General features: G+C 45.6%; 66 protein-coding genes, 1 pseudogene, 1 riboswitch and 1 other annotated feature (2 of these 69 cut by a window edge). Of the genes and pseudogenes, 9 read left to right on the forward strand and 58 right to left on the reverse strand.

Annotated features, from left to right (window positions below):
• The 10 genes and pseudogenes from proA to V6D41_RS07720 form a co-directional block, all read right to left on the reverse strand.
• On the reverse strand, window positions 1-110 hold the 5' portion of the coding sequence (proA, locus tag V6D41_RS07675) for a glutamate-5-semialdehyde dehydrogenase (protein WP_333517784.1). Its footprint begins 1138 nt before the window's first position; the window shows 110 of its 1248 coding nt (coding positions 1-110); the start codon lies at window positions 108-110; its stop codon lies beyond the left edge, outside the window.
• Between the two features lie 11 nt (window positions 111-121).
• Window positions 122-1219 carry a glutamate 5-kinase gene (gene proB / locus V6D41_RS07680; RefSeq protein WP_333517785.1) on the reverse strand — a complete coding sequence of 366 codons (1098 nt, stop codon included), beginning with the start codon at window positions 1217-1219 and terminating at the stop codon, window positions 122-124.
• Window positions 1220-1282: 63 nt separating this feature from the next.
• Window positions 1283-1493, reverse strand: a binding site (T-box leader).
• Window positions 1494-1578: 85 nt separating this feature from the next.
• The gene (gene purU / locus V6D41_RS07685) at window positions 1579-2481 is read right to left on the reverse strand and encodes a formyltetrahydrofolate deformylase (protein ID WP_202328577.1); all 903 of its coding nucleotides are present in this window, start codon (window positions 2479-2481) and stop codon (window positions 1579-1581) included.
• Between the two features lie 70 nt (window positions 2482-2551).
• Complete coding sequence (ykkD, locus tag V6D41_RS07690) at window positions 2552-2869, reverse strand: multidrug efflux SMR transporter subunit YkkD (protein ID WP_333517786.1); 318 nt, start codon at window positions 2867-2869, stop codon at window positions 2552-2554.
• Window positions 2869-3207: a multidrug efflux SMR transporter subunit YkkC gene (gene ykkC / locus V6D41_RS07695; protein WP_333517787.1), complete on the reverse strand. Its 339-nt coding sequence runs from the start codon at window positions 3205-3207 to the stop codon at window positions 2869-2871. The genes ykkD and ykkC overlap by 1 nt, the downstream gene beginning before the upstream one ends.
• Window positions 3208-3283: 76 nt before the next feature.
• Window positions 3284-3395: riboswitch (guanidine-I (ykkC/yxkD leader) on the reverse strand.
• 32 nt (window positions 3396-3427) lie between these two features.
• Window positions 3428-3943: pseudogene (locus tag V6D41_RS07700) on the reverse strand (GNAT family N-acetyltransferase).
• Complete coding sequence (locus tag V6D41_RS07705; protein ID WP_333517788.1) at window positions 3933-4460, reverse strand: DinB family protein; 528 nt, start codon at window positions 4458-4460, stop codon at window positions 3933-3935. Before V6D41_RS07705 ends, V6D41_RS07700 begins: the two are co-directional and overlap by 11 nt.
• A 90-nt stretch (window positions 4461-4550) precedes the next feature.
• The gene (locus V6D41_RS07710) at window positions 4551-5282 is read right to left on the reverse strand and encodes a DUF421 domain-containing protein (protein WP_333517789.1); all 732 of its coding nucleotides are present in this window, start codon (window positions 5280-5282) and stop codon (window positions 4551-4553) included.
• Between the two features lie 214 nt (window positions 5283-5496).
• A complete protein-coding gene (hmpA, locus tag V6D41_RS07715; protein ID WP_333517790.1) occupies window positions 5497-6696 on the reverse strand; it encodes an NO-inducible flavohemoprotein in 1200 nt (399 codons plus the stop codon).
• 245 nt (window positions 6697-6941) lie between these two features.
• Window positions 6942-7460, reverse strand: coding sequence for an acyl-CoA thioesterase (locus V6D41_RS07720; RefSeq protein ID WP_087991041.1), 519 nt, complete (start codon window positions 7458-7460; stop codon window positions 6942-6944).
• A gap of 185 nt (window positions 7461-7645) precedes the next feature.
• On the opposite strand from V6D41_RS07720, the gene V6D41_RS07725 reads away from it, so the two are divergent.
• Together V6D41_RS07725 and V6D41_RS07730 are read left to right on the forward strand one after the other, a co-directional pair.
• A complete protein-coding gene (locus tag V6D41_RS07725; protein ID WP_333517791.1) occupies window positions 7646-8506 on the forward strand; it encodes a dimethylarginine dimethylaminohydrolase family protein in 861 nt (286 codons plus the stop codon).
• Between the two features lie 89 nt (window positions 8507-8595).
• Window positions 8596-9645, forward strand: a complete 1050-nt coding sequence (locus tag V6D41_RS07730; RefSeq protein ID WP_333517792.1) for a lactonase family protein — start codon at window positions 8596-8598, stop codon at window positions 9643-9645.
• A 41-nt stretch (window positions 9646-9686) separates the two neighbouring features.
• Here the strand turns inward: V6D41_RS07730 and V6D41_RS07735 are convergent, their stop codons facing one another.
• The 10 genes from V6D41_RS07735 to proG all read right to left on the reverse strand — a co-directional run bounded on the left by V6D41_RS07735 (window position 9687) and on the right by proG (window position 20065).
• Entirely contained in the window at window positions 9687-10676 is a 990-nt protein-coding gene (locus tag V6D41_RS07735; protein ID WP_333517793.1) for an ABC transporter ATP-binding protein, read from the reverse strand.
• 12 nt (window positions 10677-10688) lie between these two features.
• On the reverse strand, window positions 10689-11579 hold the full coding sequence (locus V6D41_RS07740) for a C40 family peptidase (RefSeq protein WP_333517794.1): 891 nt from the start codon (window positions 11577-11579) through the stop codon (window positions 10689-10691).
• 17 nt (window positions 11580-11596) lie between these two features.
• Window positions 11597-12676, reverse strand: coding sequence for an L-Ala-D/L-Glu epimerase (gene ykfB / locus V6D41_RS07745; RefSeq protein WP_333517795.1), 1080 nt, complete (start codon window positions 12674-12676; stop codon window positions 11597-11599).
• The gene (locus tag V6D41_RS07750) at window positions 12673-13632 is read right to left on the reverse strand and encodes a S66 peptidase family protein (RefSeq protein WP_202328571.1); all 960 of its coding nucleotides are present in this window, start codon (window positions 13630-13632) and stop codon (window positions 12673-12675) included. The genes ykfB and V6D41_RS07750 overlap by 4 nt, the downstream gene beginning before the upstream one ends.
• An 88-nt stretch (window positions 13633-13720) precedes the next feature.
• Window positions 13721-15370 carry a dipeptide ABC transporter substrate-binding protein DppE gene (dppE, locus tag V6D41_RS07755; protein WP_333517796.1) on the reverse strand — a complete coding sequence of 550 codons (1650 nt, stop codon included), beginning with the start codon at window positions 15368-15370 and terminating at the stop codon, window positions 13721-13723.
• Between the two features lie 2 nt (window positions 15371-15372).
• Window positions 15373-16380 (reverse strand): dipeptide ABC transporter ATP-binding subunit DppD, encoded by a 1008-nt coding sequence (gene dppD / locus V6D41_RS07760; RefSeq protein ID WP_333517797.1) that lies wholly within the window; start codon window positions 16378-16380, stop codon window positions 15373-15375.
• Between the two features lie 4 nt (window positions 16381-16384).
• The gene (dppC, locus tag V6D41_RS07765; RefSeq protein WP_148963824.1) at window positions 16385-17347 is read right to left on the reverse strand and encodes a dipeptide ABC transporter permease DppC; all 963 of its coding nucleotides are present in this window, start codon (window positions 17345-17347) and stop codon (window positions 16385-16387) included.
• Window positions 17348-17352: 5 nt separating this feature from the next.
• Complete coding sequence (gene dppB / locus V6D41_RS07770; RefSeq protein WP_148963825.1) at window positions 17353-18279, reverse strand: dipeptide ABC transporter permease DppB; 927 nt, start codon at window positions 18277-18279, stop codon at window positions 17353-17355.
• 16 nt (window positions 18280-18295) lie between these two features.
• Window positions 18296-19120 (reverse strand): D-aminopeptidase DppA, encoded by an 825-nt coding sequence (dppA, locus tag V6D41_RS07775; RefSeq protein ID WP_333517798.1) that lies wholly within the window; start codon window positions 19118-19120, stop codon window positions 18296-18298.
• A 126-nt stretch (window positions 19121-19246) separates the two neighbouring features.
• Complete coding sequence (proG, locus tag V6D41_RS07780; protein WP_333517799.1) at window positions 19247-20065, reverse strand: pyrroline-5-carboxylate reductase ProG; 819 nt, start codon at window positions 20063-20065, stop codon at window positions 19247-19249.
• 170 nt (window positions 20066-20235) lie between these two features.
• Here proG and htrA point away from each other — a divergent pair, with 170 nt between their 5' ends.
• Window positions 20236-21594 (forward strand): serine protease HtrA, encoded by a 1359-nt coding sequence (gene htrA, locus V6D41_RS07785; RefSeq protein ID WP_333517800.1) that lies wholly within the window; start codon window positions 20236-20238, stop codon window positions 21592-21594.
• A 488-nt stretch (window positions 21595-22082) separates the two neighbouring features.
• On the opposite strand, the gene V6D41_RS07790 is transcribed toward htrA, so the two are convergent.
• The 4 genes from V6D41_RS07790 to V6D41_RS07805 all read right to left on the reverse strand — a co-directional run bounded on the left by V6D41_RS07790 (window position 22083) and on the right by V6D41_RS07805 (window position 26461).
• A complete protein-coding gene (locus V6D41_RS07790) occupies window positions 22083-23054 on the reverse strand; it encodes a glycosyltransferase family 2 protein (RefSeq protein WP_333517801.1) in 972 nt (323 codons plus the stop codon).
• Window positions 23055-23065: 11 nt separating this feature from the next.
• Entirely contained in the window at window positions 23066-25270 is a 2205-nt protein-coding gene (locus tag V6D41_RS07795) for a glycosyltransferase family 39 protein (RefSeq protein WP_333517802.1), read from the reverse strand.
• Between the two features lie 7 nt (window positions 25271-25277).
• On the reverse strand, window positions 25278-25430 hold the full coding sequence (locus V6D41_RS07800) for a hypothetical protein (RefSeq protein WP_333517869.1): 153 nt from the start codon (window positions 25428-25430) through the stop codon (window positions 25278-25280).
• 80 nt (window positions 25431-25510) lie between these two features.
• Window positions 25511-26461 (reverse strand): ring-cleaving dioxygenase, encoded by a 951-nt coding sequence (locus V6D41_RS07805; protein ID WP_333517803.1) that lies wholly within the window; start codon window positions 26459-26461, stop codon window positions 25511-25513.
• A gap of 386 nt (window positions 26462-26847) precedes the next feature.
• Between V6D41_RS07805 and steT the strand changes: the two genes are divergently transcribed.
• The 6 genes from steT (at window position 26848) to spoIISC (ending at window position 31320) form a co-directional block, all read left to right on the forward strand.
• Window positions 26848-28164, forward strand: a complete 1317-nt coding sequence (gene steT / locus V6D41_RS07810; protein WP_333517804.1) for a serine/threonine exchanger — start codon at window positions 26848-26850, stop codon at window positions 28162-28164.
• A 276-nt stretch (window positions 28165-28440) separates the two neighbouring features.
• Window positions 28441-29058: a DUF47 domain-containing protein gene (locus tag V6D41_RS07815; RefSeq protein WP_003218470.1), complete on the forward strand. Its 618-nt coding sequence runs from the start codon at window positions 28441-28443 to the stop codon at window positions 29056-29058.
• 12 nt (window positions 29059-29070) lie between these two features.
• Entirely contained in the window at window positions 29071-30072 is a 1002-nt protein-coding gene (locus tag V6D41_RS07820; protein WP_148963834.1) for an inorganic phosphate transporter, read from the forward strand.
• Between the two features lie 109 nt (window positions 30073-30181).
• Window positions 30182-30928 carry a toxin-antitoxin-antitoxin system toxin SpoIISA gene (spoIISA, locus tag V6D41_RS07825; RefSeq protein WP_148963835.1) on the forward strand — a complete coding sequence of 249 codons (747 nt, stop codon included), beginning with the start codon at window positions 30182-30184 and terminating at the stop codon, window positions 30926-30928.
• Window positions 30928-31098, forward strand: a complete 171-nt coding sequence (spoIISB, locus tag V6D41_RS07830) for a three component toxin-antitoxin-antitoxin system antitoxin SpoIISB (protein ID WP_010330434.1) — start codon at window positions 30928-30930, stop codon at window positions 31096-31098. The genes spoIISA and spoIISB overlap by 1 nt, the downstream gene beginning before the upstream one ends.
• An 84-nt stretch (window positions 31099-31182) precedes the next feature.
• The gene (gene spoIISC / locus V6D41_RS07835) at window positions 31183-31320 is read left to right on the forward strand and encodes a three component toxin-antitoxin-antitoxin system antitoxin SpoIISC (protein WP_119913750.1); all 138 of its coding nucleotides are present in this window, start codon (window positions 31183-31185) and stop codon (window positions 31318-31320) included.
• A gap of 31 nt (window positions 31321-31351) precedes the next feature.
• On the opposite strand, the gene V6D41_RS07840 is transcribed toward spoIISC, so the two are convergent.
• From V6D41_RS07840 to V6D41_RS08005, 34 genes are all read right to left on the reverse strand, one after another.
• Window positions 31352-32245: an N-acetylmuramoyl-L-alanine amidase gene (locus V6D41_RS07840; RefSeq protein ID WP_333517805.1), complete on the reverse strand. Its 894-nt coding sequence runs from the start codon at window positions 32243-32245 to the stop codon at window positions 31352-31354.
• Between the two features lie 11 nt (window positions 32246-32256).
• Window positions 32257-32520: a phage holin gene (locus V6D41_RS07845; RefSeq protein WP_333517806.1), complete on the reverse strand. Its 264-nt coding sequence runs from the start codon at window positions 32518-32520 to the stop codon at window positions 32257-32259.
• A gap of 12 nt (window positions 32521-32532) precedes the next feature.
• Window positions 32533-32802 carry a hemolysin XhlA family protein gene (locus V6D41_RS07850; protein WP_148963838.1) on the reverse strand — a complete coding sequence of 90 codons (270 nt, stop codon included), beginning with the start codon at window positions 32800-32802 and terminating at the stop codon, window positions 32533-32535.
• 52 nt (window positions 32803-32854) lie between these two features.
• Window positions 32855-33694, reverse strand: coding sequence for a phage-like element PBSX protein XepA (gene xepA, locus V6D41_RS07855; RefSeq protein WP_333517807.1), 840 nt, complete (start codon window positions 33692-33694; stop codon window positions 32855-32857).
• Window positions 33695-33738: 44 nt separating this feature from the next.
• Window positions 33739-33903 carry an XkdX family protein gene (locus V6D41_RS07860; RefSeq protein ID WP_039073675.1) on the reverse strand — a complete coding sequence of 55 codons (165 nt, stop codon included), beginning with the start codon at window positions 33901-33903 and terminating at the stop codon, window positions 33739-33741.
• The gene (locus V6D41_RS07865; RefSeq protein WP_333517808.1) at window positions 33900-34229 is read right to left on the reverse strand and encodes an XkdW family protein; all 330 of its coding nucleotides are present in this window, start codon (window positions 34227-34229) and stop codon (window positions 33900-33902) included. Before V6D41_RS07865 ends, V6D41_RS07860 begins: the two co-directional genes overlap by 4 nt.
• Window positions 34230-34239: 10 nt before the next feature.
• Window positions 34240-36351 carry a terminase gene (locus tag V6D41_RS21525; protein ID WP_442893052.1) on the reverse strand — a complete coding sequence of 704 codons (2112 nt, stop codon included), beginning with the start codon at window positions 36349-36351 and terminating at the stop codon, window positions 34240-34242.
• A 2-nt stretch (window positions 36352-36353) separates the two neighbouring features.
• Entirely contained in the window at window positions 36354-36626 is a 273-nt protein-coding gene (locus tag V6D41_RS07875; protein ID WP_333517809.1) for a hypothetical protein, read from the reverse strand.
• Entirely contained in the window at window positions 36623-37201 is a 579-nt protein-coding gene (locus tag V6D41_RS07880) for a YmfQ family protein (RefSeq protein ID WP_148963843.1), read from the reverse strand. The genes V6D41_RS07875 and V6D41_RS07880 overlap by 4 nt, the downstream gene beginning before the upstream one ends.
• Entirely contained in the window at window positions 37185-38231 is a 1047-nt protein-coding gene (locus V6D41_RS07885; RefSeq protein ID WP_333517810.1) for a baseplate J/gp47 family protein, read from the reverse strand. The genes V6D41_RS07880 and V6D41_RS07885 overlap by 17 nt, the downstream gene beginning before the upstream one ends.
• Entirely contained in the window at window positions 38224-38649 is a 426-nt protein-coding gene (locus V6D41_RS07890) for a DUF2634 domain-containing protein (protein ID WP_333517811.1), read from the reverse strand. Before V6D41_RS07890 ends, V6D41_RS07885 begins: the two co-directional genes overlap by 8 nt.
• A gap of 59 nt (window positions 38650-38708) precedes the next feature.
• Window positions 38709-38975, reverse strand: coding sequence for a DUF2577 family protein (locus V6D41_RS07895; protein WP_333517812.1), 267 nt, complete (start codon window positions 38973-38975; stop codon window positions 38709-38711).
• Window positions 38975-39952: an XkdQ/YqbQ family protein gene (locus V6D41_RS07900; protein WP_119913747.1), complete on the reverse strand. Its 978-nt coding sequence runs from the start codon at window positions 39950-39952 to the stop codon at window positions 38975-38977. The genes V6D41_RS07895 and V6D41_RS07900 overlap by 1 nt, the downstream gene beginning before the upstream one ends.
• A gap of 15 nt (window positions 39953-39967) precedes the next feature.
• Entirely contained in the window at window positions 39968-40627 is a 660-nt protein-coding gene (locus V6D41_RS07905) for a LysM peptidoglycan-binding domain-containing protein (protein ID WP_087990897.1), read from the reverse strand.
• Entirely contained in the window at window positions 40620-44648 is a 4029-nt protein-coding gene (locus V6D41_RS07910; RefSeq protein WP_333517870.1) for a transglycosylase SLT domain-containing protein, read from the reverse strand. The genes V6D41_RS07905 and V6D41_RS07910 overlap by 8 nt, the downstream gene beginning before the upstream one ends.
• Before the next feature lies 1 nt (window position 44649).
• Window positions 44650-44799, reverse strand: coding sequence for a hypothetical protein (locus V6D41_RS07915; protein WP_087987202.1), 150 nt, complete (start codon window positions 44797-44799; stop codon window positions 44650-44652).
• Window positions 44800-44828: 29 nt separating this feature from the next.
• Window positions 44829-45275: a phage-like element PBSX protein XkdN gene (locus V6D41_RS07920; RefSeq protein ID WP_003232676.1), complete on the reverse strand. Its 447-nt coding sequence runs from the start codon at window positions 45273-45275 to the stop codon at window positions 44829-44831.
• 290 nt (window positions 45276-45565) lie between these two features.
• Window positions 45566-46009: a phage tail tube protein gene (locus V6D41_RS07925; RefSeq protein ID WP_087990896.1), complete on the reverse strand. Its 444-nt coding sequence runs from the start codon at window positions 46007-46009 to the stop codon at window positions 45566-45568.
• 1 nt (window position 46010) lies between these two features.
• The gene (locus V6D41_RS07930; RefSeq protein WP_333517813.1) at window positions 46011-47411 is read right to left on the reverse strand and encodes a phage tail sheath family protein; all 1401 of its coding nucleotides are present in this window, start codon (window positions 47409-47411) and stop codon (window positions 46011-46013) included.
• Window positions 47408-47626, reverse strand: a complete 219-nt coding sequence (locus tag V6D41_RS07935; RefSeq protein ID WP_003220589.1) for a hypothetical protein — start codon at window positions 47624-47626, stop codon at window positions 47408-47410. The genes V6D41_RS07930 and V6D41_RS07935 overlap by 4 nt, the downstream gene beginning before the upstream one ends.
• Before the next feature lie 3 nt (window positions 47627-47629).
• On the reverse strand, window positions 47630-48070 hold the full coding sequence (locus V6D41_RS07940) for a phage tail terminator family protein (protein ID WP_333517814.1): 441 nt from the start codon (window positions 48068-48070) through the stop codon (window positions 47630-47632).
• A gap of 12 nt (window positions 48071-48082) precedes the next feature.
• The gene (locus V6D41_RS07945; RefSeq protein ID WP_333517815.1) at window positions 48083-48568 is read right to left on the reverse strand and encodes an HK97 gp10 family phage protein; all 486 of its coding nucleotides are present in this window, start codon (window positions 48566-48568) and stop codon (window positions 48083-48085) included.
• Window positions 48565-48921: a DUF3599 family protein gene (locus V6D41_RS07950; protein ID WP_333517816.1), complete on the reverse strand. Its 357-nt coding sequence runs from the start codon at window positions 48919-48921 to the stop codon at window positions 48565-48567. The genes V6D41_RS07945 and V6D41_RS07950 overlap by 4 nt, the downstream gene beginning before the upstream one ends.
• Entirely contained in the window at window positions 48918-49301 is a 384-nt protein-coding gene (gene yqbG, locus V6D41_RS07955) for a protein YqbG (protein ID WP_333517817.1), read from the reverse strand. The genes V6D41_RS07950 and yqbG overlap by 4 nt, the downstream gene beginning before the upstream one ends.
• A gap of 21 nt (window positions 49302-49322) precedes the next feature.
• Window positions 49323-50258, reverse strand: a complete 936-nt coding sequence (locus V6D41_RS07960) for a phage major capsid family protein (RefSeq protein WP_087990890.1) — start codon at window positions 50256-50258, stop codon at window positions 49323-49325.
• A gap of 25 nt (window positions 50259-50283) precedes the next feature.
• A complete protein-coding gene (locus V6D41_RS07965; RefSeq protein ID WP_333517818.1) occupies window positions 50284-51111 on the reverse strand; it encodes an XkdF-like putative serine protease domain-containing protein in 828 nt (275 codons plus the stop codon).
• A gap of 19 nt (window positions 51112-51130) precedes the next feature.
• A complete protein-coding gene (locus V6D41_RS07970; RefSeq protein ID WP_333517871.1) occupies window positions 51131-52618 on the reverse strand; it encodes a phage portal protein in 1488 nt (495 codons plus the stop codon).
• Between the two features lie 3 nt (window positions 52619-52621).
• Window positions 52622-53923 (reverse strand): PBSX family phage terminase large subunit, encoded by a 1302-nt coding sequence (locus V6D41_RS07975; protein WP_333517819.1) that lies wholly within the window; start codon window positions 53921-53923, stop codon window positions 52622-52624.
• Window positions 53920-54717 carry a phage terminase small subunit gene (gene xtmA / locus V6D41_RS07980; protein WP_333517820.1) on the reverse strand — a complete coding sequence of 266 codons (798 nt, stop codon included), beginning with the start codon at window positions 54715-54717 and terminating at the stop codon, window positions 53920-53922. Before xtmA ends, V6D41_RS07975 begins: the two co-directional genes overlap by 4 nt.
• A 117-nt stretch (window positions 54718-54834) precedes the next feature.
• The gene (locus V6D41_RS07985) at window positions 54835-55344 is read right to left on the reverse strand and encodes a sigma-70 family RNA polymerase sigma factor (protein WP_333517821.1); all 510 of its coding nucleotides are present in this window, start codon (window positions 55342-55344) and stop codon (window positions 54835-54837) included.
• A 114-nt stretch (window positions 55345-55458) separates the two neighbouring features.
• On the reverse strand, window positions 55459-55665 hold the full coding sequence (xtrA, locus tag V6D41_RS07990) for a phage-like element PBSX protein XtrA (RefSeq protein ID WP_003220566.1): 207 nt from the start codon (window positions 55663-55665) through the stop codon (window positions 55459-55461).
• Window positions 55662-56015 (reverse strand): phage portal protein, encoded by a 354-nt coding sequence (locus V6D41_RS07995; RefSeq protein WP_333517822.1) that lies wholly within the window; start codon window positions 56013-56015, stop codon window positions 55662-55664. The genes xtrA and V6D41_RS07995 overlap by 4 nt, the downstream gene beginning before the upstream one ends.
• An 84-nt stretch (window positions 56016-56099) precedes the next feature.
• The gene (locus V6D41_RS08000; RefSeq protein WP_087990884.1) at window positions 56100-56267 is read right to left on the reverse strand and encodes a hypothetical protein; all 168 of its coding nucleotides are present in this window, start codon (window positions 56265-56267) and stop codon (window positions 56100-56102) included.
• Window positions 56267-56583 carry the final stretch of an ATP-binding protein gene (locus tag V6D41_RS08005; RefSeq protein WP_333517823.1) on the reverse strand. 484 nt of this gene lie beyond the right edge of the window, so only the last 317 of its 801 coding nucleotides appear in the window; its start codon lies off the right edge, out of view; its stop codon occupies window positions 56267-56269. Before V6D41_RS08005 ends, V6D41_RS08000 begins: the two co-directional genes overlap by 1 nt.

Genomic DNA, 56583 nt, shown 5'->3' on the forward strand with positions numbered 1-56583 from the left:
AGCCCGTTTGCAATGAGGCTGAGCGCCTCATTTTTTTCAGCCGTTGTTTTCATGATCAGTTCCGCTGCTGCTTCGTTTGCCAGCTTCGCTTTTACAGAAACTTCACTCATTTTTCCGCCTCCTAGTCTTTTAAATTGACCCAGTCATTCCTGTGGATCACCTCAAACGTTTTCTCAAAATCAAGTTCATCACTGCGTTTGCCTTTGGCCGCCACAATCTCCTCGGAGGAGTAATGCGTTTGGCCTTTTCCGATCACGCCGCCCGGCCCCCGGACTTCTACGACCGCCCCTTTTGGAAAACTTCCATTTACGCCCACTACGCCAGCCGGCAACAGGCTGCTTCCGTTATGGATCATCGCCTCCTCGGCACCCGCATCAATCACGATTTCTCCTGCTATTGGCGAGTGGAACTGAATCCACTGTCTCGTGTTGTTAACCGAGGACAGTTCTTTGTCTCCGATATAAGTGCCATCTCCCCTGCCGTCCAAAATATCCGCAAGCTTTTGCTCTCCGCTGCCTGTTCCAATGAACACTTTCACGCCAAGAGACAGCGCGGTTTGTGCGGCTAACAGCTTTGATTTCATACCGCCGGTGCCGACCTTTGATCCGGCTGAACCGGCATACCCCAGCAATTCGGGCGTGATCTCAGGCAAATCATCAAATCGTTTCGCCTCAGGATTTTCATTCGGATTGGCATCATACAGACCGTTGATATCAGTGAGAATCATGAGCTGGTCCGCATGAATCAATCCGCTGACTAACGCAGAAAGCATGTCATTATCCCCGAATGTCAATTCTTCAACAGATGTAGAGTCGTTTTCATTGATAATCGGAATGACGCCGCGCTCCAGTAATTCCATAATCGTTGCATACGCGTTTCGATACCGTTCTCTTTTCGAAAAATCATTTCTCGTTAAAAGGATCTGTCCCGGAGTCAGTGAGTATTGTTTGAATTGATTCATATATTGCTGCATTAACAGTGTTTGTCCGACCGCGGCCGCCGCCTGTTTTCCTTTAATGGTAACGGGGCGGGACGGATAACCGAGGCTGAAAAACCCCGCCGCTACGGCTCCCGAGGTAATCAGAATCATTTCATGTCCCGCTTTCTTCAACAGGGAAATAGCCTGAACATGCTCTCTGATTTTCGCCTCATCAATGCTTCCATTGCTATTCGTGAGCGAACTGCTTCCTATTTTCACTACTATTCTTTGTTTTTTCATTTATTCTCCTCCGAGGCTCTTCGCCAGCCAACTTACAATAAAAAAACCCATTCGATCCTGATTCATAAGGACGAAATGGGTTTCCGTGGTGCCACCTTGATTGAACGTGCTTATGCACGCTCCGCTCTCCTGTAACGCCAGGTTATGCGCCTAGGTTTTCCCCCTAAGACTCCAAGGCAGGTTCGGCAGGTTTCATGCGGCAAAATGTTTCAGCGATTCATTTTGCTCTCTGTCACAGAAAGGTCTGCTTACTAATCCTCTTCAACGCTCAATGATTTTTTTATATTATGCAAAGAAAAAAGTCTCTTGTCAAGTTTTCGTCACCAAAAAATGCCCGCATAGCGCGGGCATTTTTCAGTCTAGTTAAAGACGATTGTTTTATTTTCATGAACGATGACGCGGTCTTCCAAATGCCATTTCACAGCACGCGCAAGCACGCTGCGTTCAATTGTTCTGCCGATGTTTTTCAGCGCTTCCGCATTGTCCCGGTGGTCCACACGCTCAATATCCTGTTCAATGATCGGCCCTTCGTCAAGATCGTTTGTGACATAGTGAGATGTCGCTCCGATCAGTTTCACGCCGCGCTCGTAAGCCCGTTTGTACGGATTCGCACCGATAAAAGCAGGCAGGAACGAATGGTGGATATTGATGATGCGATTCGGATGAGCCGAAACAAAGTCAGGTGTTAAGATCTGCATATAGCGAGCGAGAACAATTACGTCAATCTCGTATTGCTCAAGCAGCTCAAGCTGCTTCTTTTCGACTTCCGCTCTGATGTCCTTGTTCGCTTTCATATAGTGGAATGGAATGTTCAGCCGCTCTACCAGCTCTCTCGCATCCTCATGGTTGCTGATGACAACAGCAATTTCCGCCATCAGGTTGCCGGTTTGCCATTCCCAAATCAGCTCATGCAGACAGTGAAGTTCCTTTGAAACAAAAATGGCGACACGCTTCAGCTCGCTTGCCAATGTTAAGCTCCATGTCATGTCGAAGTTTTCCGCTGTAGAGGCAAACGCCTCCTGCAGTGTTTCTTTTTTCTCGCGAATGTCCGCGCAGTCGAATTCGATTCTCAGGAAGAACCGGCCACCTTCAGGGTCTGTCGTATATTGGTTGGATTCTATAATATTGGCGCCGTGTTCAAATAAAAACGCGGAAACCGCCGAGACGATACCCGGCTGATCGGGACAGCTGACCAAAAGACGCCCTTTATCCTCATTTCCGTCACGGTATTCGTTTAACCGCTGGGTCATATATGATTTCATGAATAATCCCTCTTATCTTTGTAAGTCTAAACTATTTATCCATTATACTGAAGATTTGATAAAAATCAATTTATGACATTATTTTTAATCCAACCGCTGAGCATAAAATCAAAGAGATAAAGAAGATCCGTTTGGCGTCTTTCGGCTCCTTGTAAAAGAGGATGCCGATAAGCGCACCGCCGGCTGTGCCAATGCCTGTCCAGACAGCGTAAGCCGTGCCCATCGGAATAGTCTCCATTGCATACGACAGCAAGGAAAATGAAGCGGCAAAACCAACAATGATCAACAGCACCCACTTCACGCTTTTTTCTTTCGCATATTGATTCATAAGGGCCACGCCGGCCATCTCCAAACAGCCCGCGCACAATAAACTGATCCAGTGCAGCATCATGCCTCGCCTCCTTTTTCCTCTGTCTCATCCGGTGTCACAAGCTTCAACCCGATTACACCGACTAGGAGCACGCCAATTAACAAAAGCTTCGGCCATCCAACCGGCTCATGAAACAGAATGATTTCACTCAGCACTGTTCCTGCCGTGCCAAGTCCGGTAAAGACGGCATACACGGTTCCGACAGGCAGACTGTTTGTCGCCTTCATTAAAAGATAAAAGCTGACTATGATGCCGACGGCAGTGCCGCTCCATGTTAAAGCTGAGTCAGCATGCTTTAAGCCTACCACCCAAACAACCTCGAAAACGGCGGCAAGCACGACTAATCCCCATTTCATTTCAGTCATTCCTTTCTTTCTGGTAAGATTCTCCGAAAACAAAAAAACCCCGGACAGTCGTCTCACATGAGATTGACTCTCCCGGGCTTTTTTCCCTCCGTGTGCATACACGCCTCTATTTACGCGTATGTGTTTTCTCTCGGACCAGTCCATGTCCATTGACATGCGGAACCCTAGAAAACTTTACCTGACATCATGATACTAAACTCAGCTCTATCTTTCAATTGTAAGATTTTCTTTCATATACTGCGATCGGTTTATTCCATTTTCTGATCGTTCTATCGTAAAGCATGCCGATTTTCTCCGCTACCCGTATGGACGCTTTGTTATCAGGGTCAATCAAAGCCGCAATTGTGCCAAACTGCCGCTCGGTGAAGCCGTAGTCCAGGCAGGCCCGCGCCGCTTCTTGCGCATAGCCGTTCCCCCAGTGGCGGCGGGCAAACATATAGCCGATTTCCATTACGGTTTAATTTTCGATCTGCTGGGGAACAATGCCGCATTGCCCCAAAAAGTCCCCTGTCCGCTTATCTTCGGCGATCCACAGACTGACGCCGTACCCTTTTTCATTTCTCTTGTTCCAATTGATCCACTCGCGGGTTTGCCTTTTATCTTTTAAGCCGGAATAATATTTCATGACGTCAGGATCGTTAAATATCTCAAACAAAGAGGCTTGATCCTGATCTTCCATATAGCGCAAACGCATTCGATCGGTCACTAGCTTCGTTTTAACGCTCATATTTCACCATATCCTGCTTCCATTCTTTTTTGAGGGCTTCAATATGGGCTTGATGATAGCGGTTATGATCCGCCATATGCCAAATGCCCCACCGTATGGTCGCGGTGTCACTATCGTAAGAAAGCGGCAGATGCAAATCATTTTCAGTTAAGGTGTAACATACCGATTTCAGCTCGTTTACCACATGCCGATGTCTTTTCAGGAGTTCATCTAATCGGGGCTGATTCTCCGGTTCAGGCAGCCGTCCACTTTCATCTGTCATCGGGCCGTATGTCTGTTCAATATGATCCGGTATTCGGTTCTCCTTGATACGCCAGACCCATCTGATATCAACATTTGCGATATGGCACAAAAGCTGAGCAGTGCTGTTTTTTGTTTGGCAGCGCCCCTTATAATAAAGTTCACTGTGTGTCATGTGACTTACGATAGAAGCCAGACGGAGACTGTTTTCTTCCACTGCGGAATACAGCAGACTGACAGTCGGCGCCATGTCGTTTCTAATGGATAAGTCCTTCATGTCCAGTTCCCCCCTAACTAGGTACATTTGACACCAAACAAAAATTCCCTTTAAAAAAGAAAAAGCTCTCGTTAAAAACAGAGAGCAATCTCAATTGTTATTTCCCGGTTTATATAAATAAGGATCATGCTGCGATTCATTTGAGGAATTCAAATCAAGCGAGATATCGCCATGGACATTCATCGTGCCTAGTGTGATCGAGGACAGCAGTTTGGGGCTGTGCCCTTTTTCCTCAAGCTGCTCAAACAGCCAGGATCGGTTTTTTTGGAGGTACTTCAAATTATGGTCAAGAATTTCGCCATCCAGTATGAGTGGAATCGGGATAAAATTCCGTTCAGCTTCCATATTCAAATCCCGCACCTGCACCGCTCTCGCTTCCTCTTTTGGAATGACGCTTACTTCTCCCGTTTCTTCTATGATGGCAAGATCAATATCAGCTGGATTCGCATAGCCCTTTTCCCTCAGCTTTCCGAGCAGTTCATTAACAGTCAGCCTTTCTTTGCGCAATCCCTGTTCATCAATATCTCCGTTTCGGATTAAGACTGTCGGGCTTACGACAAGCAACCATCTCCATTTATTAGAAAGGGAGAGTTTGGTCATCAGGAGATAAAGGACCAAAAAAGCGCCCGCGTAATAAATGGACATCGGCAGCTTGGATGTAAGAATCGGTTCACTGATAATCGTACCAATCGCGAAGGTCAAAAGCAGATCAAAATTGTTCATTTGTGACACGGCTTTTTTACCGGCAAGCCGAAACAGAATATACGCAATCGAAAATACGATAACTGGCTTCAGTAAAAATGCCCATACCATCCATAACACTGATCTTTACCTCCATCCGCTCGTTATATTGAGCCTATTGTTCCCTGAAGCAGATCCTCTATGCATCATACCCTTTTATCCGGCCTTAAATAGGCTAGGCGAATATCTCTGGCGGCGGGGAGTCAGTATCGTCGGATGCAGAAACAGTGCCTGTCTGCCACTACTACCATGATAAAAAAACTCTTCTCTTAGTGAGAAGAGTTTCGCGGGGTGCTCAAACGGATTGCGCCAAACTTAATTGCGGGCCAAACAGCTCGTAATGGATTGACTCCGGCGCTGATCCTAGTTTTGACACAAGCTGATGCATCGCCGTAATAAATGACGGTGAACCGCAAATATAATAATCCGCATCTGTATTGATAATCAGTTGTTTGAGGAACTGTTGATCAATCTGTCCTTCATGAAACAGAAGGTCACCTGCACGGTCTTGCTCTGTCGGCTCGCGATACACAAATGCTGTTTTGACAGAAGCATGGTTTGCCGCTTCTTCCACCTCATGGCGCAATGCGTGGTATTCACTGTTTTTCGCGGCATGAATGAAAAGAATCTGCCGTTCAGGCTGCTTGGAAACAGACGTTTTCAGCATGCTGATCATTGGTGTTATGCCAACTCCGGCACTGATTAGAACAAGATCTTTTTGTGATGAAGGATCTAAAACAAAGTCCCCCGCCGGTGCGCTGATCTCTATTGAATCTCCCTCATGCAGTCCATCGTGTAAATACGAAGACACGGCACCGTCTTTCTTCACTGAGATTCGATAATAGTCTTTTCTCGGCATATCAGACAGGCTGTATTGACGGATTTGCGTATATTCAGCATCAGGAATCCGCACTTTGATGCTGATATACTGCCCCGCTTGAAATTCAGGTAACGGCTTGCCGTCTTCCGGCTTCAAATAGAAGGATGTAATTTCTTTGCTTTCGTGCTCTTTTTTTGCGATGACAAATGGCTTATACTCTTTCCAGCCGCCGGCTTGATCCTCTGCCCGCTCATACATTTCTTTTTCAATTCCGATGAACGCGTCAGCGATTACTCCGTACGCTTTCTCCCATGCCTGCATAATGTCAGGTGTCGCAGCGTCTCCCAGAACATCTTTAATCGCAATCAGCAAGTATTTGCCGACGATCGGATAATGTTCAGCCTTGATTCCGATACTGCGGTGTTTGTGGCCGATTTGTTTGACGACCGGAATGATATTTCCGAGCTGGTCAATATTTGCTGCAGCTGCAATAACGGCATTTGCAAGGGCAGTGCGCTGTGTTTTTTTCTTTTGGTTTGTTTGATTAAAAATGTTCAGAAGCTCTGGATGGCCTTGGAACATCAGATCGTAAAAACGGCCAGTGATGGCTTCTCCATGCTGTTGTAATACGGGTACAGTGCTTTTAATGATTTCGATTGTTTTATTATCTAACATTTCATAAACAATCCTTTCAAAAGATGTATTTAAAATATATCTTTAAGATACAAGATCTCGCAGATAAAAGATATATCTAAAATGAATCTTTAATAAAGTTGTCACAAGATTTTCAATTTATCGTGACAATTGTTGCTTTTTTATAGAATCCCCTAGCAAAAACGGACTAACCTTTGTAATAATCACCATAAGAAAGGTGCAAAGCACAAAAAAACCCAAAACAACATATGTCTTGGGTTTAACATTTACCAAGGCCTTTCAGTTCCGAGCGCATTTGCAAGGGCCTGGCTGTGCTTTTTGCGGTTTTTTCGTTCATTGGCGCGCTGAACCGCCGTATTATGCAGCATGATTTCTTCTTCTGTTTCCGGTACAACTCTCGGTACAGGCACCGGCTTGCCATTTGAATCCAATGCGACAAATGTCAAAAAGGATGTCGCGGCGAGTTCCCGTTCGCCAGTCATCAGGTGCTCCTTAATGACTTTTACAAACACCTCCATGGACGATGTGCCGACCCATGTCACATATGACTCTAAGCAGACAGACTCCTTTTGGCCTATCGGCTTCAGAAAATCCACTGAGTCCATCGAAGCGGTTACTGTTTCACGCCTGCAATGGCGCGCCGCGGAAATTGAAGCAATGTCGTCAATGTAACTCATTAATTTTCCGCCAAACAGCGTGTTATGGTTGTTCGTATCAAGCGGGAACACCCTGCTGGTTTTTACAACCTTTGACTCTTTACAAAATCTTGTTTCCGGTGTTTCCATATCTTTCTCCCCTTTGATGTCTGATCGTTTAGCTACATACACTCATATTCTCCTATTAAACAATATTCTCTGCCATTTGTCTAAAATTTAAAATGGTCTGTCAGGTTTACTTTCCAACACGTTTAATGATTTTCATGATGAGGGAATAATACATGTATTCTTCATACGGTCAGGAGGAGAACCAAATGGACGTATCCATCCCGAAACATCAGCGCAAAACGGTATGCCGAACGGAATACGGCGCACTTGAGAAAGTCATTTTATGCAGACCGGAGCATATGACGATAAAAGATGTCATAAACGAAACACAAAAACATTTTGAAGATGACAATATTCATGTGAAAACCGCTACAGATCAGCACAGCCGCTTTATTGAAGCACTCAGGTCACACAACATCGACGTCATCCTTTTACCTGTCCGCGACGGACTCCCCGAGCAGGTCTTTACCCGGGACATCGGATTTGTCATCGGAGAAAAAGCCTTCCTCTCGAGCATGACGGAACCGATTCGCCAAGGGGAAGAAGCTATTATAAAAGAGTTTTTTCACACTCAAGGCATTCCTTACACCCACATACTTCATACAAGCATTGAAGGCGGTGATGTCATTGTCGATGGTGAGATCGTCTACGTCGGAATCAGCCAGCGCACGGATATGTCAGCCATCGGTCAGCTGGAAGAGGCGCTTCCTGACTATACAGTCGTTCCCGTTCACCTGCATGAAAAATATTTGCATTTGGACTGCGTATTTAACATCGTATCTGAAAGCGAAGCGTTAATTTATCCAAAAGCCCTTGAGCCAGAGGAAGTTGAAATGCTGGCAAAACGCTATGATCTCATTGAAGTGCCCGAGGATGAACAATTTACACTTGGTACCAACGTCCTTTCAATCGGGAGAAAAACGATCATTACCCTTCCTTGCAACCGCCATGTCAATCAGCAGTTATCGAATAGAGGCTATCACATCATTGAAATCGACCTTACAGAAATTATTAAATCAGGCGGTTCCTTCCGGTGCTGTACGATGCCGCTGATGCGCGGCGAATGATCAATATTCCCCTTTTTCAAGTTTTGAACAGCTTATTTTATCAAGATACGTTAATATAGAGGTGACATCATTTTTAAGGGGGCATTCGCATGACAAAGTACATAGGATATGTCGGAACATATACAAAAGGCGGAAGCGAAGGGATTTATTCATTTGAGCTTGATTCTGAGAAGAAAACACTCAGTGAGCCAAAGCTTGCCGCTAAGCTTGGCAACCCGACATATGTGACACCGAATAAAGATAACTCGATCCTTTATTCAATTGAAAAAGCAGATGGCCAAGGCGGAGTTGCTGCTTATAAAATTGATCAAAACAGCGGCGAATTAACATTTCTGAATCATCAGTTAATTGATGGCCCATCGCCGTGCCACGTAAACGCCGATGAACATAATCAATTCGTATTGACAGCCAACTATCACAGCGGGAAAATCCACGCTTTTCCGATTCAGGAAGACGGAAGCTTACAATCACCTGCTTCAGAAGCCGCTCACACAGGAAAAGGGCCGCACGAAAGACAAGAAAAACCGCATATACATTACGCGGGGTTCACACCTGAACACAATTATGTCGTAGCGGTTGACTTAGGAATCGATAAGCTGTACACCTATAAAATGAAAGACGGCGTATTGACTGAATCCGGAAGCCATGCCTTCGCTCCCGGCGCAGGACCTCGCCATATCGCTTTTCATCCGAAAGAAAAATACGCTTACGTGATGACAGAATTAAGCAATGAAGTAATTGCGCTTGAATACAATCCGACAGCCGGCGAATTCAGAGAAACCCAGGTCGTCTCTGCCATTCCTGATGATTTTACGGATAACAGCCAGGGAAGCGCAATTCATGTCACACAGGACGGCCGTTTTGTTTACGTCGCAAACCGCGGCCATGACAGTATCGCTGTATTTGAAGTGAATCAATATTCAGGCGAGCTGGCATTCGTAGAAAGAGTCTCGACAGAAGGAAACTGGCCTCGCGACTTCGTCCTTGATCCAACGGAAGCGTTCCTTGTTGCTTCAAATGAAGAAACAGGCAATCTTGTCCTGTTTGAAAGAGACAAAGAAACCGGCCGATTGACAGTGCTTCCTTCAACTGTTTCCGTCCCTTACCCGGTTTGTGTGAAATTTTTACATCAAGCATAAAAACAAAGACTGGCTCCGCAAAAAGGGCCAGTCTTTTTGGTTTATCTCACCTTTTCTTTCGTATCAGCATTTCGATACAAATGGCAAGCGACAAATCGGCCGGCTTCGATTTCTTGAAGCTGGGGACGGGATTCCCCGCATTCTGGCATCGCCTCCGGACAGCGGGTTCGAAACACGCAGCCGCTCGGCGGATTGACCGGGCTCGGCAGCTCCCCTTTTAAGAGGATGCGCTCGCGCTTATCCTCCAATTCAGGGTCTGGAATCGGAATCGAGGATAAAAGCGCCTTTGTATAGGGATGCAGCGGTTCACGATACAGGATACCGCTCTCTGTGATTTCCATCATGTGCCCTAAGTACATGACACCAATCCTGTCACTGATATGCTTCACCATCGAAAGATCATGGGCGATAAATAAAAACGTGAGCCCTTTCTCTTTTTGAAGCCGCTTCAGCAGGTTGACGACCTGCGCCTGAACCGAAACATCAAGTGCAGAAATCGGTTCGTCCGCCACGATAAATTCAGGATTCAGCGACAGTGCTCTGGCAATGCCGATTCTTTGCCTTTGTCCGCCGCTGAATTCATGGGGATAACGGCTGCCAAAATCGGGGTGAAGCCCCACTGCCTCAAGCAGCTCGTCCACGATGAGAAGCCGAGCTTTATGCGTATTGTAAAGGTTGTGAATTTCCATAGGCTCCAAAATGATGTCTCGAACGGTCATGCGCGGGTTAAGCGAAGCATAAGGATCCTGAAAAATCATCTGCAGCTTGCGGTTGAAGGCAAACTGCTCTTTGACACTTAGTGCGTGAAGGTTCGTTCCGCGGTATTTCACACTTCCTTCTGTCGGCTGATACAGGCGCATCAGCACCCTCCCCAAGGTTGATTTCCCGCACCCTGACTCTCCGACAAGCCCGAACGTTTCTCCTTCACGAATCTGAAAGGTGACCCCGTCGACAGCTTTGACTGTCCGCTTTTTTCCTGCGTCAAAATGCATTTTCAGCTGGCTGACCTCCAACAAAGGCAGTGGCGTCATTTGTCTCCCTCCTTATTCTGAAAAACAGCGGCGCACCGCACATCGTTCTTTTTCATAAATTGTCTCTTTTAATGTCAGGATTTCGATTGATTTTCCTGTCTTTGGAGAATGAAGCATTTTCCCACCGCCTACGGACAGACCGACGTGATGAATCGCTCCTTTTCCTTCCTCATAAGCAAAAAACAGCAGATCACCGGCTTTCATATCATCAAGCGGAACATCTTCCCCCGCCTTTGCCTGATCTCCCGCATCACGGGGGATGTTGTATCCGTTGGCCTTAAATATACTGTACATAAACCCGGAGCAATCAAACCCAAACCCGCTGATCCCTCCCCACAGGTATGGAAGCCCGAGAAAAAAAGCCCCCGTTTGAACGATGTCTTCAGCAGTCCCTTTCTGTTCGCGGACAGGCACTGCATCACTTTGCTTCACAAACCTTTCCCCAAAAACGGTCGCAACCTTAAAATATCCGTTTTCTTCTGCAATGAAGGGGAGAACCGTCAAAAAGCTCAATTCGATCTCCTTTTCTCCATTACTTTTGTACAAAAAGGCAGCCGGTTTACTAATCATGACATCGTTTTGTATATGGATAGGACTTGTTTTTTTCAGCTGGTTCTTTTTCATCCAGCCCGGATATCCACGCGGATCTTTTCGGGATGGCTGGCTCGGCACAATGACAGAAACCCATTCGCCCTGTTCCGCCGTCACCAGTACCTTTTCGCCAAAGAGAACCTGAGTTTGGATGATATTGTCTACACATAATCCAAGCCGCTCATCATACGTCATGCGCTCCAACCAGTCTCTGATCATTACGGTCGGACGAATCATCACTTGGTCAGCAGGACGCGGCGAATCAGGCGCGGTCCAAATGTTGGCCACTGCTGAGATGACAGTATGCATCATGGTTTTATTTCCCCTTTCTATAGCGCAGCTCCGGTGATTCCGAGACCCGGTCTGTCAGGCATCGCAATCGTGCTGCCGCTGTATGTGATGCCGCCTTTGATGACATCTGTTTTCAGCATCAGCGGCGCGTCAAAATCAAAGCGTGTGATATTTCTTTTGCTTGCGGCGAAATGCGCCGCGGCCGTAATGCCCAGCTTCGTTTCAATCATGCTGCCGACCATGCACTCCACTCCGTTCGCCTCAGCCATGGCATTGATTTTCTCTGCTCCGCTGATGCCGCCCGCTTTCATCAGTTTAATATTGATTAAGTCTGCGCTCCGCGTTTGAAGAACTTCGAACGCCTGACGCGGCGTAAAAACACTTTCATCGGCCATAATCGGCGTGGCTGTCGCATCTGTCACCTTTTTAAGCCCAGCGAGATCATCTTTAAGGACAGGCTGTTCGACAAGCTCAATACCAAGACCTGCATCCTCCATTTTCCGAATGGCAGCTATCGCTTCCTTAGGTGTCCATCCCTGGTTGGCGTCTAAACGAAGTTTCACGGCTGGTCCGACACGTTTTCTTATTTCTTGGATACGGGCGATATCTGTTGCGATATCATCTTTGCCGACCTTTATTTTCAGTGTTTGAAAGCCTTGTTTGAGATAATGCTCGGCATCCGCTGCCATCTCTTCTGGTGAGTTGACACTGACGGTATAATCTGTTTCCAGCGTATCCCGGTATCCGCCGAGCATTTGATAAAGCGGGAGTCCGCACATCTGCGCCCAGCCGTCGTATACCGCCATTTCCACAGCCGCCTTCGCGCTCTGGTTTCCTGTAAGGAGATGCTGGATGTCATGCAAAATGGCCCCATAACCAGACAGGCTTTTTCCAAGCAGTGCCGGTTTCAAGACATTGTGAATCGCACTTTCAATGCTATCCATGCTGTCTCCTGTAATCACCATCGTTGGAGGTGCTTCCCCCCATCCGATGGCGCCGCTGTCATAAGTGATCCTTACAATGACCGATTCAGCCGTATATACAGTGCGAAGTGCGGTTTTAAACGGTTTTGTCAGCGGTACGGCGATTCGACTTGTGTCTATTTGAATGATTTTCATGTCTTCAGCGCCCCTTCTGAAACGCCTGCCTCAATGACGACTGTTTTTTCTGCTGTATTCATAGCAGCTTGCGCGCCTACCGGTACGGCGATACTCGGTGAACAGTGGCCGATTTTAAAACCTCTCAGTGCAGGCTTGCCCGCCGATACAATATAGTCTTCAAGCACTTGCTCAAGTGAGAGGGACTTCTCTCTTTTCACCGGGACACAGTTATGAAAATCACAAACAAGAATTCCGGCTGCGTCCGTCAGTTTCCCTGCCATTTTCAGCTGATTCAGCATCCGGTCGATTTGGTAAGGCTCCTCGTCAATATCTTCAATAAACAGAAGCTTCCCTCTCGTATCCATTTCAAACGGCGTGCCCAGCGTAGACGTCAGCAAAGAGAGATTTCCTCCGACAAGCTCCCCTTCCGCTTTTCCGGGAACAAGCACGGTCAGCGGAGAAAGCTCTTCTGTATAGGTGAATTCCGTCTCTCGGAAGAGCTGCTCATACGACGCTTTTGTCAGCGGGTGAACGTCGTCGAGGCCAATATCTGAACTGAGCATCGGGCCGTGGAAGGTGACAAGACCTGTGTTTTGATGGATGGCAGTATGTAAAAACGTAATATCGCTGTATCCCCAAAAGATTTTAGGATGTTTGCGGATTAAGCTGAAATCAATGCCGGCGGCGATACGTCCTGTCCCAAAACCCCCGCATGCGCACAGCACTGCTTTTACCTCCTCGTCTCTGAACATCTCATGGAGATCAGCCAGCCGCTCATCATCCTGTCCCGCTAAATAGCCGTGCTGGTTTTTCAGCGCCTTGCCCAATTTCACCTTTAAACCGAGCTCTTCTAAAAATAAAAGCGCGGTTTCAAGCTTTTTTGGATCCGGCGGGCTTGCGGGCGCGATCACTCCAACTGTATCACCCTTTTTAAGCGCTTTTGGCTTGTGATTCAACTGAACCACTCCTTTCATTTGCTCTGCACCCTACGTATACGTGCAAAAAAGAGAAAAAATACCGCTCCTTCGCTATAAAGAAGCAGTATTTTCCCAATCGCCGGCGTTAGTTTTTGTCAGCCCATTTTAAATCGATATAACCGACAGGATGCCGGACGATCCCCTTTACATGTTCGTTTTGCAGGTTGACCTGATTGTAGAAATAAACCGGAATGATTGGCGCTTCATTGATCAGCAGCTTTTCCGCTTGATGCATCAGGGAGAAACGCGTTTTTTCATCGGCTTCATGTTTCGCCTGCTCGATCAGCTGATCGTATTCTTTATTGGCCCAGCCTGTACGATTCATCGAATTTCCTGTTTGGAAGGCTTCCAGAAAACTGATAGGGTCCGCGTAGTCAGGCAAAAATGAGCTTTGAGAGAATTGGAATTTCAGCGCTTTTTGTTCCTCTAAAAACACGTTCCATTCCATATTGGCCAGCTTCACATCGACTCCAAGGATATTTTTTATTTTTTGCTGGATCGCCTCAGCGATTTTTTTATGCTCCGGCTTTGTGCTGTAAGTAAGAGTGATCGCAGGAAGCTTATCATAGTTTTCTTCCTTCATGCCCTTTTCCAGCAGCTGCTTCGCGTTGCTTTCATTTGTCGTGATCAGGTCTCCGCCCGCCTCACGGAAGTCCTTGCCGTCAGGCTGTGCAAATCCCGGCGATACAAAGGCGCGCGCCGGTTTTTCATTGTTTTTGGTGACGTACTTTACAATTTCCTCCTGATCCACTGCCATCGCGAAGGCTTTTCTGATATTTTTATTTTGGAACGGCTCCATGTTCACATTAAACCGGTAGAAATAAAGGCCAGCCTGGTCAACAATGCTGACGTTGTCCTCATCAAGCAGCTGATCACTCAGCTCAGCAGGGACATAAGCGGTATCCAGTTCTCCAGACTGAAACATCTGGTAGTCTGTATTTCTGTCACTGACCATCGCCCATTTCACCTTATCAAGCTTCACGGTATCTTGATCCCAATACGTGTCACTCTTCTCCATTGTGATGCTGTCATCATGCTTCCATTCCGTCAGCTTAAACGGACCGTTCCCGACAAATGTATCCGCCTCAGCAAACCACTTTGGATTTTCTTTATCAACCTTTTCGTTCACTGGAAAATACGCCGGATTGGACACGACGCTGAGAAAATATTTTTGCGGCGCTTCAAGCGTTACTTCAAGGGTTCGATCATCCTTTGCCGACACCTTCACATCGTCTTTTTTCCCTTTTCCGCTGTTATACGCTTCGCCGCCTTCAATAAAATAGCCGAGAAATGCGGATGAAGCGCCTTTTTTCGGATCAAGCATCCGTTTCCACGCGTATTCAAAATCTCCGGCCGTTACCGGATCTCCGTTTGTCCATTTCGCATTTTCCCGAATCGTAAATGTGTAGGTTTTTTTATCTTTTGATACAGACCACTTTTCCGCCATTGCCGGTTCAGGCTCATTCTTTTTGCCAAGACGCGTCAGCCCTTCCATAATGTTATTTAACGGCTGCCACGACACATTATTAAAACCGATCGGCGGGTCGAACGAAGTCGGTTCATTTTCGTTATTTAAGTACAGCACCTTTTCTCCGCTTGTTTTTGCCTTATCCTTACCGCTTTCTTTTCCGGCTTGTTCGTTTGCTGTACATCCCATCAGCGCAAACGAAAGTCCTAATGCAAGACCCATCCCCCATAACTTTTTCACTCGTTTCATCCTCTTCCCCCTTTTCATGATCAATCCTTCGCATCTCCGGACAGCACCGCATGCTCGGCCCGTTGATCCTGCAGCCAGCAGTTGACGGTGTGCGTGTCAGATCTGATGGTCTTTCCCGGGTATACCCTGTCACACACGATCATCCTGTTCGGACAGCGTGCGGCAAACGGGCAGCCTGTCGGAGGTGAAAATAAATCCGGCGGCGTTCCGTCGATCGGAATCAGCTCCGCGCCCTCCATATCCAGCCGCGGGACAGAGCTCAGCAGCCCTTTTGTATAAGGGTGCTGCGGCTGATAAAAAATATCTTTTCTCGTGCCGATCTCCGCCATTTTCCCGGCATACATAACTGCGACTCTGTCAGCAACCTGGGCAACGATCCCTAAATCGTGTGTAATCAGAATGACAGACACATTCGTTTTTCTCTGAATCTCTTTAAACAGCTCCAATATCTGTGCCTGAATGGTCACGTCAAGAGCGGTCGTCGGTTCATCTGCGATTAAAATATCAGGCTCGCAAATCAGCGCCATTGCAATGACAATCCGCTGTCTCATGCCACCGCTGAATTGGTGGGGATACTGCCTCAGACGCTCTTCGGGATCGGGAATGCCGACCAATGACAGCATGGAAAGCACCTCTTTCCTCACCGCCTTTTTGTTCATTTTTTTGTGGCGCAGGAGCGCTTCCCCCAGCTGGTCTCCGACAGTCAGTGTCGGGTTTAACGCCGTCATCGGATCTTGAAAAATCATAGAAATGTCGGCTCCCCTTATGCCTCTCATGTCTTTGTCAGAAAGACGGCAAAGGTCTTTGTTTTTAAATAGAACGCTGCCGTTTGTCACCTTCGCCGAATAGGGCGGCAGCAGACCCATGATGCTTTGGGAGGTAACGCTTTTGCCGCAGCCGGATTCGCCGACGATTGCAAAGGTTTCACCTTGATACAAATCAAAGCTCACCCCTCTAACCGCCTGAACCGTCCCGCCGTAAGTCGTAAAAGAAACGTGCAGATTTTTGACTGACAGAACTTTTTCCATACAGCTACCTCCTCAGCTTAGGGTCGAGCGCATCCTGCAATCCGTCTCCCAGCACATTAAACGCATACATCGTCAAGGAGATGAAAAAGGCCGGAAAAAACAGGCGCCACCAATGCCCAGACAAAATCGCAGGCAGACCGTCATTCGCCATCACACCCCAGCTGGCAAACGGAGCCTGTATGCCGAGGCCGAGAAAGCTTAAAAATGATTCTGCGAATATGGCGGCAGGTACGGTTAATGTCATTTGTACGATAATCGCTCCCATTGTATTCGGCAGCAGATTCTTCCGGATGATGCGAAAGGTTTTCGCGCCAAAGGTTTTCGAGGCGAGTACATATTCATAATGTTTAATTTGAAGCACCTGGCCTCTAACAATTCTCGCCATGCCGACCCATCCGGTTACAGTCAGCGCCACAATAATGGTGCCCAGCCCCGGCCCCATCAGCACCATCAGCAAAATGACTACAAGCAGATACGGCAGACCGTACAGCACTTCGATAACCCGCATCATGATACCGTCAGTTCTGCCGCCTTTATAACCGGCAACGCCTCCGTAAATGACACCGATCACAAAATCAATCAGCGCTGCCATCACGCCGACAAATAACGAAATCCTCGCTCCATACCATGTTCGGGTAAACACATCCCGGCCGAGTTCATCGGTGCCGAACCAATGCTCGGCTGAAGGCGGACGATTTTGTTCGGTCAGCGATTGGCGCGCGACACTATGGGGCGACAAAAAAGGCCCGATAACAGCCATGACAAAAAGAAATAAAAGAATAAAGAGTCCCGCCATCGCTAATTTATTTTTCTTCAGCCTCCTCCAAGCATCCTGCGTGTATGACAAACTCGGCCGCTTGACCGAATCGGCTTCTCGATTTTTTTCTTGATTCGAGACAAACCACTCATCCGGCACCTGAATATGCTGCTCTGGCTGGCGTTCATCTGTTTGTACAGGGAGATTCACACGCTTCACCCTTTCTTATGCAGTTTAATGCGCGGGTCTAAGAGACCGTAGGCCAAGTCGACCAAAAACAGCATGATGATCAGAATGACACTGTAAAAAACGGTCGTTCCCATAATCACGGGGTAGTCCCTCTGATTTATGCTTTCAACAAAATATTTTCCCATTCCGGGAATGGCAAAGATTTTTTCAATAACAAAGCTTCCAGTTAAAATACTGGCGACGAGTGTACCCAGAACGGTAACGACGGGCATGAGTGCATTTCTGAGTGCGTGTTTTACGATAATTTTGAACGGAGAAAGCCCTTTTGCTTTTGCTGTGCGGATATAATCCTGTGTCAGGACTTCGACCATGCTTGACCGTGTCAGCCTGGCAATGATCGCCATTGGCCCTACGGCAAGCGCTGCGGTCGGAAGCACCATATGGATCGGGCTCGTCCATGTGGCAGCGGGAAATAGGTTGAGATTGACGGCAAACTGCTGAATAAGCAATGTTGCCAGAATAAAATTCGGGATGGAGATGCCGAGTACCGCAAGACTCATCGCGGCGTAGTCCAAAAAGCCATTGCGGCGGAGCGCAGCGATTACGCCCAGCACGAGCCCAGAGATCACGGCAATGACAATCGCTGTCAATCCAAGCTCAAAGGAAACGGGAAATCCGCGTTCCAGCATATCATTGACGCTGTCTGACGGTTTTTTAATTGAAGGTCCGAAATCGAATGTAATGATGGATTTTAGGTAGATGATGTATTGGAAAATGAGAGGATCGTCTAAGTGATAGTAGGCTTCGAGATTTCTTTGAACGACTTCATTTGTGCCTCTTTCCTCGTTAAAAGGAGATCCGGGAATGACCTTCATGAGAACAAAAGTCAGGGTGGTAATCACCAAAATTGTAGCTGCCATTGCCCAAAAACGCTTCATCATGTATCGCACCAAAGCCTAAAACACCCCTTTAGCAGAATGATGTCCGCATCGCAAGCTCAGTCATGACAAGCATCGCCTGATAGGCTTCAAGCATGTCCTTTGCCTGAAATTGAACGGTTGTGGTACCCGGCTTCATTTCAGTTCCCGGCATCAGATTTGCCCATTCTGCCTGCCCGTAATTGGCAAATTCAATGCTCAAAACGGGTCTGTCAGGCGGTGTGAGCGGTTTGACTTTGTCCTTGTTTTGCAGGGCAAATGCGGTTTTTTCTGTCAGCAGCCGGCCGGCTTTCGCGGGGGACAAGCACTTCACTGCTGATCTTGAAATGGTTTGTTTGACAGCGGCTGTCGTGACATTCGGTATGAGCTCTTCCGCTTCTTTTGCGGCACGGTCATCACCGGCTACCATTAACACCGGGACATCATAATAACCGGCAACATATGCATTTAACCCAAGCTCACCGACAGGCCGATCGTTTATGTAAAAATGCCGGACGCCGAAAATCATGCTGTGTGACATCACACCGGGAGTCGAGGCTCTCGCATGATAACCGAGAAACAAAGCGCCTGTAAACGTATCGTCCAGCCCCTCTACCATTGAAAATGGTTTGACGTCACCGGAAATCAAATCGGCTTCAGGGTGAAGCTTTTCAACCATCAGATTATTCATCTTGGAATGGCTGTCATTGACCAGCACCTCTGTACACCCGCTGTTAAACGCTTCGGCAATACAGTAGTTTGCTTCTTCGGTCATGATGAGCCGCCCGCGTTCATAATTGCGCTTGCCGGAATCCACAAAGGTATCGTCCGGAAGACCCGAAATACCTTCCATATCTACTGACATGTACAGTCTCATAACGCTCCTCCTTTTTACTAAATTATGAATATTCTAACAAATTATATTAAAAAAAGAGGAAAATTGCAATATAACTGGGGAAAATCACAACTTTTCATTGATAAAAAAGAACCCTCTTTCAAGGATTCATGTCTGTTTCTCTGCCTGTTCTGTAAGCAGTTCATATTTTTTCAAGGTTCTTTCAAACACCTCATCAAAAACGTCCGGCAAAGAGGCGCGTATCACCTCAGCTCCCTCTCCGGTAATTCCGCCTTTGGTTGCGACACGTTCCAGCGTTTCCCCGAAAGACATCTTCTTTTCGATCAGCAGTTTGCCAGTACCGTATAACGAATGAATCAGAAAATCAAAGGCTTCTTCTTTGGACAGGCCGCTGTTTCTAACCGCAGACAGTGACAATTCTTCGAAAACTGCAGCTATGAATCCGGGTGCTGAGCTCGTCAAATTGCTGGCGGCATCCAAATTCGATTCTTTGATTTCCCGTACACGGCTGAAAACCGATAACCGTTCATTCAGACGTTCTTTTTGATCGGCTGTCAGTGCTTCACTGTGAACGACAAGTGAGACGCCCGCTTCTGCTTCGGACGTTATGGCAGGAATGAAACGTGATAGACCAGCCTCCGTTTCAGCCTCCAAAAGACGCAGCGGCACACCGGCGGCAATGGAAACGATATGCGTATTCTTATTCACATACGGGTGCAGACGGCGCAGTGTTTCAATGACATGGAGCGGCGGGACACATATCAAAATCAAACCGCACGTTTCAGCCCAGTTCTCAAGCGAATCAGCTGATACATTTGGATAATCTGACATCAGCGCCTGCAGCCGCTCCCCCTTCGTTCTTGTTTCAATAAAGAGCTCATTCTCCTTGATTTGGCCATGCTTCAACAGCTGTCTGGCGATCATATCGGCCATGCTGCCATATCCAATCAATCCAATCTGTTCCATCGACTCAGTCCTTTCATATACAATAAAGAGTGTAACGTTTTCCGCCCTTTTTCACAATTTCCCATAATCTTTTCATTTTTATCCCACAGTTTTTGTTTATGATAAACTCAAGTCATAAACCTATCATAATAAAATAGATTTAGTGAAAATAGAGAAACGGAGTGAACATGATGAATAACTATCGTGACGAAAACAGAACGGAAGGAAATGAGAATGAGGTCTTTCTAGCGAAAGAAAACGATCAGAGCCCCTCCTACTCAGCCCGCAATGTGATTCATGACCAGGAGAAGAAAAAACGAGGGTTCGGATGGTTCAGACCGCTGCTTGGCGGAGTGATCGGCGGCAGTCTCGCTCTCGGCATTTACACATTTACACCGCTAGGCGACCATGATTCTCAGGACACTGCAAAACAATCATCCAGCCAGCAGCAAACGCAAGCTGCTACAGCTAAAAGCACGTCCTCTGAATCTAGCAAAAGCTCGTCAAACTCAAGCAGCTCTTCTGCATTCAAGAGCGAGGATTCTTCTAAAATTTCAAATATGGTGGAAGACATTTCACCGGCGATTGTCGGTATTACAAATCTTCAGGCCCAGTCAAACAGCTCTTTGTTCGGCTCTGACTCATCCGGTTCCAGCGAAGGTACAGAAAGCGGATCGGGATCGGGTGTCATTTTCAAAAAAGAGAACGGCAAGGCTTATATCATTACGAATAACCACGTCGTAGAAGGTGCGTCTTCACTGAAGGTATCTTTATATGACGGCACTGAGGCGACAGCAAAGCTGGTAGGCAGTGACTCGTTAACAGATTTAGCGGTCCTTCAAATCAGTGATGACCACGTAACAAAAGTGGCAAGCTTCGGTGATTCATCTGATCTCAGAACAGGCGAGACCGTCATTGCGATTGGAGATCCGCTCGGAAAAGACCTGTCCCGCACAGTAACGCAAGGAATTGTAAGCGGTGTGGACCGAACGGTTTCAATGTCAACATCTGCTGGCCAAACCAGCATTAACGTGATTCAAACTGACGCAGCGATTAACCCAGGTAACAGCGGCGGTCCATTGTTAAGCACTTCCGGCAAAATTGTCGGCATTAACAGTATGAAAATCAGTGAAGATGATGTTGAGGGCATTGGATTTGCAATCCCAAGCAACGACGTAAAACCGATTGCTGAAGAATTGCTGTCTAAGGGGCAAATTGAACGTCCGTATATCGGCGTCAGTATGCTTGATTTAGAACAAGTGCCGCAAAACTACCAAGAAGGCACACTCGGCCTGTTCGGAAGCCAGCTGAATAAGGGCGTATACATCCGTGAGGTCGCCTCAGGCTCTCCTGCTGAAAAGGCCGGATTGAAAGCGGAGGATATTATCATCAGCCTGAAGGACAAAGAAATCAATACAGGCAGTGAACTGCGAAATATCTTATATAAAGACGCAAACATCGGTGATACCGTTGAAGTGAAAATCCTCAGAAACGGCAAAGAAATGACGAAAAAAATCAAACTCGACCAAAAAGAAGAAACAACTTCTTAAGATATAGCGCCTCAGCCGCAAAAGCGGTCTGAGGCTTTTTATTGAACAAAAGACCTATCGCTCTATGAAACACCCTGCCTCAACATCTGACATTATACTAATCAGATGTTGAGGCATCATTTGAGAAAGCGATATGAACATGAAAACCGTGGGATTGAACATGATCTGGGCAGGGTCAAACTTTACTGTGCTAAGCTTTCTCCTTTCTGAATCGACTGTCGTGGGGAATTACACTGGGTGCCAGTAGTCTATTACACATAACCGATACGGCTCTCATCATGCATTTCTGTAAAGCCCTCCAATATATCAGCTGACATTCAGCAAAGCCGAGGACGACTGCTTTTAGGCTTTGCCGTTTTTATTGCAGCATGCTAAAACCGCAGTCCAAGTTCACAATCCCTTAGTCTCATAAAATGATCAGCGTCTGTTGCTTTGATCATCTCACAGAATATAAAAAACCCCTGTCCGTAAAGGATAGGGGTTTCAGGTTATGACATATGCTGGTCTCTATAGAGTCTTTTATTTTCAATTCCATATGATTTCTGCACGATGTAAAGCGGCCTGTCTTTGGCTTCATCGTAGATTCTGCCGATATATTCGCCGATCATCCCTAGAATCAGAAGGACGATGCCGCTGAACAGGAGCTGGATCACAATAAGGGATGACCAGCCCGTAATCGTGCTGTCCGTGAATAGCTTCAGGTACAGCACGATAAACATATACAGAAATCCTGCACCTGACATGAACATCCCCGCATAGCTTGCCAGCTTCAGCGGTTTATGTGAAAATGTCGTGATGCCATCCATTGACAGCTTGAGCATTTTCTTCAACGGGTACTTTGTTTCTCCGGCGAGCCTTTCATCACGTACGTACTCGACCGCTGTCTGTTTGAAGCCCACCCAGCTGACGAGCCCTCTGACAAAAGGATTTTTTTCTTTTAATCTCTTCATTTCATCACAGACTTTTCTGTCCATAAGGCGGAAGTCCCCTGTATCAATCGGGATATCAATATCTGTCATGCTGCTGAGAAGACGGTAAAACATAGCCGCTGTTTGTTTTTTGAAAAAGGTTTCCCCTTTTCGTTTTGTCCGCACGGCGTACACAACCTCATAGCCTTCCTTCCACTTTTCAATCATATCTAAAATCAACTCAGGAGGGTCCTGCAAATCAGCGTCAATGACGGCGATTGCATTCCCCTGTGCATAATCCATACCCGCTGTAATGGCGATCTGGTGCCCAAAGTTCCTTGAAAAATCAATGATTTTCACTTTCGGATCGATCAGGCTGTGCTCTCTTAAAATCTCAATACTGCGATCTTTGCTTCCATCATTGACAAAAAGCAGCTCGTAGTTTTCTTTCGTTTGATCCATGACCTCTTTTAAGCGCTGATAGGTTTCATAAATGACAAGCTCTTCGTTATACACAGGTACAACAACTGAATATTGAATATGTCTGCTCATGTTTTTTCCTCCTATTCATCAGCATTTAGTTCGTATAATGTAACTGACTGATTCATTCTGCCAGATCCGCCGCCCATCTGGCTGTTTTCGCCTGAAGACTCGCTATTGCTTGATGTATCAGCTGAATCATTATTTTCTGTTTTCTGCTCAGATGATGATTGTTGATCAGAGCTTGTTTGCCATTTAGATGAAGACACTTCTTTCCCGTTTTTCTCAACCCATTCAACAATGTCATTGTTTCCGCCTCTTCCCATTCCAGAAGCCAAGAAGTATTTCACTTTTCCTTCTTTTACTAGTTTTTTGAATTGAGTCAGTGTGATAGCCGGGTCAGAACCGCTGAATCCGCCAATAGCCATGACAGCTTTTTTCGTTTTAATAATATATGGCGCTGCTGTGTTCGAGTCTATTGTGGCGAATAGATATTCAGCTTTGGAGTTATTCTCCTCTAGATATTTGATCAGTTTTTCATTTACAGTCGCATCTGACATACCCATGCCTTTTCCGCTGGCTGAAGCGAGCTGAGGCCCTGTTTCAGGCTGTGAGCTGTTGCCTCCGTACAGAAGCGGTGTGCTTGCCCAATAAATCGGCATCACCAGCAATGCGAGAAGAGCTGCAAGTGATACATAATAACTGATCGGTTTTTGGCGCTGTTTGAACAGCAGCAGAGCAATCGCTGACAACGCGCCAATAATCCCTACGCCAATGCTCCAGCCTGCGCCGATTTGATCGTTGTAATTCCTGAGAATAAACAATTCAAACCCAGTTGTCGCAAGAATCGCTGCTGGCAGAAGCCATGATGTCCAGCCTGTCTGATTGCGGTACAGGTGAACAAGGGCAACCCACCCCGCCCCGACAAGAGCCGCAATCGGCGGTGCCAGCATAATGAGATAATAATGATGGAAAAATTCTGCGACACTGAAGAATCCGGCAATCGGTACAAGCCATGCGACCCAGAACACCGTTTCCTTCTGCTCTGCAGATAATCTTCTTCTTTCTCTCGCACCCGCGATCAGTAAACCTGCGATTCCAAAAATCGCAAATGGCAGAAGCCAGCTGATTTGATCAGACAATTCTTGTTGGAAAAGCCGCAGCGGACCAGGTGTTCCCGTTCCGAACATTCCTGAACCTGATTGTATTTTCGAGCCGGTTCCTGCACCGCCTTCCCCTCCGTCTCCGCCAGGTCCGCCCTGATCGCCGTCTCCGCCGCTTGGAGGGCCTCCTTGACCGCCGCTCGGCATTTCTCCGCCGTTTGGCATTTGACCGTTGGATGGAGGTGCTGCCATATTGCCATTTGATGATTTGTCATCACTTGATGAGCTGTTGCTTGCTGACTGGTTAGGCGGCGCTTGAGTTTGTGATGAATTGTTATCAGAAGACGGCATTTCTTTTGAGGCGTCTCCAATTGATCCGCTCTGTCCGCCGCCGGAATTTTGGCCTGTCAGCCGCTGAATCCCGTTATATCCGAAAGCCAATTCCAAAACAGAGTTGGTCTGGCTGCTTCCGATATAAGGCCGCTTGCTTGCAGGGATATTGTCAACAATGAGCGGCCATGATAACGAAACAGCTGCTAATACAGCTAACGCACTTACCAAAGAAATGATTTTTTTCTTGATTGTGGCGTTTGCCGCAATCAGATAAAACAATAAGAAGGCCGGTAAAATCATATAAGCTTGAAGCATTTTTGTATTGAAACCTATTCCAACGACGAAAAATGCTGCTAACAGCCAGATCAGCTTTCCTTTTCTGATCGCTTTAAAGAGGAGCCATGTGGCAAGCAATAAAAAAAATACCAGTAATGCATCGACATTGTTTGTTCGTGCTACAGCTACAGCAATCGGCGTACATGCCATAACAAATGAGGCAATGCGCGCCGCCGTTTTACCGAATGTCGGTTTAATCAGCAAGTACATCAGAAGGACTGAACCTACACCCGCCAATGCTTGAGGGAGAATGACGCTCCACCCGTGCATACCGAATATTAATGCGCTGATCGTTTGGATTTGGTATGTAACTGGCGGTTTATCAACTGTTATAAAGCCGGCAGCATCGAACGAAGCATAAAAGAAATGATGAAAGCTTTGCATCATACTTGTAACTGCCGCGGTGTAATAAGGATTCACCGTGTCGTCATTCCAAATGTTATAGATATTTAAAAATGCAGATGCGAGCAAAATGAGGGTAAGGACGATATCCAGCTCGCGTTTTCTCTTTTCCACTTGTTTTTCACTCCTTTTTGTCTAACTTTGAAATAGTGTAACAAGCAAATATGAATAAACTATTAATAAACAAAGACAATATTTTTGCCGAGGCCATTTCGTGCCAATCGTCCATATATACAACGGGTTTTAAGCCATTTCTCCCAACGTCACCTGATATGTCCTGCCCAATGTTTATGCAGCCTTTATGATAATAAAAATAAGCCTCCCGGCAGTGCCGGAAGGCAAATCAATCTCAATTTAGTATATCGGTTTTAGTTTTGCTTCTATTTCAGCTCTTCGATGCTCAAGATACGGAGGAAGAGCGATCGTTTGGCCGAGCTCATCAAGGTTTTCATCAACCATAAATCCCGGTCCATCTGTTGATAACTCGAACAAAATGCCGTTCGGCTCTCTGAAATACAGCGCCTTGAAATAGTAGCGTTCAACGATGCCGGAATTACTATAGCCTTCCCGGCTGATGATCTGATGCCACCCGGCAAGCTCTTCTTCATCTCTTACCCGAAACGCGACATGGTGAACACTTCCTTTTCCTTGGCGTTCGCGCGGAAGATCGTTTCTTTCTATTAAATGGATTTCTGTTGCAGCACCGCCTTCTCCAGATTCCAAAATGACGGCGGCTCCTTGTCCTTCGACTGTTTCACGGCTGATTTCTGTAAATCCGAGAATATTCGTCAATACGTGTAAAGTTGGTTCAGCGTACGGTACAGTCAGCTCAACCGGCCCTAACCCGCGAAACGAAAATTCTTCCGGAATACCGCTTTGTTTAACAGGCAGACCATATCCTTTTCCTTTCTCATCCGCAGTCAGCACAAGGCGCTGTCCTTCATGATCTCGGAATGCCAATATGTCACGTCCCGCTCTTTGGGTGACTCCGCTATGCGCCACCTGATGCTCTTCAAAACGTTCTTTCCAAAAATGCAGGGCTTCTGTGCTTGGAACACGCAAACCAATAGAAGAAATACTGTTTGTGCCCGCATGAAACGGCGCAATGCGGGGAATCTCGAAAAACGTCAGCTCAGTTCCCGGATTTGCCACTTCATCTCCGTAGAACAGATGGTACATTGTCGGTTCATCCTGGTTGACGGATTTTTTGACGAGCTTTAATCCTAATACTTTCTTATAGAAATCTAAGTTTTTTTGTGCGTCGGCCGTTAATGCCGACACGTGGTGAATGCCGTTGACTTTCATATGCTGTCCCTCCAGGTCATTTTATCTCGATTTCGAGATATTATATCATAGTTATATATTTAGTGTTCTAATAACAAGGTATTTTATTCCCATGGGAAAGTCAACATATCAGCTTCATCGGAGGTTCGTTATTTTGCTAGGTTCTTACAGCATCTTCTCTGACAGTTGAAACCCGACCGAAAAACACGAACTTTAGAACTTAAAAAACACATTTTTATTCGTTTATTAATTATTAAAGCAGGCGTTTCCATAGGTTTATCAGCCACACAGAAAGCAAATATCGAAAATCAGAAAATTTATTTTATTTCACTTTTCTAAAATAGGGTTTACAATATGAAAAATAGATTCTTCATCATGAAGCTTCAACATCATAGGAGGTTAAGGACATGCATACTGAAGACAACGGTTTGAAAAAAGAGATAGGCCTCTTGTTTGCCCTTACTCTTGTCATCGGAACCATTATTGGTTCAGGTGTGTTTATGAAGCCTGGCGCTGTGCTCGCTTATTCGGGTGATTCAAAGACAGCGCTATTCGCCTGGCTGTTAGGCGGTATTTTAACACTGGCGGGCGGTTTGACAATCGCGGAAATCGGAACACAGATTCCGAAAACCGGCGGGCTCTATACGTACCTTGAAGAAGTGTACGGAGAGTTTTGGGGGTTTTTGTGCGGCTGGGTGCAGATTATCATTTACGGTCCGGCGATTATCGGCGCGCTGGGTTTATATTTTGGATCTTTAATGGCGAATCTTTTCGGCTGGGGATCTGGACTATCAAAAGGAATCGGAATTATAGCCGTTCTCTTTTTATGCATCATTAATATTATCGGTACAAAATACGGCGGCTTTGTCCAAACGCTGACAACGATCGGCAAGCTGATTCCGATTGCATGCATCATCATCTTCGGTCTTTGGAAAGGCGATCAGCACATCTTTACAGCAGTAAACGAAAGCATTTCCGATATGAATTTCGGAGCAGCCATCTTGGCTACACTGTTTGCTTACGACGGATGGATTCTTCTGGCCGCTCTCGGCGGAGAAATGAAAAATCCCGAAAAGCTGCTGCCACGCGCAATGACTGGAGGATTATTAATTGTTACAGCCATCTATATTTTCATTAATTTTGCATTGCTTCACATCCTGTCTGCGAACGAAATTGTCACACTTGGTGAAAATGCGACAAGCACTGCTGCGACCATGCTATTCGGTTCAGTTGGCGGAAAGCTGATCAGTGTCGGGATTATTGTCAGCATCTTCGGCTGCTTAAACGGAAAGATCCTTTCTTTCCCGCGAGTGTCCTACGCGATGGCGGAACGCAAACAGCTTCCATTTGCTGAAAAACTGTCACATGTGCATCCGACGTTCCGCACACCATGGATTGCGATTACCTTCCAGATTGCTGTGTCTTTGATTATGATGCTGATCAGCAACCCTGATAAACTTTCGGAAATCTCTATTTTCATGATCTACATTTTTTATGTAATGGCCTTTTTTGCGGTGTTTATCCTCCGCAAGCGAACAAAGGGAGAAAAGCGCGCCTACAGTGTTCCGCTTTACCCATTCATGCCGATTTTGGCAATCGCGGGCTCATTCTTTGTGTTAGGAAGCACACTGATTACAGATACACTGAGCTGTGGATTATCAATCCTCATCGGCCTTGCCGGACTGCCTGTTTATTACTGGATGAAAAAACGAAAAGCTAGCTGATAAAACGGTTCCCTTGTTTAGGGAACCGTTTTTTGGTGGAACAGAAGAAAAAAGTTGACAGGAAAAACACAACTTTTGATATACTTTTTACGTTAAGCAGAAGGATTTTGCTAACTTGGGTCGTTTTTTTGTACCGAAGCAGGCCATGATAAGGAGACATGATTTACCGAAAAAGTCAAGCCGCGTTTTTTTCGACTTTTCCTGTTTTTTTTCGACAAAAGGCTATATAATAATTTGATGTGTGCATTGTCTCATTCAAACTATGGAGGGTTTTTAATGATAAGAAGAAAAAAAGATAAGTTCTCACTCCTTTTAACAGAAATCGCAAAGAATATAGACGAAACTGCCGAATATTTTGTGAACTTTAAGGTCACAAACCAAACGACGCTTAAAGAATTCGCAGATACGTTAAAGGAATATGAAACAAAAGGTGACAATCATGTTCATGTCATGATTAAAGAGCTTAACAAAGCGTTCATCACTCCTATTGAACGCGAAGATATCCTTCAGCTAACAAACAGCCTGGATGATGTGCTTGACGGAATCGAGCATTTCTCTGCCATGATGGAGATTTTTTCAATTACTTCATCAGACGAGCATATCGATAAATTCAGCGGATACATCAGAGAATGTGCGAAAGAAATTTTGATTACAATTGAGCTACTGGCAGAAAACCGCTTAAAAGATATTCAGCCTCACGCGATCAAAATTAAAGAATATGAGCACAGCTGTGACAACCTGCACAGAAAATCATTAAAGAATCTTTTCGGAAATGAAACAGATCCGATCAAAGTGATTCAATACCGTGAAATTTACGAAACGCTTGAAGAAATTGCTGACTCTTGCCAAAGTGTTGCCAATAATCTTGAAACCATCATTATGAAAAACGCGTAACGAGGGGTAAAAATGGATATTCTATTCATATTAACGATACTAATAGTCATTTGTGCTCTGGTGTTTGATTTCATCAACGGGTTTCATGATACGGCGAACGCAATTGCCACTTCGGTATCCACAAAAGCGCTGAAACCGCGCCACGCCATTATAATGGCGGCTGTGATGAACTTTATCGGGGCAATGACATTTACAGGTGTTGCAAAAACCATTACGAAAGACATCGTGGACCCTTATACACTGGAAAATGGTTCAGTTGTCATTTTGGCTGCGCTACTCGCTGCGATTGCCTGGAACCTGATCACATGGTACTACGGTATTCCAAGCAGCTCATCTCATGCCATTATTGGAGCTATTGCCGGTGCAGCTATTGCCGCGGCCGGATTTGCTGCGTTAAATTATAAGGGCTTCATCAAAATTATTGAAGCACTGATCTTATCACCCATTATTGCCTTTGTTCTTGGTTTTATTCTTTACAGCATCGTTAAGCTGATTTTCAAAGACAGCAATTTGTCGAAAACGAACAAGCAGTTCCGCAGAGTGCAAATTGTAACAGCTGCCCTGCAATCGTATACACACGGAACAAACGATGCGCAAAAAGCAATGGGAATTATCACAATGGCTCTCATCACAGCGAATTTACATACTTCTGCTAATGTCATTCCAACCTGGGTGCAATTCGCCTGCGCGACAGCCATGGGTCTTGGAACTTCAATCGGCGGCTGGAAAATCATCAAAACCGTTGGCGGAAAGATCATGAAAATCCGTCCGGTAAACGGTGTTTCCGCTGACTTAACCGGGGCAGCCATTATTTTCGGCGCCACATTTATACATTTGCCGGTCAGCACAACCCACGTCATTTCTTCATCAATCCTTGGCGTCGGTGCGTCACACCGGGTAAAAGGCGTAAACTGGGGCACAGCTAAGCGTATGCTCGTGACATGGGTCATCACGCTTCCGATTTCAGCGACACTCGGTGCCATCGCCTACTTTATTTTAAATATGATCTTTTAATGTTACACCGCTTCTGTCAAAGGAGCGGTTTTTTTGATGGAACAGGAAAATCAGCCGGATCTCTCGAATACAATAAGCAGAACCTATTTCAGATGTGAGGGATTCATGTATGCTTTTATTCTTTCAGATCATGGTCTGGTGCATCATGGCCGGATTAGGCTTATACGTGTACGCCACGTGGCGTTTCGAAGCGAAGGTCAAAGAAAAAATGTCCGCCATCCGGAAAACATGGTACCTGCTGTTTGTTTTGGGTGCTATGATATACTGGACATATGAGCCCTTTTCCCTGTTTACCGACTGGGAACGGTATCTCATTGTCGCTGTCAGTTTCGCTTTAATTGACGCTTTCATCTTCTTAAGCGCATACGTCAAAAAACTGGCCGGCAGCGAACTGGAAACCGACACAAGAGAAATCCTCGAAGAAAACAACGAAATGCTCCACATGTATCTCGATCGGCTGAAAACATACCAATACCTATTGAAAAACGAACCGATCCACGTTTATTATGGAAGTATAGATGCATATGCTGAAGGTATTGATAAGCTGCTGAAAGCCTATGCCGATAAAATGAACTTAACGGCCTCACTTTGTCACTATTCGACACAGGCCGATAAGGACCGATTAACCGAGCATATGGACGATCCGGCAGACGTGCAGACACGGCTCGATCGAAAGGATGTTTATTACGACCAATACGGAAAAGTGGTTCTCATCCCATTTACCATCGAGACACAGAGCTACGTCATCAAGCTGACGTCTGACAGCATAGTCACGGAATTTGATTATTTGCTTTTCACATCATTAACGAGCATATATGATTTAGTTCTGCCAATTGAGGAGGAAGGTGAAGGATAATGGAACGCGCGTTTCAAAACGGATGCGAGCCCCGGGCGGCAAAACCGTCAAAGATCCTGAAAAAACGTTCAACCACCAGTGTCGCAAGCTATCAAGTCAGCCCGCATACAGCAAGAATCTTCAAAGAAAACGAACGGCTGATTGACGAGTATAAACGAAAAAAAGCATGATCACACTAAAAGGACAAGGGAAAACAGCTCTTGTCCTTATTCCTTTTCTTAAAGGGTTACATATACTAAAACAAACAGAGGATATTGTCAGGTGATACAGTGAAAAAATTGGTGAGGCGTGTGAAGTTTGTTGATTACGGAAGGTTTGGCCTTTCCGGGTATTCGCTTCGGGTTCGGGAGCGCAGTGCAGGTATATTAAAAAAGTTAAAGAAGAAAAAATAAATCCCGGAAACTCCGGGATTTTTTGCTGCGATTAGCTTAATTGCGCTGCGATCTTTGCTTTAGTCGCCGGCCCGTAAATACCGTCGGCCGCTAAACCGTTAACAGACTGAAAACGCGCAACCGCATCAGCAGTTTTCGGTCCGTAAATGCCATCAATTCCGTTATTGGCAGCTCCTTTATCAGGGTAAAAATAGAGAGCGGCCAGTGCTCGCTGCACCTGAAAGACATGTTCGCCTGAGGCGTAAGGTGTTGTCAGTTTGATTATTCCGTCCGGGAGCGGATAGAGATTGGGTTCTTCAGCGTACGATGGCGCACTTACAATTAGCACTTGACCGACCTGAATGAGATTCGGGTCTTCGATATTGTTCCACTCTTGCAGCTGGGCAACAGTCACACCGAACGCTCTCGCTATGGATGTAAGCGTATCACCCTGTTTCACGACATAGGTTTGGCTCCCGCCTCCCCCAATCCCAGCTTTAAACGTATCCCATATATTCAACAGCTGGCGCGGACATTCCTTCCCTGACCAATACTTATGAGGGACGACATTGGCGAGACTGATATGGTGCTCAGCCATTAATATTTTAATAAGCCACTGGGCATTTGCTGTTGCTTGAGCGAAATCTCCATCTGCATTTTCACAAATTTCAATCCCAATAGAAGCCCGGTTGCCGCTGCCATTTCCGTCTCCCGCATGCCAGCCGTTTTCATTTAATGGCAGATGCTGATAAATTTCTGTATCATCAACAGTAAAATGCCAGCTAGTCGCCGTATCAGGATTTTTCAAATAGCGGGCATGTGCCTCGGCATCCGCTCCGGGTGCAGTATTCGCTGTATTATGCACTGTAATGTAGAACGGTGTCATGAGGTAGCCTGGACGGTTATTTGCACCGACTGGAATAAAGTCTTGAATGATGTTAACCATATGATCTCTCCTTATTTCGTCAGATTATTTTCCTTTAACAAGTCACGCTGTTTTTTCCCTTTTTCTGTTACATAGTTGTTTTTAAACCAAGCGGCAACTGTTGTCCCTATTGTAAAAATGAGAGATCCGGCAGAATAAAGAGCGTCAGCAAGCTGATTGACCTGCTCTTCTTGAATGTCCAATGGTGATTTGCCAAACATCAGCATGGTTTGGTTAATGAATGCAACCAAAAGAAGCACCGTCCTGATGACCGTGCCTTTGTCGTACGTTTTCATGAAAATCCCCCTTTAATGCTGCAGCAGGTTGTACATAATAGCGATGGCTCCGCCAATGATCCCTGTGCATACTGCTGTAATGATGGCACCTGTGATGGTGCGTTTAATCCACGTTGTATTTTCATCAATTTTGTTTAACTTCTCGTTCAGCGTCATGATTTGCTGGTCTTGCCGGTCTGACACGCGTTCTAATACGGAAACCCGCTGCTCAAGCGCTTTGTGCTCACCTTTCATGTCTGTTAAATCCTGCTGGAACACATTCACATCTATCTCTTGCTGCATCATTCACTCCTCCTTTACATGCGGATCACCTCCCTTCCGAGGGCCGAAATGGTTATGAAAGCACGGTTCCTTTTACCGAAAGAGACCCGCCGGTGATACTGGCAATCTCCATGATAATCTCCTTGAAACCTTTAATATCAAAAGCCCACGCCTCAGCTTTCCCTAACGTACTTGAGGCAGAGGACGCATCATCAGATTTCACGCCTCTGATCGGAAGTTTCTGTCCCGACAGCGATATACCCCAAAATGTCACCTCACTCGTTTCCGCTGTGCCGTATACTTCAACGAGTAAATGCGCGGCACCGTTCACAGGTAAAGCAGCACCTTCTCCGGCGGAATCGGCATTTTCATGAAAGATAAAGTCAAACGTGTTGCCGGCTTTTACTTTCAGCAAGCCATCGTCTGTCTGAATCGTCGAAAAGTCAATCTGTAAAGGGGCTTTTTCACTTACACGCACATCCATTTCTCCCGCCCCGACTGATTGGTAGACTGCAAATTCCGATTGCTGAAGGTTCCCGTTCACATAACGGAAGCGGTAATAGCGTTTAGAGAGATACACCCAGTCCGTCTCCGTCAGGACACCGGCTGCGACATTAACGGCTGCTGTCGTTGTCCAAGCATTGTTATTGTCGCTTTCTTCAACAAAGAGCGTACCTTCACGATCTGCATACACCCAGCCCTTTACTTTTGAAATCAGAACCGCGCCCAGCCTGTCTTGCCCGAGCTGACTGTATGCCTCAGTCGCCTTTAAGGCAGCGTTTGTTAAAATCTCCGAGACACCTGACAAGTTCGCAACAGGTGTCAAAAAATCATTTTTTCCTCCTCTGTAGGGCTTTACAGCTCCGGCTTTTCCAGTCTTATCGAGAGGAAATTCATATTGATACTTCACCATCTTCATCCTCCTTTTGATCTAAAAACAGGCAAAATAAAAAAGCCTTACATGGCTTTACCGGTAATGTCTTTATACTGGTCAGGTGTAATCAGCTTTTTGTTCACACCCTCTGCCAGATCCTCAATTGAACAGTCTTGATATGCGATAGCCTGTTTCACCATCTCCGCTGTCGCCCACTCAAAATGCAAGGCAAGCACCCAATAATTCATTCAGCATGATCTCCTTTCAAGGAAAGTAATGAAAGCTTAATATCTGACAGCTCGCTCCCCAATGTTTTGTTCAGTTCTTCAAGCTGCTTGCGTGCCAGCTTTTCCTGTGACAATTCCTGAGCGAGAAGCTCCACCTGATTAGGCGGCTCGTACGGCGAGTTTTTTTGTGACTCCTCCCACCAAGATTCGAGCTCTTTTTGGGTTGGGATTGGGGCGCGCAGGTTCCATTTTTCAATATAAGAACCATTCCCGTCATTCCGCAGCTCAAAATCCTTTCTTGGCACAGCCTCAGGGTATTTATACATGATTGCCTCGTATAATATCATCTTGTACCTCCTATACTCTAGGATAATTGTGCCCTCCAAGTTCAATAATATCAAAATAGTTAATAATACCATTTCTATCTTGTACATAGCGGGTGGCAGAACCTGAATACCCAACGTATACATATATTTCAACATAATCTCCTGCGTTCAATGGTACTGTAACTGATCCTGTAACAGTTGCATTAAATTCACTGGTGTCATTATTATCTTTTGGGGAAGGCATTCTATACTGATCTATTAATTTGTATTTTGATCCATTGACATAAACATATAGCTCAAAATTAGAATATTGTAATGTATTTTCAATTATTAAACTAGCTCCGACTAAATACATCCCTGAATGACTTGCTATAAATCTTGAGTTATTTGTATCGTATATTTTATGACTGTCCTTAATAATACGATTATAATTGATTTTTTGAGTTTCACCTTTTATTAGTTCTTGTTTTCCTGTACTGCCTACATTCACATGAGCAAACCCAGATATTTTCTCCCACTCTGTCCATCCAGACTGAGGGTACCATTGACGAACCCAAATACCTGTTCCAGCATAAGAATATGAAATATTACCATTATTATAAAAATATTGAACAAAACGATAATCAGAATATTTCTCATTTTTTACGATTCCGTAACCAAGCGGATAACCCGTAGTATTTCCTTGACCAACATCCATTAGTGTTAGTCCCAGGGGATATTCATTTCCTCCAGTTCTTGCGTCTTGAATTGCATTAGAGCCTGTAAGTATGGTTAAATTTTGATTTGTATAATTTGTATCAACATAGTTTTTAGCATCAGTTAAGGCTTTATCTGTCTTCGCTTTAGCACCACTCTCAGTTTCAACTTTATTCCAGCCTTGCCAACCCAAGTTAGCATCTAGATAATTTGTAAACATATTATTTCTATAATCAATTGCTACTACATATCCAAAAGTTCCATTGCCATTACTATCAGTTGCTGTAAAATGAAAAAACCCCCTTGTGGATAAAGTAGAGGGTGCATTTGTTGGCTTTCCAGTAGAATAAAAAGTTGCAAATCTCTCGCCCGACTTTACAATTTTACTAAGGAAATCATCTGTGTCTCCTATCCAAACAAAAACTCCACCCGCATCGTTTGTAATTTTAGACAACTGTCCATCATTCCACTTATTTCTTTCTCCTACAGTAATATGAGCAGAAGAGTCATTAGCATGATTAGCTACTTTTGTCTCTGCTCCAGCTGTTGTCTCTAATTCAACCCAATCTGACCAGTTTCCACCTGATACCGTTTTTCGGTACGTTTTATTTGCGTTATCAAAACCGATAATCTGTCCGTAATTCCCAGTAGCATTGATAGTCCATATACCTCTGACTGCAGTTCCTGGACCATTTACTGTATTTGAAGCGGAGGTGAAATGAACCATCCCAGTGTTCTTCGGAACAATTTCATGAAAATCATCTGTTTCGCTTAAGTATAATTTTCCTTGACCGTTGTCTGCTGTAATATTAAAAAGCTGACTGTTATTCCACTTGTCTCTGTCTGATTGTGTGACATGGATGTCCGAATTAGCTGCATGAGCGTTTACTTTTGTTTGGGCGCCTTCCGTTGTCTCCACTTCAAACCAATCTGACCAATTACCATTTGAGAGCGTTTTGCGGAATGTTCTATTATCATTTGTCATTACAAGCACATGTCCGTATAACTTACTGTCACTGCAAGCCCAAAATCCTCTCCCTGAGCCGCCTGGTGAATTTAGAGGCGATCCCGTATAAGAAAAATAAGTCAATGTAGGATAGTTCATCAGTTCGGTATGGAAATCACTCGTGATATTGAACATAGGCTGTCCATCATCTTTCGTAATCTTAGATAACTGCGCACCATTCCATTTCTCCCGCTCTTCCTCTGTAATATGCCGCACCTGATCTTGTTCATGCTGGTCAAAATCCTTCTTCGCCGCCTGCTGCACGTTATCCACATTCCCCAGCCCGACTTGCGCCTTTGTTGTGTTGTGGGGGTTGTTCATGTCGTTTTTGTGGGCGGCGAGGTCTGTATGGGCGTCTTTTATGCCTTTTTCCCAGCGGTTGACGTCGTCTTCGTTGATCGGGTCGTCGGGGAGCCAGTCTGTTTTTTCTTCGTATGCCATGTTTACACCACCTCAAAAGTAAATCTGAAATCGAGTGTTCTGTTTTCGCTGACGTCCAGGTCTGTTTTTCTCTCTGTGATTACATTGCCCAGCTCGTCAAAAATTTGCACCGTTTCGATATGCTTGATGTCTTCCTCCCGTTTTGTCAGAACGGTGACTGTCGCTCCGTCAATTGCGAGTTCTACTATGTCTGTTTTTTGTCCGTTCAGCAGCACGTGATCAATTCTGCTTTTTAGATCTGCCGCTGTACGTTCTCTGTATATGGTTGAAATCAAGTTAAAACCACCTCATTATTGTTAAGGGTGACCGAATAACCGACCTTCAGCTCACTGGCTGTTCGGTATCTGCGGTGATTCAGGATGACTGTGTCTTTGATTTGTAGCGTCTCGTTCAATCCGCCTCTGAGCGTATAGGCCAAATGAGCGGGCTTCATGTTTTCTATGGCTTCGATCAGCTCATTCATGTGCTGAAGGTCATCAACATTGATATCCACGTTAAATCGGTATTCGCCGGGCAGCAGGCGGACCTGTGCAGACGGTTTTTTCAAGAAACGATTGACTGCCTGCTCAATAGCCTTGTAGGTAATTGGCGGGATGTTCGACATTTTTGAAATCAGCCGCAATCGTCTGATCTCATCGGTGTCACCCGATTCCCGCGGCACGTTTAAAATCTTTTCCCAGCGGCTTAGCCCCCATGTCGCTGTCGGCACGAACAACTGATCCGTCAGATCAAAGATGCTGTTATTCTGTTTATCAAACTCAGGCGCTTCCGCTTTCAGCAGCTCGGCCATTTCTTTCAGGCTGGTAAGAAACGGCGGCAGATACGCTGTCATGTCATCTTGTTTGCTCAATGATCTTCACCTGCCCAAGCTTAGGAATTTCCACGTCGCTCAGTACCAGATTTTCTGAGGTGCCATTGATTTTAATGTTGGAATAATCACTGACTGACGGTGAATTATAGACGATATTGTTAATTTGAGAAAGGCGGATGACGTTGTCTTCGAACGCCATTTTCTTAAAGAGGTTTAAAACGCCCTCTTTAATTTCCGACTTTACTTCATCAATTGAGTGATTGATCTCCGGCAGCACTTCGGCCGAAATCTCAACATCCTTCCAGACCGCGCTTTCCACTGTGACATAGGCTCCAATTGGCGCCTGTCCTTCACCCTGTCCTGGTTCAGGGTCGATATAATCTTTCACTTTTTGAATCAAGATATCGGAAGCCGGCTCGAGATTCACATTCGTGACGACAATTTTGACCGTGCCGTTTCCGCTCCAAAGCGGGAAAATCTTTGCTTTTCCAACACCGTCCACTTCTTCAGCCCACTCTTTATAGTGCATTTTGTTAGCGCTGACAGCCTCGCGCCGAACCCTTGTAAAATACCGTTCTCTTAAGCTGTCGTCTCCTTCTTCCTCTCGCCCCGGGATCAGGATTTCTTTAACAATGGCTGTCTCTAATCCGGGAATGGTATCCAGCGAAAGTAAATGGCGTCCAGTCAGATTGGCGTTTCCCGCATCACCAGGTGTTTCACAGATGAGCGTCCCATCTGCCGTATATTGAAAATAAAGATTATCCACATAAAAGCGTGAGCCCGCAGGAATGGTAACCCCCGACGTAAACTCTCCCGCTCTGACCGCCTTTGTCGCGGCTGTCCGTTCAATCCCCGCTTCCGCTGCACGCCGGTCTAAAAATTCGCCTTGGGCGGTATCAGAAAAGACCAGCTCAAGCACGGTGTCCAGCCATATATATGACTTCGCAAGCTCGGCTGCCGCCGGGGCTAACGCATTATAAATGACGCTGCCTTCTCTTGTGTCAATATCTGCGGAGATGCTGTTCAGCATACGTTCCATAATATTTTCAAAGGTCTGCTCCTCAAACATCTTCGCCAATCACCTCCTCAATCTCAAGCGCCCCTTCATCTGTCTCCACCACAAAGGAAACATGAAACACATCGCCTTGTTTTTCTATCTCAAAGTCTGTTACGGCGGAAATCCGGTCGTCATAAATCAGTGCTTCTTCTATCAGCCTCGGAATCTCCATTTTTTTATAGGCATCAGTCGTCTCATGATCTGTCAGCACGTCCTGAAGCTCATTTCCGACATTATGGCTGTATACGGAATACGCATATCGTTCTGTTTGTAAGGCGATATACACGAATTGTCTGATCGCTTCAAGCCCGGTAATCAGCTCATTTGTAATTCTTCCGTTTTCAAAATCTATTTTGTATGTTTGCGAGGTTTCAATAACGTCACTTTCATCCTCAAAATCCTCAAACTCCACTTCTGGTGTCAGGGCCATGGTGCCCACTCCTTTTTGACAAGCTAAATAAAAAACCCCTTCGTGCTGAAGCGGTTTGTCTATACTTTATCTAAAATAAAAAACGATTGACCGCCAGTCAGAGCCACGGTCATGACGCGGTCCCCCGGCTCGAGTGCATCGTCTCCTCCGGACTGCATCCGTTTTGGGATGATAAGGGCGTCTGCCGGTATGATCAGTTTGCTGTTTTCTTTTAATTTGATTTCAACAGGAGAAGCCGAAACCACCTCAGCCGGGAGCAGCTCCACCGGAGACTCAGCGTCAACTGCGCCGACGGCCAAATGTTTAATAGCCTCACTCAATCTCATCAGGAAACTCCTTCCGGCATGGTGTTTTTTTCGACAACATCAATGGTCATCGTATGTTTCGTTCCTTTAAACTCGTGCCGGTCCGTATCTACCCAATAGGTCTTCTTGATCCCGGCCTCCGGAATGGAAATATAGACAGGCAAGCCGCTCTGCACTTCTGGTATGCCGACCGCCTGAATATTTTTCAGTTCTTTTTTCACGCCTTTTTTTTCAGCAAGGCGCACATCTGCCCGCTGCTGAAGCTGAGCTTGGTTGATATCATCTGTGACCGTCTCCGTATATTGAAGCACACCGTATTTGTTTAAGCCTGAACTGTCCTTGGCAGACGCTTTATACGTCTTATTGTCCTTCTGCCGGCGGAGCACAACCCGTGTTGCAGTGTCGTTTATGGAAGTGCTGTATTGGTAACCCGTGATATTGACGCCTGTTTCCAACACCCATACCTCTGACGGATCTGGCCAAGCACGCAGACCGAGCTTTCCTTTTTCTGAATACAGCTGATAATGTCGCCCTGTCTGGCTTTTCGTCTGTTTCAGCGCTTTTAAGATGATGTCATATAAGGTCGTATCATTTTTTATGACAAGGCTTTTGATCGTATGGCCTGTGTTCGCAATCGAAGTTGTCGGTATTTGAAAATCATTGGCGATCCGCCTGATCATCTGGTCGGCCCGCTGATTGGAAAACACGTACACGTCCTGATTTTTGACCAAGTATTGGAGCATATCATACGCACTAAAAGCAAGCGTATGCTCGTCCGGTGTTCTTGCAAAAACAATGCCGCGAAAAAGCTCTTTTCCCTTCCACTTAAACAAGACAGTATCTCCCTCAGTGACACTGTAATACGTCTGGTCGCCCTGTTTGATGACGATGGTCGCTTCAATAGAGCGCGGCGCCTGATAACGATGGCCCTCCAGCGATACGCTTTCTGCGACCAATTCAAGCCACTCTGTGTCTTTAATGACAAACAGTTCTATCATCACACATCACCTGTTTCATTGCGGTATCTTTAATTTTTGGCCGGGAAAAATCCAGTGCCCCGGCTGCCTGATGTTCCGTTTGCTCCGTTTGATCATTGCGGTTTTATTAGCGTTCCAAATTTTGCGCCATTGCGTGCTGTTCCCGTAAAACCTGCCGGCAATGTCCCACAGCGTATCTCCCTTTTTCACGGTGTAGGTTTTTGGAGACGCCTTCGACGGACGTTTTGCCTTTGTTTTTTTCTTCTGTTTGATTTTTCGGGGGGAAGCGGTTTTGTATTCTTTTAATTGAATATCAAACGAACGATCTCCGATATCCTGCTGGCCTTCGCTATAGGAAAAACCTTCAATACTGCAGGTCAAATTCACTTTAGTCCCCGTAATCAAAAACTGGACCGGTTTTTTGGCCTTCATCCATTTTTCAATTTTTGTTATCGCGTTTTCCGGCGACGGGAAGTTTTGATATTCAGCTATCGGGCTGTATTTCTTTGGAAAAAACGAAGAGAACGAAATGTCTTTCGCTCCCTGTTCGTCAATAAATGTAAGGTCACCGAACTTCGCTACTTTAACCGTATCATTCTGAACCGCATTTGAAATATTTAGCTGGTCGGGAAGAACGGGGAGCCGCAGCTTATCCTTCCCTTGTGAAATCCAAAATTCATATACGGATTTAGTCAAATGCAACGACTCCCTTCGTTCCAATATTGATATCTTTTTGCAGTTCGTCTGTAAGCGCCTGCTTGATTTTCGCTGCAAGGGTTTCGGCGTCTTGTCCATTATGGAAGTGCTGGTCACCGTTAAATTGAATATAAATCTCTTTTGATCCGGAAACCCCTGCGGTTGGCCGGCTAGATGAAGTTACAGCTGAAACTTGTCCTGAAGAAAGCTCAGACTGCTGGGATTGAGACGGATCTGTCACTTCCATCCCGAGAGCTTGCGCCGCTTTCTGCAGAAGATAACGGCCGCGGATGCCCCGCTCCTCAGGAATGATCCATTCACGTTTATTTCCTTCACCGACACGGGCAATTTGTTCTTTTGTGATCAGCCCGCCGTTTGCATAACCGACATAGGGACCGCCATGATTCAAACTTTTTATGCCTGGCACGTTATTGATTGACCCATACCTGCTTTTAATGTAGCCGATCGCCGCAGCTGCATTGTGAATCGGGTTTTTAATGTTCCCCATGCCCGGTGCTTTATGATCGTTAAAGGTGCTCGGTATTGTTTGCATGAGCCCTTGTGACGGGTGCCCCGCTTTTGCGTTGCTGTCCCATAGGTTGATTGCGTTCGGGTTGCCGCCTGACTCATTCTGGGCAATTGTCATGAGTCCAGGAAGCCAGCTCATCGGTGTCTTTGTGGCCATGAGAGCCGCCATAACCCACTGTTTCACATTCCCGCTCATCGCACCCATTCCTGAATAAGCAGCAGCCAGTGATCCAGCTTGTTTTTCAGCATATTTTTTTACATCTACTGAGCCAAGACCTTTGACAACACCAATTGAAGCAAAACGCCCCAAACTCATCATGACGCGGGAAGGTGAATGGATATCCAGCTCTTCGCGAAATGCCTTCTCAACTTTTTTCGCGAGTTCCTTGGCAGCTTCATGGACTTCACTTGCCTTTGAAGTCATGCCTGAAACAAAATTCCCGATCATTCCGGTTCCCCAGCCGTTTGATGATTCTTTAGACTTCAAAAACGGCTTATTCACATGAGTGTTTACATACTGATCAGTGCCAGTTTGTGAACTATTTTGACCGGAAGCAAACCCTTTGATCGTACCGGTTCCCCATGAAGAGGACTTATTCACGGTGTTCTGGAATGGTGTTTTGACTTTCGTCTGCAAAAAGCCATCTGTACCGGTTGCAGTGCCGTTTTGACCCTTGTAATACCCGCTCACCATTTGTTTTCCGTAATTTGGTGAAGAAGAAATCATTTGCGTAAATGGCGTATTGATGTTTTTCTTTTTCCAGTCCTCAATATTGACCGGCTCTTTGCTGATGCCTTTGCCAATGCCTTCTGAAAATTGCTGTCCGAGTGCGGACGCTTGGCCTGTAAGATTTGCAGTGTCCATTGATGGAGAAGCTGATCCTGATAACGGGCTGGCAGCTGCTCCTCCTGAGACAGATACCGAACTTCCACCAGAAGACGAAGCGGCTCCCATGTCGTCTACGACTTGCATACCGAGTTTAGACGCCGCTTGTGAAAGAAGCATTTTGCCACGGCCTCGGTTGTTATCGACAGGGATAACGAATTCCTTGCCGGCTTCACCGATCCAAGAGATGGTTGGTTTAGTGATGTAACCGCCTGTGGCATTTTGACTCAGTGATTGTTGAAGAACAGTCATATTATTTGATGGAGATTGAGAAAAAATGTTATTAGTAGTTGTTTTAGAACTAGTTTTCTCTTTCGAACTCTTTTTACTTGTTTTTTTCTCGAGATGAGTAATTTCCTGTCCTCTGTTCGTTACTTTTGTAACGAAACCTCCGACTGCATCTTTAACATATCCTATACCTGAACTAGCAGCATCTTTTAAATCAATTACCCATTGAAATTTTTCAGCAATTTTCTCTGCTACTTTAACCAATGGGTCTTTCACATGTTTATTAAACCAAGTTTCAATTCCATCCCATGCATCCTCAAAAAATTTCCTTGCATCGTCAAATTTTTCTTTTATTGAAGTTTTAATATCTTCTACTTTTGTGACAATCGGGTTCCATACATTATCATAAAACCAAGTCGATACGCTGGACCAAATATCAGATATAGTCGTCCATGCATCATTAATCTTTTTCCAAATCCATGTTGCCGCAGTTGTTACTGCTTCACTCATAGGGTTCCACACATTATCCATGAACCACGTTGAAACAGTTGACCATATACCTGAAATAACTGTCCAAGCGTTACACAATCCAGTCCATATCGTTGTAGCAACTTTAGTAACTGCTCCGCTTATTGGGTCCCACACGTTATCCTTAAACCACGGGTAAACAATGTTCCATACTGCCAATATGCCATCCCATGCATAAGCAAACAAACCTACTATAAAATTAATCACGGGTACAGCTACATTATAAATAGGCGTAAACACATACTGGTCAAACCAAGTTGAAACTTTACTCCATGTATCTTCAATCCAAGTAATTGCCCCATTGGCAGTATCAGAAATAGAATTCCATTTTCCACTCCACCACTCTTTGTTAAATAGTGAATTGCTTATGTTCTCTTTTAACTTAGAAGTATCAAACATCTTACCTATGTTCTTACCTGCTTCTTCGCCGCCTATTCCGCCTACTAAACCGCCGCCTATTCCACCGATAGCGCCTCCGATTACGGTACCTTCCGGACCTACGAAGGATCCAATCGCTGCACCTGCTTCTGCCCCGGCAGTTGCACCCGCTTCTGCTCCGGCAATGCGTCCACCGATTGAACCAACCTTTTCGCCGGCATTATCTTTATTGATTCCAACTAGATCGAACATGGCTAAAGCAGATCCTACGTATGGAACAGCCTTCCCCATTCCTCTGAACGCTTTTCCTAGTTTGGATGAATCCTTCCCTAGCGATTTTAGGCCTCCGAACCAGTTCTTTAACTTCGAACCTGAAGTCCGCGGTGCACTTTCACCAGATGTACCGCTCTGGCGTCTTCTGATCACCTCTCCAGGAACCTTGAGTGTTCTGTTTGGAGCCTTTGTCGGGCTTTTCTTTTTTCTATATGTTTTTTTATTTTTAGTGCCTGGACTGATACCGCCGCCTTCACAGCAGCTACAGCAACAATTTCCTCCTGTATTACGGTTAAGGACTTTTTTATCTGTTTCAGAATTTTCACCAGAATCGTCTTTTTTTTGGGGACCTAGAATTTTATCAATGATCTTATCAAACACATCATTTTTCAGCTTTTCTATCAATCTCTCTTTAAAACGATCTACAAAAGCTTTGCCTATTTCATTAAGCGTATCCTTAATCCAAGGCCAAGCTGATTTTGTCCACCAATCCTTCAGCCATCCTTTTATTTTTCCGACCCAGCCAGGTTTTTGATCAGTGCTTTTATCAGAGCCTTTATCCGAGGATGTGCCTGATTCTTTCTTAGATTTCTCTTTGTTAATCGGGCTTTCTTTTTTATTGATTTTGTCTGATACTTTTGTCTTAACAACGACCTTTACATAATAGGTTTTTTCAAATTTCCTCAAAAGTGCTGTTAATCGATTAACTGTTTTTGTGATTTCATCAATGACTTTTAATTTGACTGTATATCCATTTTTCAAATTTTTCTTGATATAACCAATAATCTTTTTAACAGTTGAAGTAACCTTGTCATCTGGAACCAAAAGGAATGATAGCTTTTGATTAGATAGCATCTTCTTTATTTTTTTATACGCAGCTGCTGTCCGGTCTACCAAAGATACAGTCAGCTTCGTTTCTTTAGGCAGCCGTTTTAATTTTTGTTCAATTGCTTCCAGCTTTGAACTGACTTGGTCATCGAGTACAACTTTGATTTCAAGTGATTTCGCGAATTTCAAAATGATGTAGTCATTTATTTTTCTCAGCCGGTAAAACGCCTGATCTTCTGCTCTGATGCTGATTTTGATTTGTCGATTAATGGTCTTGACTTTTTTTTCGACCTCTTGGAATCCTTTATGTATCCTTTTTAGTTTTTTAGATACTTTGTCTTCGAGATCAAATCGGGCGGTTAATTTTGCGATATTAATTCCCTCCTCTCCTTGATTCTTTTTCCAATAGATCCAGCTTATATCCTATTAACCCGTATAAAAGAGCTTTAAAGTGTTTGGGTGATTCATATAATTCAAGAAGCTGGGATGGCGAATAATGAAGCTCATGCATTGCATAATACAAATACACAGCTTCCTTATCGCCATCCTTTACTAGTTTTTTGCTTCTTCTTCTAGATCTTCAAGATCATCCTCAAAACCATTAATTTCAATTGCTTTATTCAGCCAGTTTGCATACTCTCCCCCAACAGATAGTACACGTTTGGCAACTTCTACCGGATCCGCTGTTTTGTAAGCTTCCCTTAAATCTTTTGAACGAAAATCAGGGTAAATAGTGGATTCGATGGCAATTCTCGCATAAAAGCGCTGGGAGTCTAAATCTTTGACGCGGCCGCGCCCTTTCACATTTTTAAATGTGGTATTTTCTTTCTCCAATTCATCAATTCGTTCAGTTGTAATTGGTTTTAAAATAAACGGAATGACATTCCCTTTTTTATCAACAAAACGCTTTGAGATCGGCACTTTGATTTCCTCAGCTTCAATTGTTTTTCCCGGCATAAAAAAGGAAAGATCATATACGTTTTCGTTCTTCTCGCTCATGTAAAAAACTCCCTTATCTTTTGATTGATTTCATCGTGTGAAAACAGGCCTTTCTGAGAAAGGCCTGCTAGATTGTTGACAAAGTCCTAAAACGGTTTTCGTTTTAGGACTTTGTCATCTTTTCAGCGTGATTGAAAACCCTTGAAGTCTAGGAAGGGCGAGCATCGGAGCACAGCGAATGTTGGAATTCGTGAGCACCGACGCGCAGGCCTGACAACGAATGCGAGGGTTTGTCGACACGCTGACAGACCTTTCTAAGAAAGGCCTGCGTATGGCTGGTTCAGCTTTGATTAAAATGTGTCGGAAAGCTTTTCAGGCACGTCGAAGTCTTCGAATGTAAATGGAACTTCTTCCTCTAATGCTTCTGAATCGACATCAAGGCTTGCGATTTTGGCAGAGTCGAAGTTGACGTCGTACAGGGTGACTCGCTCTGTGCCTCGTCCGGAGGATTGATCATCCAGGACAGCTTGGAGTGTGAAGTAAGGATCGTTGCCTTTTTTGACATAGTCCATCATCAGGAGCACGAATTTTGATGTGACTTTATAGAACGTCGCTGTTCCAGTTCCATTTGCCCCTGTTGTTTTATGGCCTGTCATGCGGCGGCCCATAATGTTTACTTCTGACTTGTTTTTCTCGACGTTTGCTTCAAATGTTTTGATGTGCGCCATTTCTTCGCCATCAAGAAATAAGCGGCCTTCTTTTCCTGAGATTGTATTTTGCGCTTTTAATGCCATATTAGTTTACCTCCACATTAAAGTAGAATTTTTCTGCTGCGTCGACAGGCTGTACAGCCAGATCAATCAAGAAGCCGTCACGGTCTTCATTCATTGAAATTGTGATATCTTCATCAGAATCAAAGCCAGTGATGCCGCCCGCATCTTGAAGCGTTGTCATGTATTGCGTGATCATCGTTTTTACATACTGAAGCCCGTCTTCAGACGCCGGGATATCGCTTCCGCTGCCTTTTCTTGATTTGATTAAGGTCTTCAGCTCGCGTGTTAAATCATTATTCACAGCGTCAAGGACACGAACGATTTTGTTTTTCGCAAACTTTTTGTTTTTCTCGGCTGTGAATGTAACGAGTGAGTTAATGTCTTTTTCTACACTGACGGATTTATCGCGGGCGTCGAATGTGAATAAAAATTCGCCTTTGCCCAAACGTTCAACAATCGCATCGTGGTCAAGGCGTTGTAACACATCAACGGCGCCTTCGTACTCTACAAATGTCAGTGATTGGTTAAAGGTAGCTCCTGCGCTTGCCCCAGCTACCCAAGCCGTTGCTATGTCAGGCGTAACTTCTGTGCCATCTTCCAGCAGCACACCTTCTGTTACGTTGATGATCCCTTCATAATCACCGGCATAATTGGCTGTGACCCCTTGCACTTTTTGTCCCTGGCCGTCGCGCAGGCGCTTAATGAACGCAGCAAACGTTGCCTTCAGCTGATCCCCTTCCGCAACAGGCAGCACAATCACATCAAAGCTCTCCGTTTCAGCCGCGGCTAAAAAGTCTGTATAGTCGGAGTTGACAGGTGTTTGATCCGTACCGCCGGACAAACGGATTCCTGCAGATGCATTCAGTGTCTCAGCTCCAGTGTCACCTTCTGAACCAGTGAGCGGAATTGTCGAAGAAAGATCGCCTGTTCCGGTAAAGGTGACATAGCCGTTAGCTGTTAATTCTTCAGCCTTTTTGACGGTTTGTTTATCAACCTCTGATTCATCCATATACGTTGTCACATCAAAAGAAGCAGCATCCAGCACATTTGGGTTAATGCGGATGATAATGTCATTTCCTTTTGATCCGCCATATACAGCTGTCGCTTTGACGCCTTCAGCAATATCAGCAGATGCTCGGACACCTTCGGATAGACGGTACATCAATACCGTTTGCGCATTTTTCTTTGCTTCACGCAAAAGCAATAAGGACGGGTCATCAATGCTGAGGCCCACTTTTTTGTTTAGGTCCTCAACACTGGAAATGGAAACGAACGCTTTCGCTTCGCCCCAGCTTGATGCGACTGGAAGCGCGACTGTTCCCCGCTCACCGAGTGACACCCGCTCCTGTGCTGTCGTTTTAAAGTTAAAATAAATGCCTGCACGTTCTTTTTCTTTGCCTGTTGTAAATGTTCCGCCATTCATGATGACATGACCTCCTTGGTTAGAAATGTTTGAATCAATTGATTGGCTTCTGATTTCGTCATACGTGTTTGATCCACGCCAAATAAAGCCCCCTGAAGGATATCCGGCTTAACGCCGAACAGCTCCTTCGCGTGCTTAATTAAATCCGCTGTATCAAAAAGAGCTTCCCGGCTCTCCGTATGTACAGCCTTCTTCTGTTGTTTGTTCTTTGCCACCGCTTATTTCACCCCGCTGTTCATGTCGATATCCTGTAAGACAGGCTGTTCTGTTTTGTGATAATAATATCGGCTGCTCCACCTGATCACCATGACCGCCTCGCCCCTGTCTCCTACCCTTGTCTCGATTCGGGTAATGCGAACCATCTCCCGCGTCTTCTCACCGGATTCACTGAGCAGCGGAACCATATTTCTCGCTTCTCTGATGGCATCCGCGAGCCTGTCCGCTTCATCAAGCGCCTGAACAGAGTCAAGATGAAACAGCTTCACATTGAGACTGTAGGTTTTTTTAAATGTGGAGACTGTATCTGTTTCCTCGAAAACAGATGGCGTTGGGACGTATATCGACGGCACTTGAAACTGATCAGGCAGCTCGCGTTCATATATGGGAACAGACCACTTACTGTATAAAAACGCCATGATCGATCCTGTTTCGCTGTTCATCCTGCTCCTCCTTTACAGCTTCTTCAGCCACTGGCGCCATTTGCTTTCCAGCGATGTTTCAAACAGCTGTTCATATAAAAGCAGCGCATGATCCCAGTAGCTCGTGCCCGGGATCCATTTTCTCTTGAGCGCCATTCCCGTTGAAGCCGCGGGATCATAAATAAACCGCGCACCTTGGAAATGCCCCGGCACCCATCTGACATTTTCTTTTGACGTCCAATGGCCGTCATTAAGAAATGAAGCGTAATCAAGCTGTGTCCCCACCTCAAGCGAAAGCCCGCCGCTTTGCGCAATCCAGAGATTGTCATCTGCGCCTTTCTCGAAGGAGCTGAGCAGTTTTTCTGTATCAATCGTTTGTGTGCTGATCAGTTCAGATTGAACGATCTCCAGAAAATCTTGCCCGCACTCCTCAAGCCAGCGGGACGCCTGACGTGAAAAGCCGCCTGATGCCGCTTTTTTTAATGATGTGTTTAGCTGTTTCAGCCCCTTTATTTTCATAGGCTTTCATCCCTGACCGCGATGACTTCCCAATGATGATGTCTGATCCTTTTCGGCAGCTTTAGTATATATTGATGATTCTCCCAAATGATTTTATCGTTCACGCGGATGTCCGCTGACAACGGAAAATGGACGAGAAAGCTGTGATATACAGTTTGATTCGGCTCTTTCTGGATCAGCTGCTGCGTTTTTTCGGTAAAATAGCAAGGGACATCTTGTTCATCGGGTGAGTCCGGATACAAAATCACTGGCTGAAGCTTATCCGCCGGAATCCCGAATCGGCTTACAGACGGCGCTTGCACTGCTTCATGATAAATGTCACAGTGGTGAATGAGCATGTGCTGATAGCTCATAAAGACCTCACCTTCAGTCTGGAGGATTCAGGGACGTAGCCCGGCGCGATAAACGCTTCGAGCAAATGATATACCTCCGGCCGCTGAATGCCGCCGTCTCCGGAAACCGTGTAGGAATAATCCCCCATTTTTTCAGACTGATAGCTTGATGAGGCTGATTCATCGCTGTTTACAAGCGCAAAATATTGGGCAAGCTTCAGCAAAGCCAGTTTCGCCTTATCGGGCAGCGGTTCGTACATGCTGTCTTCAAAGCGGTGGCCTGTGATGAGGGCCGCTTCCGCTTCCGCCTCGATAATATCCTGCGCCAGCAGTTCTTCCGGCCTGTTTTTCACTCGATCAAAGACCGAATAGGAGGCTACGTCAGTCGGTTCAATGAGCATGAGCTGACCACCCCGTTTCTATTATTCTTTTACGTTAATTAATTTCGCGCAGGCATCCTCTTCCTCGAACTTGCTGTCCAGCTTGGCCGTTAAGACAATAATGAATTTACGGGAGCGGATGTCTTTGTCGACTTCAATTCGGATATTGCGAGAGAAGCCGAGAATAATATTTTTCGGATGTGTGAGAATGATATCGGAAGCGTCATATTGCGCGTCTCCCTCACCGACTGTGTACGGCTGCATATTGGATACCCCTTTAACCGGTACGCCGAATGCAGTTGACAAGCCGCCCTGAACAGCCTGGTCCCCTAAGTTTGTCTGGCGGTCTGCCACGCGATCCTTCCATTCAACTTCTAAGCCGTGAGATGTATAGAATCTGAATTCCTGAGGGATGCGCAAATATTTTGCGGGAACAGCCTTTAAGCCTTTCTTGAATGTCGCTCTGGACAGTTCTTCACCGTTCATATCAACGATGTGGGACACCGCTTGTTTGCGAATGCCGTCCAGCTGTGCCAAATACGGATCTGCTGATGCTGTATCGCCGTTTACAATCAACTCTTCAATATCTACTGCCGCGCGCTCTGCTAAAATCTTCATGATCGTCTGCTGCAGGCCGTCTTTTTCAATATTGTTTTCGAGTGTGTCATACGTAATGTTGATTTCCGCAATGACTTCCTTCGTGTTCAGTTGGACAGTGCTAGTCGTTGGAACAGTCAGCTCGTCGTTTGACAGTGCTTTTCCTTCTTGAGCCGCCCGCAAAATACGCTGGCCGAAGCCGATTTTCTCAAACTTTTGCGAGTCATTTTCCATTTGAATCACACGGGATTCACTGAAAATGGTCGGCGTGTTTTGCACCATGCGGATAAAAGCCGATGCTTGTGCAGGGTTCATAAGTCCGCCGCTTTTTAAAGCAGAAAGCGACATTTCCGCTTTCCGAATGATCTCTTGATTTCTCAATTGATTTCCTCCTCTTTGACTGGTTTTACAGCAGTCCGCTCCAGATTGATTTTTTAACTTGCTCTGTATTGCCGCCCGCATCGTCCGCTGTCTGCTTAGATGCGCCTCGCGCTTTTTCCAAAGCCTCGATTCGTTCAATCAGCGGGGCGAGCATCTCTTCAACAACTTTTTTCAGACGCTCGTCATCACCCGTCTGCTCCGGGTTTTCCTCCGCGTCTGTGTTTTTTTCAATCCGTTCAAGCCGTTTAAGCAGAGGGTAAAGCGCATGCTCGAATGATTCTTTCATGTCTTCTTTTCTCATTTCTTCAGTCTCCTTTCCTGTTTTGTCAGCCAGCATCTGCTTGAACACACTGAAGAATCCCGCTTTTTCAACCGGTTCTTCCTCATACACATCAGCAGTGCCCGCCATGCTGTAGCCGGTGATGATTCCAGCCTTGATCTGTTCCCACACATCGTCAGACGCTCTCGTCACGAGCACCCACGAGCCCTTCGCAATCTGCTTTGACCCGATCATAAAATCAGCGGGCGCCACATATGACTCGACCACGACGCCGGTTCCGCCCTCAAAACTGTGATTGATGTCAATCTCCCGTGCCTCCGCGAGAAAGCCGTGCGCTGCTTTTTCAATTTCCTCGGCGGTCATAAAATCGCCGTGGGCGTCAGGAACATCTGGCTCATACACGATTCCGTACACAAGCTTTTGTTCATCCTGCTCACTTTTTGTAAACAGCCGAACCTTTTTTTCGAATGACGGAGGTCCGGCTGACTTCGTAAAGAAAAATTCTGTCTGGTTAGCCGCTTTGTCCACATAGCTGACAAAGCTGATTTTGGCATTTTTTAATTCCCGCGCCACCTGCTTGATTCACCTCCCTTCAGGACGTTTTGATCTCTTCGATGCTTTCTTTCAGCTCCTGCATGAGCGCAGTCAAGTTTGTCTTTTCCGCATCCTGTCCTGCAGGCCGTTTATAAATTTCCTCAGGCCACTCTTCCAGCGTTTTTCCAAGCACCCGTCCAGCAAGGTCACGTAAATCATTCGGCGAGACGGCTCCCGCTGTAATAAAAGGACCGAGCACTTTCGCAATCTCAAGCGGATCACGAAAGTCCGGTCCTTTTAATGTCAGCCTGACATCATGAATATTCAGCTCCGGCAAAAGCAGCGTGTTCAGTTTATTCACGAGCGTTTTCCGCTCCGGCTGAAAGACCTGTTCCTCCGTGATTTTTCTGGCGGTATCGGCTGTCGCCCGGTTGTATTCCTGCGCCTCGCCTGTATACAGCGGCGGGAGGCGGAACGCCGAGCGCAGCTTGTTTCTGCTTTTTTCATCGTACTCAAGAAACAAGGCGTCGTTTTGGAGAATTTCCGCCAAGGATTTGATTTCCACGGAAACTGGTGTAATGTCCTCGCCCCCGTGTAGGTCCTTCTCCTTTGCGATTCCCTCCGCTTCAATCAGGAGAAATTTATGGGCATTTTCCACACCTTCAAGATCATTCATATACTCTTGCAACTCACGATAAGAAGCTTCTGACAGCATCCCATTTTCCACTGTGATCGCAGCGGGTACGTGCCGTCCCTGTTTAAAATACATAAAATTGAGCTCTTCCGCTTTTCGCGCACCGTATAAATTGACGATATTGCCGACCCAGCGGGGCACCCCGTATACGTTGCTTCCGATTTTGAGATGAATCGCTTCATTCGCTTGATGCTTCTCTGCCAATGTGTTTACATATTCACCCGTTCGCATGTCCATTTTTCGAGGATCGCCGTATTCCTTGAAAAATACTTTCTCTCCATTAATCATTTGCACATATTTTCGGAAGCGTTTTTGCCTTTTGATCCTTTTCATTTTCCCGTTTTCTTCATATACAAATGAGACCTCGACTGGCTCACCAGCTCCGCATACACGCATATATTTCACATCTAAATATTCAATGCCGGCTGGTTTTCCCATTCCGTCGCGGAGCACTTCCATAAACCCGTTGCCTGTTTTTTCTCTGTCTTCAATGGCATAGCCTAAAATCATTTCGGCTGATTCGTCAAAGTGAAGACATTTATAAAAGGCTTCAAGTCTGGCCCATTCTTTTTCCGCTTTTTGCTTTTTCGTCTGATCCACGTCATTCGCATTGACATCAAACGTGTACTCAACATCAAAGCCAAAACCTGTAATATTCACCCTGTACGCATCAATGCATTGCTGAAGAATCGTCGAGTATTCAGCAATGGTTTTAAGCTCGATGATGTTGTAGGGCGGTGCGATAATATCCTCTCCATACAAATCAGAAAAGTCATCTTCATAGATTTGTTTTGTCTGAGGAGCGGCGGCATTGGCTTTGAATACAGTCGCTCTGACGGTTTGATTGTGCATCATTTATGACCTCCTCCTTTCCCGGTTCGGCCGGATTCGTTTGTGTGCTGTCTCTTTCATATCAGCAACTTCATAATCATCAAGCGCATACCAAATGGCAGACAGCGTATGCGGGTCAATTGTGAATTCATCCTCTATCAGCACGCCGTTTTTGTCTTTGGCATACGTCAGCGTCTTCAGCTCATAGATGATATTTTCACAGCGGTCCGAACAGAAGATCTTTTTGAATCGTTTCACTTTTTTGGTGTATTGAAGCCTTGAGCCGGGAAACTTTCTGGCTCCGACCATCTGAAAACCCTGCTGGCGGAAATATTGAATGCTTTTCGGCTCAGCGGAGTCGGCTTTGATCAACTCCTGTGTATCAATAAACTCACGCAGCGCCTCAGCCGTCCGGTCATCTGTCATTTTGTTTTGATAATACTCCCAATAAATGTAGAGATATTTTTTTTCAGGGTCGACGGCGAGCCGGACGACGGCATTGTAGGATTCCTCGAAGCCAAAATCCATCCCTGTCCGAAATATCGGCTTGCTGATGGCTTCGATGCGTTCTTTTACTTGATCATGCGGAAGCACCTCGAACTGAGGCAGCACCCTGATCCCATTGACGCCGAATTGTCCTTTGCGGGCAATCCGGTACAGGTCAGGATCATACGCCTTGAGTCCGTCAAGCTGTTTCACATAGCTCTTCGGGAGAAAGAGGTTGTCGTTTGCTGTGGAATGATGATAATACGTATCTCCCTTAACAATCGTCCGCTTTTCGTAAAGTTCGCTGTCATCCAGAACAAACCGTTTATTGCGTTCATCCCGAAAAAAATGCCGGTACGTCCAATTGGAGGTGCCGACGGGATTGGTGGTGCAGATCATATGAAGCTTCAAGTCAGGGTGGCGAAGACGTCCGATTAATTCCTTAAAGCCTTCATACTTCACCTCTGAGCACTCTTCAATCCATATTAATGAAATGTTATGAACTGATTTTAATTTCGCCGGATTGTCCATTCCTTTGAACATGATCCGGCTGCCGTTTTGAAACCGCAGCTGCAGCGGGGAAGAAAGAGGTGCCACAACCTTTGTGAGGCAGAGCTCTTCGACCACCTCTTGAAACAAGGAGTAGGTTGAATCCCGATGGGTATCGAACACTTCACGGATGACAAGAGCCGTCCGTTTTTCCTTCAGCAGCTTTAATACGATTTTCAATGCGGTATGATAGCTTTTGGATGAACCGTAGCCGCCGACGAGAAACTGGTACGTCTGCTCCCAATTGAACACGTAATTTTCGAAATGAGGGTTGATTTCTTTTACAATCATGGGTTGCCCTCTTTTCGTTTGATCATGATTTCAATCGGCGCTTGACTGTCATCTGTTTTCTCCGCTTTTTGTTTGGCAAGCTTTAATTTCTCGTTTTCAATTTTTTGTTTCAATTGATCTGGAAACAAATCGAAATATAAGGACAGCTTCTCGAGCGCCTTCATTTTATCTGCGAGCTTGATGGCGATGCCTTCTTTGCCGAGCTTCGCTTCCGTCACAATGGTGCCGTCAACAAGCCCGGAATCTTTGACATCGACAAAGCTGATTTCCTTCATAATCGGATTATCATCTTCATCAAATAACGGCCCCGATTTCCCGACAGCCTGGACCTCTTTTTTTCCGAAAGTCACATAGTCCGTAATATCCGCAAACGCGATTTTAATGTAAACCTGCAGCACGTCCATCGCTTCAATAAACATTTCATTGACCATTTCTTTTTTAACAAGCCTGATTTCAGCAGCGACCTTTTCATTCTTTAACAGCCGGCTGCCCGTCACATGGGCGCTGTCCGGAGAATAGCCCGCTTTGATTGCTGATTGTGTGGCATTGAAGCTTTTGACGTAATACAGGCAAAACAGCCGCTGCCGTTCATTTAATTCATCATTATCTATCCGGCGCTGTTTTTGTTCGTTTCTGGTTTCAGAAAACAAGGCCTCTTTCCATTTGTCTTGTTTTTTCCAGATGCCGATTGTTTTCGCGGAAACACCGATTGTATCCGCAATCGCCCGATTTGTGATCTTTCCTTGATGTTGTTGATAGATTGCTAATGCTTGTTCGCGCTGTTGTGTTTTCATGCTACGGCATCACCGCCACCTCCAGCATGGATGTCTATTCATAAAAGCGGCTGATCCTGCCAGCCGCTTATGTGTCATGCTCTATTCACTTATAGGTGGCAAACGTATGACAAGCTTTCAGGCAAGCGATCGATTTATTTCTTCCTGCTGTCTTTGCATCTTTAAGATCGCCCGTTTAATGGTCGTTTGCACCGTTGATTTTTTCACGCCGAGAAGATCAGCAATCCGTTCGTAAGAAAAGCATTCTACCTTATGCAGCAAAAACATTTCTTTTTCTCTGTCCGTTAACAGGGATAACGCTTCTCGGATTCTCTCTCTGTCTTCTTCTGATACCTGTCCGTCCGGCTCAAACATCATAGCGCTGGAAAATGATTCGATGATTCTCGGATCTTTGATCATCAGCCGCTGGTACGCATCACGTCGGTCAATCGCCCGTCTGATGCCGGGCTGTCTTCCTTTTTCAAGCCATTCTGTTACATATTCCAGATCAGTAATCATGTTTCTGATGATTTTTTTATCCTTCAGCTCTTCAACTGAGAGTATGGATTCATCTGCTTCTGCGAGCGGTTTATATTGTGTTCTTGTTTGTTTTAGCGTGCGTTTATATTCAAATAGTAAGTCTTGCATTCTATGATCCTCCTTATTTTGGAACAAAAAAACGGACACCAATCAACGCACAAATGCTGTGCAAGTTGATCAGTGTCCGCAGGCTTTCCGTCTTGGACGTATTCTTTTTTCGCTTTAATTTAATTTGTAGCCGATTTCAAATTCCACGCGGGCAAGGTCTCCCTTTCTCGTTTCGACAAGCGTTTTTCCATGCTCTGGCGCTTCTGTGATCCATGCTTCTTGCTTGATGCCGTCCACAATAATCACACGGATTTTTCCGTCCTCCAGCTGGCTCTCCAGCGTGATGGAATCAATATTTAATAGTTTTTTAGGATTGATCATGTTTCTTTTCCTCCCTTTTGCGGTTTTTCCGCGATTGTTTTGGCTTTTTCTAATAGCTGAATGATGCGCTCCTTTGAATGAACCGAATTCCCTTTCAGAAAATCCAGAGCTGCTTTAGACGCTTCCAGCAGTTCAGGTGCTGCCGCCATCAAAGCGGCATTGTTTTTTTGCGAATATGAGCTGAGGTCAAATACAGCGGCAATCAGCCTCCCGTTTGAATATGGGAACCTTTCTTTTTCTTCTTCGCTGTAAGCTGAATAAATATAGATCGGTTTCGTATCCCCGCACGGGACGGCACGCCACGGTGCAGGGCTTTTCTCTGCCTGTTTCGTTTTTGCCAACACTTTCACTTCCCGTCATCCTTATACCATTGTTCAATGTTTTTCTCCGTTCGCTTCGCTCGAATCAGCAAAGCAATTAAAGCGGTCAGCTTTTTAATCATGGACATTCAGCCTCGCTTTTCCCGCTGTCAGCATTTCCTCCAGCTTTTGAATGACCGGCGTTAAATCAGTGCCGGATCGGCAGTTCGGACATGGATGAAAAACGGCTCCAATTTCGGTATGCTCTACAATGACTTTTTTTGTTTGACAAAGTTTGCACATTATCTGACCCCCTCCAATCTATGATTCAGCTCGCAGGCAGCTCCTTTGATAATCACTAAATAGTCACTGCACATTTCGTAGATTCTCGTGCCGAGCGCTTCATCGACCCGGACAAGTGTTTCAATCGTCAGCTCGCTCGAAAGCAAAAGCGGTTTATGATTTAAGTAGCGGTAGTTGAGTACCGAATACATTTGCTCTAACTGCCAATCTGTGGCGCGGGGGTTGCCGTTCACCGGTTTAAACAAGTCATCGATGAACAGCACATCTGCCTGCTTCATCCGGTTCAGCTTCGCTTCCAAAAGATCAAAGTCATTTT

Origin of the sequence: Bacillus sp. 0102A, from assembly GCF_036765155.1 — a bacterium.
Lineage (GTDB): Bacteria > Bacillota > Bacilli > Bacillales > Bacillaceae > Bacillus > Bacillus subtilis_G.

Coding starts and splice junctions, on each gene's coding strand:
- V6D41_RS07730 (WP_333517792.1), top strand. CDS start 8,596: ATGACAAAGTACATAGGATATGTCGGAACATATACAAAAGGCGGAAGC.
- V6D41_RS07750 (WP_202328571.1), bottom strand. CDS start 13,632: ATGAAAGGAGTGGTTCAGTTGAATCACAAGCCAAAAGCGCTTAAAAAG.
- V6D41_RS07950 (WP_333517816.1), bottom strand. CDS start 48,921: ATGAGCTATCAGCACATGCTCATTCACCACTGTGACATTTATCATGAA.
- V6D41_RS07860 (WP_039073675.1), bottom strand. CDS start 33,903: ATGAATTATTGGGTGCTTGCCTTGCATTTTGAGTGGGCGACAGCGGAG.
- V6D41_RS07975 (WP_333517819.1), bottom strand. CDS start 53,923: ATGATTGTAAAAGAAATCAACCCTCATTTCGAAAATTACGTGTTCAAT.
- V6D41_RS07970 (WP_333517871.1), bottom strand. CDS start 52,618: ATGCACAATCAAACCGTCAGAGCGACTGTATTCAAAGCCAATGCCGCC.
- V6D41_RS07920 (WP_003232676.1), bottom strand. CDS start 45,275: ATGAGCGAGAAGAACGAAAACGTATATGATCTTTCCTTTTTTATGCCG.
- V6D41_RS07725 (WP_333517791.1), top strand. CDS start 7,646: ATGGACGTATCCATCCCGAAACATCAGCGCAAAACGGTATGCCGAACG.
- xtmA (WP_333517820.1), bottom strand. CDS start 54,717: ATGAAAACACAACAGCGCGAACAAGCATTAGCAATCTATCAACAACAT.
- spoIISA (WP_148963835.1), top strand. CDS start 30,182: ATGCTTTTATTCTTTCAGATCATGGTCTGGTGCATCATGGCCGGATTA.
- V6D41_RS07790 (WP_333517801.1), bottom strand. CDS start 23,054: ATGAGCAGACATATTCAATATTCAGTTGTTGTACCTGTGTATAACGAA.
- V6D41_RS07740 (WP_333517794.1), bottom strand. CDS start 11,579: ATGATGCATACTGTCATCTCAGCAGTGGCCAACATTTGGACCGCGCCT.
- xepA (WP_333517807.1), bottom strand. CDS start 33,694: ATGGTGAAGTATCAATATGAATTTCCTCTCGATAAGACTGGAAAAGCC.
- V6D41_RS07845 (WP_333517806.1), bottom strand. CDS start 32,520: ATGAAAACGTACGACAAAGGCACGGTCATCAGGACGGTGCTTCTTTTG.
- proB (WP_333517785.1), bottom strand. CDS start 1,219: ATGAAAAAACAAAGAATAGTAGTGAAAATAGGAAGCAGTTCGCTCACG.
- V6D41_RS07890 (WP_333517811.1), bottom strand. CDS start 38,649: ATGGCCCTGACACCAGAAGTGGAGTTTGAGGATTTTGAGGATGAAAGT.
- V6D41_RS07930 (WP_333517813.1), bottom strand. CDS start 47,411: ATGAATGGCGGAACATTTACAACAGGCAAAGAAAAAGAACGTGCAGGC.
- V6D41_RS07735 (WP_333517793.1), bottom strand. CDS start 10,676: ATGACGCCACTGCCTTTGTTGGAGGTCAGCCAGCTGAAAATGCATTTT.
- V6D41_RS07820 (WP_148963834.1), top strand. CDS start 29,071: ATGGATATTCTATTCATATTAACGATACTAATAGTCATTTGTGCTCTG.
- yqbG (WP_333517817.1), bottom strand. CDS start 49,301: ATGCTCATTGAACCGACTGACGTAGCCTCCTATTCGGTCTTTGATCGA.
- dppE (WP_333517796.1), bottom strand. CDS start 15,370: ATGAAAAGGGGGAAGAGGATGAAACGAGTGAAAAAGTTATGGGGGATG.
- V6D41_RS07720 (WP_087991041.1), bottom strand. CDS start 7,460: ATGGAAACACCGGAAACAAGATTTTGTAAAGAGTCAAAGGTTGTAAAA.
- ykfB (WP_333517795.1), bottom strand. CDS start 12,676: ATGAAAATCATTCAAATAGACACAAGTCGAATCGCCGTACCGCTGACA.
- V6D41_RS07705 (WP_333517788.1), bottom strand. CDS start 4,460: ATGAAGGACTTATCCATTAGAAACGACATGGCGCCGACTGTCAGTCTG.
- V6D41_RS07805 (WP_333517803.1), bottom strand. CDS start 26,461: ATGAAAGTCAACGGCATTCACCACGTGTCGGCATTAACGGCCGACGCA.
- V6D41_RS07815 (WP_003218470.1), top strand. CDS start 28,441: ATGATAAGAAGAAAAAAAGATAAGTTCTCACTCCTTTTAACAGAAATC.
- ykkC (WP_333517787.1), bottom strand. CDS start 3,207: ATGAAATGGGGATTAGTCGTGCTTGCCGCCGTTTTCGAGGTTGTTTGG.
- V6D41_RS07840 (WP_333517805.1), bottom strand. CDS start 32,245: ATGGTTAACATCATTCAAGACTTTATTCCAGTCGGTGCAAATAACCGT.
- V6D41_RS07850 (WP_148963838.1), bottom strand. CDS start 32,802: ATGCAGCAAGAGATAGATGTGAATGTGTTCCAGCAGGATTTAACAGAC.
- V6D41_RS07925 (WP_087990896.1), bottom strand. CDS start 46,009: ATGGCATTAAAAGCGCAAAATACAATCTCAGGAAAAGAAGGCCGCTTA.
- V6D41_RS07945 (WP_333517815.1), bottom strand. CDS start 48,568: ATGAAAATAAAGGGGCTGAAACAGCTAAACACATCATTAAAAAAAGCG.
- hmpA (WP_333517790.1), bottom strand. CDS start 6,696: ATGTTAGATAATAAAACAATCGAAATCATTAAAAGCACTGTACCCGTA.
- V6D41_RS08000 (WP_087990884.1), bottom strand. CDS start 56,267: ATGTGCAAACTTTGTCAAACAAAAAAAGTCATTGTAGAGCATACCGAA.
- V6D41_RS07885 (WP_333517810.1), bottom strand. CDS start 38,231: ATGTTTGAGGAGCAGACCTTTGAAAATATTATGGAACGTATGCTGAAC.
- ykkD (WP_333517786.1), bottom strand. CDS start 2,869: ATGCTGCACTGGATCAGTTTATTGTGCGCGGGCTGTTTGGAGATGGCC.
- dppD (WP_333517797.1), bottom strand. CDS start 16,380: ATGGAAAAAGTTCTGTCAGTCAAAAATCTGCACGTTTCTTTTACGACT.
- purU (WP_202328577.1), bottom strand. CDS start 2,481: ATGAAATCATATATGACCCAGCGGTTAAACGAATACCGTGACGGAAAT.
- V6D41_RS07865 (WP_333517808.1), bottom strand. CDS start 34,229: ATGATATTATACGAGGCAATCATGTATAAATACCCTGAGGCTGTGCCA.
- V6D41_RS07940 (WP_333517814.1), bottom strand. CDS start 48,070: ATGAACAGCGAAACAGGATCGATCATGGCGTTTTTATACAGTAAGTGG.
- V6D41_RS21525 (WP_442893052.1), bottom strand. CDS start 36,351: ATGGCATACGAAGAAAAAACAGACTGGCTCCCCGACGACCCGATCAAC.
- steT (WP_333517804.1), top strand. CDS start 26,848: ATGCATACTGAAGACAACGGTTTGAAAAAAGAGATAGGCCTCTTGTTT.
- V6D41_RS07895 (WP_333517812.1), bottom strand. CDS start 38,975: ATGAGATTGAGTGAGGCTATTAAACATTTGGCCGTCGGCGCAGTTGAC.
- V6D41_RS07985 (WP_333517821.1), bottom strand. CDS start 55,344: ATGCAAGACTTACTATTTGAATATAAACGCACGCTAAAACAAACAAGA.
- dppA (WP_333517798.1), bottom strand. CDS start 19,120: ATGAGACTGTACATGTCAGTAGATATGGAAGGTATTTCGGGTCTTCCG.
- xtrA (WP_003220566.1), bottom strand. CDS start 55,665: ATGATCAATCCTAAAAAACTATTAAATATTGATTCCATCACGCTGGAG.
- V6D41_RS07900 (WP_119913747.1), bottom strand. CDS start 39,952: ATGATAGAACTGTTTGTCATTAAAGACACAGAGTGGCTTGAATTGGTC.
- spoIISB (WP_010330434.1), top strand. CDS start 30,928: ATGGAACGCGCGTTTCAAAACGGATGCGAGCCCCGGGCGGCAAAACCG.
- proG (WP_333517799.1), bottom strand. CDS start 20,065: ATGGAACAGATTGGATTGATTGGATATGGCAGCATGGCCGATATGATC.
- htrA (WP_333517800.1), top strand. CDS start 20,236: ATGAATAACTATCGTGACGAAAACAGAACGGAAGGAAATGAGAATGAG.